We start from the raw sequence: 56799 nt of genomic DNA, 5'->3' as shown, positions 1-56799 counted from the left end.
GCGAGGACGAACTCAACCCCGCGCCGCACTTCTTCGCGTAGGCGGGGAAGCGCCGGAGCCCCCACCGCCGGCGCCAATCCCGGCCCGGACTGGAAGGATCACGGAAACGATGCTGGCACAACCGGACGGCTCGCCGGTCTCCGACCCTCGCGCGTACGCGCCGCTGGCGGCGGAGCTGCACGAGAACTCGAAGTTCAGCCGCGACCGGCAGGCCAACTTCGCCGAGCCCGTACAGCGCTTCGAAACCGATCTGGACCGGCTGCGGGGAGGCGGTGACCGCTTCGGGAAGGCGTCCGCCGTCGTACTCGACGACGAACCGCTCCCCCTCGCCCCGCTCGGCGAACTGGCCGCACGGCGCCGCAGCCACCACGGTACGTGGGGCGACACACCGCTGACGCGGCGGTCGTTGGCGACGATCCTGCGTGTGGGCGTCGGTACGACCGGGATGCACCGGCCCGCCCCCTCGGCCGGCGGCCGGTACCCCGTCGAGTGCTTCGTCGCCGTGACGGACGTCGACGGCCTCGACCCCGGCATCTACTACTACGCGCCGCACGCCCTTGAACTCCGCCGCATCGACCCCGACGACCCGGCGGCGGCGCTGCGGAAGTCGTGCATGCAGCCCGAGGACCTCGAGGGCGCCGGCGCGGTGGTCGTCCTCACCGGCGTCTTCTCCCGCTCCACGTCGAAGTACGCCGAACGCGGCTACCGCTTCACGCTCCTGGAAGCAGGCCACATCGGGCAGGGGATCTGCCTGTCCGCCGAGGGCGTGTCGGCGGGGTCCCTGTGCCTGTCGGGCTTCTACGACCACGAACTGGACGGGCTGCTGCGGCTCGACGAACGGGTGGAGAGCGTCGTGCACTCCATCGTCCTGGGCGCGGCCGGGGAGCGCCCGGCCGGCAGCTGAGAGCGCGGCGGTCCGCCCCTCGTCCCGGTCGGGCCCGCCGTGCACGGAAGGAGTTCGCCGGCGCATCGGGCGCGCCGCGTTCGCCGACCGGATGGTCCGGGTACGGGCCCGTGCCAGAGGCCGTACGTATGCCCGACAATGGTCTCTCGTGACCTCCAGCGCCGCCCGCCCTGACTGCGACCGCACCCCGGCCGACCGTACGGCCCCCGCACCCAGCCCCGCGCCCGGACCCGCGCCCGCGCCCGCCGCCGAGCGCGCTCGCGTACGCGCCCGCGCCCGCGTCGTTCTGCTCACCGGGCCGTCCGGCTCCGGCAAGACGCGGCTCGCCGCCCGTGCCGGGCTGCCGGTGCTGCGGCTCGACGACTTCTACAAGGAGGGTGGCGACCCGACCCTCCCGCAGCTCCCGGGCGGCGCCACCGACTGGGACGCGCCGGGCTCGTGGGACGCGGACGCGGCGGTGGCGGCCGTTCGGGAGCTGTGCGAGCACGGGCGGACAACGGTCCCGCTCTACGACATCGCGGCCAGCGCGCGTACGGGCGAGGAGGCGCTCACCCTGGGCGGCGCGCCCCTGTTCGTCGCGGAGGGGATCTTCGCCGCGGACATCGCCGCGCGCTGCGCCGAACTGAGCCTGCTGGCCGACGCGATATGCCTGCGCGGGCGGCCGCTCACCACGTTCCGCCGGCGGCTGCTGCGTGACGTGCGCGAGGGGCGCAAGTCCGTGCCGTTCCTCGTACGCCGCGGCTGGGGGCTGATGCGGTCGGAGGGCGCGATCGTGGCGCGGCACACGACGCTGGGCGCGTATCCGTGCGCGCGGGACGAGGCGTTGGGGCGGATCGCGGGCCTGCACGAACGGGAGCGCGCGGAGGCCGGCGTACGCGGCGGCCACTGACGTACGGGAGGCTGCCGCACGCGGCGGACAGCGCCGTACGGGACGGGCGCTGCCTTACGGACAGGTCGACGTACGGGACGGTTCCGGCCGCCGTACGGAACGTGCGCGCGCACGAGAAAGCGGGCCCTGCCGAACCCCCCGGCCGGCCGGACCCGCTCCTGTCGTCACGCGGCGACTCTACGTGAACGCGGCCTGCCGCCAACCGCGGCCCCGACTCCTTCAGCGACGCCGAGGAACTCGACGTCACACGCTCCGCGCGCCAGCACGTGGGGTTCGGCTTCGGCATCCGCCAGTGCCTCGGCCAGCACCTCGCGCGCGCCACCCTCCGCATCGGCCTGTCGAAGCTCTTCGACCGCGTCCCGACCCTGCGACTCGCGGTCGACCCGTCCGAAGTCCCCCTGCGGGAACGGGCGGCGCACTACGGTTGTTTTTGTAGATTGCACGGACACCGACGAGATCTACTCCTACGCCTTCGTCGGAAGCATCAGATGGGGATAAGAGACAGCCCCCAGCCCGTCCGGCGTCTGAGGACCGCCCTCGGCCACGCCGTGGCGGCACCCGGCACGGCACGGTGCCGATCCCGCCCGTCGGCCCGGCGTGCGACGGGCGGCCCGCGGCGGCCCGTGAACCGCCGCCGCGAGGGCCCCGCCGCGGGCCCGCCAGCGGCCGCGCGGCCGGAGACCCCGCGGCCGGTACCCTGAAAGGCTGATCCCGCGATACAGGAGTGAGATGGCTGTCAATCTCGTCAATCTGGAAGCCGTCGGCAAGGTGTACGGAACCCGTGCGCTGCTCGACGGTCTCTCCCTCGGCGTCAGCGAGGGCGACCGGATCGGTGTCGTCGGGCGGAACGGTGACGGGAAGACCACCCTGATCCGCATCCTCGCCAAGCGGGAGACCGCCGACGAGGGCCGCGTCACCCACGCGGGCGGGCTGCGGCTCGGGGTGCTGACGCAGCACGACTCGCTCGACCCGGAGGCGACCGTACGGCACGAGGTCGTCGGCGACATGGCGGACCACGAGTGGGCAGGCAGCGCCAAGGTGCGGGACGTGCTGACGGGGCTGTTCGGCGGGCTGGACCTGCCCGGTTTCCCGGAGGGCATGGACACGGTGATCGGGCCGCTGTCCGGCGGCGAGCGGCGCCGTATCGCGCTTGCGAAGCTGCTGATCGCCGAGCAGGACCTGATCGTCCTGGACGAGCCGACGAACCACCTCGACGTGGAGGGCATCGCCTGGCTGGCGGGGCATCTGCGGGCGCGGCGTTCGGCGCTGGTCTGCGTGACCCACGACCGCTGGTTCCTGGACCAGGTGTGCACCCGGATGTGGGACGTGCAGGGCGGCACGGTGCACGAGTACGACGGCGGGTACAGCGACTACGTCTTCGCGCGGGCCGAGCGCGAGCGGATCGCGGCGACCGAGGAGGCCAGGCGGCAGAACCTGATGCGCAAGGAGCTCGCGTGGCTGCGCAGGGGCGCCCCGGCCCGTACGAGCAAGCCCCGGTTCCGTATCGAGGCGGCGAACGAGCTGATCGCGGACGTGCCGCCGCCCCGTGACAGCGCGGAGCTGATGCGCTTCGCGGGCTCACGGCTCGGCAAGACCGTGTTCGACCTGGAGGACGTGACGGTCCAGGCGGGCCGCAAGGTGCTGCTGCGGCAGCTGACGTGGCAGCTCGGGCCCGGCGACCGGATCGGCCTGGTCGGCGTGAACGGCGCGGGCAAGACGTCGCTGCTGCGGGCGCTGGAGGAGGCGGCGCGCAGCGAGGGCGAACGGCAGCCGGCGGGCGGCCGTATCAAGGTCGGGCGCACGGTGCGGCTGGCGTACCTCTCGCAGGAGGTCGCCGAACTCGACCCGTCCTGGCGGGTGCTGGAGGCCGTCGAGCAGGTACGTTCCCGGGTCGACCTGGGCAAGGGCCGCGAGATGACCGCCTCGCAGCTGTGCGAGCGCTTCGGTTTCGGCAAGCAGCGGCAGTGGACGCCCGTGGGGGACCTGTCCGGCGGTGAGCGGCGGCGGCTGCAGATCCTGCGGCTGCTGATGGACGAGCCGAACGTGCTGTTCCTGGACGAGCCGACGAACGACCTGGACATCGAGACGCTGACGCAGCTCGAGGACGTGCTGGACGGCTGGCCGGGTTCGCTGGTGGTGATCTCCCACGACCGGTTCTTCCTGGAGCGGACCACGGACCGCGTGCACGCGCTGATGGGCGACGGCACGCTGCGGATGCTGCCGCGGGGCGTGGAGGAGTACCTGGAGCGGCGGGCCAGGATGCGCGCCGCCGACCAGCCTGCCGCGCCCGTGGCGGCACCCGCGGCGGCGGCGCCGCAGGCGGGCGGGTCGGGCGGCGCCACGGGCACGTCCGGGACGTCCGGTACGGCGGGTGGCGGCGAGCGGCCCAAGGGCGCGGGCCTGTCCCGTGCGGCGCAGAAGGAACTCCAGCGCATCGAGCGGCAGCTGGACCGCATCGGCGACAAGGAGAAGCAGCTGCACGCGGACATCGCGGACAACGCGACGGACTTCGCCCGCGTCGCCGAACTGGACGCGCGCCTGCGGGAGCTGACCACGGAGCGCGACAACCTCGAGACGCGCTGGCTGGAACTGGCCGAGGACGGCTGAGCGTTCCGGCGGGGCGCCGGCGAGGACTCGGGCGAGGGCGCAGGCGAGGCGAGGGCTGGGGGTGGGGCACAGGCGGAACACAGGCGCCGTTCCGCCCCGTTTCCCGCTCCGCGGCGCGGAGGGTTCACGTCGCGGGCTGCATTCTGGTAACGACGTCGGCTCCCCTCCGGGAACCGAAGTCCGGTCTGTCGGTGTCCGGTGATACAAAGAACTTCCGCTCACCAGTCAGCAATGGCGGGCCAAATGTCCGATTCGCTCGGCCCTACGGGGGTTTGAGGCGCCGGGCGTCCGGTCTGCCTCATGAACGAGGGAATGTCATGTCGCAGCCGCCTCCGCCGCCCAGTCAGCCGCCGTCGGGCGGCTTCGGCGCGCCGCAGGACCCGCCCCCCGGTCCCCAGGGCGGGCAGAACGGCGGGTACGGATACCCGCAGGACCCCGGTCAGACGCCCGGTTACGGCTACCCGCAGCAGCCACCCGGCCCGCCGCCCGGCGGCGGCTTCGGCGCGCCGACCCCGCCGCCCCCCGGCGGTTACGGGCAGCCGCAGGGCCAACCGCCCTACGGACAGCCGCAGTACGGGCAGGACCCGGGCGGCTATCCGACGACGCCCGGCGGCCCCGGATTCCCCGGCGGCCCGGGTGGCCCCGGCGGACCCGGCGGTGGCAACTCCAAGCTCGCCGTGATCATCGCGGTGGCCGTGGCCGTCGTGCTCATCGCGGGCGGCGCCGTCTTCTTCCTGACGAAGGACGACGACGGCGGCAAGGACGACGAGTCCAAGGGCGACAAGAAGGGCAGCTCCGAGGGCGCCACCGGTGGCGGCGGCGGAGGCGGCGGCGACAAGAAGCCGACGAACCTCAACGCCAAGCTGCTCGCCAAGATGGAGGCCCCCGCGGTCGACGACCAGGTCAGCGTCCCCGGCGCGTGGGTCACCGAAAAGGTCTTCGTGAAGACGTCGGTCGAGAGCGTCGTCGCGCACGACGGCAAGTCCGGCGCCAAGGCGTGGGAGATCCCGCTGTCCGGCTCGGTCTGTGCCGCCTCGCCGCACCAGACGGAGGACAACAAGACGGCGATCGTCACGCAGGAGACGAAGTCCAGCAAGGCCGATTGCAACCAGATGGTCGTGATCGACATGGAGACCGGCAAGAAGGTCTGGCAGGAGACGATGCCGGGCGCCGACACCATCAGCGTCGAGAACGTCACGATCAGCCAGGGCACGGTCGCCTCGGCGTGGATCGGCGGCTCCGTCGGCTTCAAGATCACCGGTGGCAAGCCGATCTGGCAGGCCAAGCCGAGCGGCGACTGCAAGGACGAGGGGTACGCGGGCGGCCCGAAGCTGCTGGCCGTCGTCAAGTGCGGTGACCTGGACAAGCCGGACTTCACGATCCAGGAGCTGGACCCGAAGACCGGCAAGTCCGTCTCGGAGTTCGAGGTGCCGAAGGGCACGGAGACCGTGCGGATCCCGTCCACGGCGCCGCTGGTCCTGGTGGTCGGCGCGGGCGACTCGACGCCGACGGACATCATGACCGTCGCCAACAACAAGCTGGCCGCGAAGATCTCCCTCGGCGGCGACCGCTACAACAACCCGTGCGGGCTGGACGTCGAGTCCTGCTTCGGCATGACGGTCGGCAAGGACGCGGTGTACCTGTCGACGAAGGAGCACGACGACAGCTCGTCGGACTACGGTCAGACGAACGAGGTCATGGCCTTCGACTTCACCACCGGCAAGACCAAGTGGAAGTCGGACGCGGGCGCCAAGCGCACGATCATGCCCATCCAGATGGAGGGCGAGAACGTGATCGGGTACAAGCTGCCGACGTACGACTCCGGTGGTGAGATCGTCGCCATCGAGCCGAAGGCCGGCAAGCAGACGCCGTATCTCAAGCTGCCGAACGACTCGGTGGACGAGGAGCAGGAGCTCGGCCCGAACACGTACGGCCAGGACACCGAGGTCGTGTACGGGAACGGCAAGCTGCTGCTGCCGGAGAAGTACGTGACGGACCGCGCGGGCACGTTCACCAAGGAGCGGCTGCTGGCCGTCGGCTTCGGCGGCTAGCGGACACGGCCGTAGGCGTACGGGCATGCTGTCCCCGCCTCGCCGCCGCACCGCGGTGGCGAGGCGGGGATCGCCGTATTCCGGGCGGCTTCCCGACGTTTGGGCGCAGAACGGCGGGGGAGCGTGTAGCTTCCGTGGGCGAGCGCCCGTGCCCGGGCGGGCTCCAGCCGCGGGGCGGCCCGGCGGGAGCGGGAGTTGGGGGGCTCTATGAGTGTGCGGCTCATGGTGGTGGACGACCACCGTCTGCTCGCCGAGGCGCTGGCCTCGGCACTGAAGCTGCGCGGACACCGCGTGCTCGCGGCCGCCGCGCCGAGCGCCGGGGCCGCCGAACTGGTGCTCAGCCGCGCGCCCGAGGTGTGCCTGCTGGGCACCGCGACGCCCGCGGCGCCGGGCATCTTCGACCCGGTGCTGCGGATAAAGCGGGAGAAGCCGCAGATAGCGGTCGTGGTGCTGGGCCCGGTGCCGAGCCCGCGCGGCATCGCCGCGGCCTTCGCCGCGGGCGCCTCCGGCTACGTACGGAACGACGAGCGCATCGAGGGCGTCGAGCGCGCCATGATGAAGGCACGCGCCGGTGAGGTGGCCGTCGGGCCGCAGCTGCTCCGCGACGCCTTCACCGAACTGCTGAACCCGGCCGCCGAGCCTGACGACGAGGGCCAGCGCCTCCTCCAGATGCTCACGCCGCGCGAGGTCGAGGTGCTCGTACGGGTGGCGGAGGGCGAGGACACCCGGCTGATCGCGGCGGGCATGCGGATCGCGCCGAGCACCGCCCGTACGCACGTGCAGCGGGTGCTGATGAAGCTGGACGTCGGCTCGCGGCTGGAGGCGGCGGCGCTGGCCGCCCGTACGGGCCTGCTGGACCGGGCGACGGGCCCGTACGCGCGGGGCGAGTGACGCGGCCCGGCCGCCACCCGCCCCGTGCGCACACGCCGTACGCGCCGTACACCCCCGGTCCGTACGGCCGCCTGCCCGGCGCTACTTCAGCAGCGGGTCACCGCCCGCGGTGTCCGCCTCCTCCGGTGGCGGCGGCGGGACGGCCGGGCTCAGCCGCAGCCAGACCAGAAAGAAGATGCCGAGCGCGAGCATCCCGAGTCCCGTCCACAGGTTGATGTTGATGTCCTGGGCCTTCTTCAGGTCCTCCTCCGAGGCGAAGATCCCGGCGATGGTCACGATCACGCCGTAGACCACGAAGAGGCCGCCGATGATGCGGCGCACGTCGAAGAGGCGGGCGGCGGTGCTGGACTCGCGTTCCAGCTCCTCCACTTCGTGCATGTACGCCGTCGGGTCGTCCGGGTTGTCCGGGCCGCGGGTGCCGCCCGTACCGCCTGGGCCGCCCGTGCCGTCCGTGCCGCCGGGGTTGTTCTGGTCGTCTCGCTTGTCGTTCATGGTCGTTCAGCCCTTCGCGGATCAGAAGGAGAAGGGGACATAGCAGGCGGCGGCGAGGATGATCGCGCCCCAGCCCAGCAGTGCGGGCTTGCGGTACCAGGCGTCGTCGCCCTCGGCCGGCGGTTCCTCCATGCCGGGGGAGACGGTGCCGTAGACCAGTCCCGCCAGCTGTTCCACCGGTTTCGGCTTGGTCACCAGGGTGACGACGACCATCACCACGGAGCCCACGACGAAGGCGACGATGGAGGACACGAAGTTGGCGCCCTGGTCGCTGGGGATGTCGATGACGCCTTCCTTGTAGAACCAGAAGTAGTTGATCATCGCGGCCACGGTGCCCGACAGCAGCCCCCAGAAACCGGCTGCCGGAGTCGTCCGCTTCCAGAACATCCCGATGATGAAGACCACGAACAGCGGCACGTTGAAGAAGGAGAACAGGGTCTGGAGGTAGTTCATGATGTTGCTGAACGTGGACGCGATGAACGCGGTCCCCATCCCGATCAGCACGCCGATCACGGTGACCACGCGGGCCGTCAGCACGTAGTGCGCGTCGGGCTGGTCCTTCTTCACGTACGGCGCCCAGATGTCGTTCGTGAACACGGTGTTGAACGACGAGATGTTCGCCGCCATGCCCGCCATGAACGCCGCCAGCAGACCGGTGACGGCGACGCCCAGCACACCGTTCGGCAGCAGGTCCCGCATCAGCACCGGGATGGCGTCGTTGTACTGGAGTCCGTCCTCCTTGGTGCCGATCGTCGGCTCCATCACGAGCGCGATCAGCCCGGGGACGACGACCACCATCGGAATCATGATCTTCGGGAACGCGGCGATCAGCGGTGTCCGCTTGCCCGCCGACAGGTTCTTCGCGGACAGCGCGCGCTGCACCTCCGCGAAGTTGGTCGTCCAGTAGCCGAAGCTCATCACGAAGCCGAGACCGAGCACGATGGTCAGCCAGTTGGCGCCCAGCGGGTTGGCCGAGCCGATGCCCGTGCCGTCCCAGGCGGTCATGAACGCCTCGCTCTTGGAGTCCGTGAGCGAGTCGCTGAGGCCGCCCCAGCCGCCGACGCGCTTGAGCCCGACGACGGTCAGCGGGATCAGCGCGGCGAGGATGACGAAGAACTGGAGCACCTCGTTGTAGATCGCCGAGGAGAGGCCGCCGAGCGTGATGTACGCGAGCACGAAGAAGCCCGCGACGACGATCGCGACCCACTGCGGCCAGCCCAGCAGGGCCTCCAGGACGATCGCCATGGCGTACAGGTTCACGCCGGCGATCAGGACCGCGGAGACCGCGAAGATCACGGAGCTCAGCAGGTGCGACGACGGCCCGAAGCGGTGCAGCAGGAACTCCGGTACGGAGCGGACCTTCGAGCCGTAGTAGAACGGCATCATCACCAGGCCGAGGAAGACCATGGCCGGGATCGCGCCCACCCAGTACCAGTGGACGGTGTAGACGCCGTACTGTGCGCCGTTGGCCGCCATGCCGAGGATCTCGGTGGCCCCGAGGTTGGCGGCGACGAACGCGAGGCCGGTGATCCACGCGGGGAGCGACCGGCCGGAGAGAAAGAAGTCGAGACTCGTCTTCACGCTGCGGCGCGCCGCGAAGCCGATCCCGAGGACGACGACGAAGTAGATGGCCAGAAGTGTGTAATCAAGTGCGTTGGTGTGGAGCCGAAGCCCTTCGGCGAGGTTGGTCATACGGTCACTCGCTTCATAGTTCAGAGGGAACGGACGTGAAGGTACTCGTTTGCCATCACTTTCTGAAGAGAGAAGTTGCTGGGTTTTGTTTGGTTGTGAGGGAGATCGGGCGTTACGGTGGAGCGATTGTGCGCGATGTCGCTTTTGCTGGCTAAGTCAACGCGCGCTTGACCTCCCTGTTGAGTTGTGCTTCATTATGTTGACTTCTGTTTGGTGGTTGGGTGAGGAGCGTCCGTGAAGAAGACCTCGAACCGGCTCGCCGACGGCCGCGAGATCGTCTACTACGACGCGAGTGACGACGCCGTACGCGAGGCCGCCGACCAGCGCCCGCTCGAGCCCACGGCGACGGCCTCGGAGATCCGCTACGACCCGCTGCTCGCCGAGTGGACCGCCGTCACCGCGCACCGCCAGGCCCGCACGTACCACCCGCCCGCCGACGAGTGCCCCCTGTGCCCCTCTCGGGACGGGCGCCTCAGCGAGATCCCCGAACCCGACTACGACGTCGCCGTGTTCGAGAACCGCTTCCCCTCCTTCACCGGCGGCCCCGGCCCCGAGACCGCCGGCGGGCCCCACGGACTGTTCGCCTCCGCGCCCGGCGCGGGCCGCTGCGAGGTCGTCTGCTTCACCTCCGACCACACCGCCTCGTTCGCGGACCTCACCGAGCCGCAGGCCCGCCTCGTCCTCGACGTGTGGACCGACCGCACGGCCGAGCTGTCCCAACTGGCCGGTGTGGAGCAGGTGTTCTGCTTCGAGAACAGAGGCCGCGAGATCGGCGTCACCCTCGGGCACCCGCACGGCCAGATCTACGCCTATCCGTTCACCACCCCGCGCACCGAGCGCATGCTGCGTACGGCCGCCGCGCACCGGGACCGTACGGGCGGCCGCAACCTCTTCGACGACGTCCTCGACGCCGAACTGGCAGACGGGCAGCGCGTCGTGCTCGAGGGCGAGCACTGGGTGGCGTTCGTGCCGCACGCCGCGCACTGGCCGTACGAGGTGCACCTCTACCCGCGCCGCCGCGTGCCGGACCTGCTCGGGCTGGAGGAGGAGCAGCGGGCGGAGTTCCCCCGCATCTACCTCGAGGTGCTGCGCCGCTTCGACCGGATCTTCGGACCGGGTGAGCCCCCGACGCCGTACATCGCCGCCTGGCACCAGGTCACGGGCGCCGTGCCGGAGCGCCGCGAGTTCGCGCTCCACCTTGAGCTTTTCACCATTCGCCGCACTTCCGGCAAGCTGAAGTTCCTCGCGGGTTCCGAGTCCGGCATGAACGTGTTCATCAACGACGTGCCGCCGGAAGCCGCGGCCGAGCGACTGCGAGAGGTAGCGAGCGAGTGAGTACAACCGGGAACGGGACCAGCACGGGACCGGCCGCCGTACGGCCGCGCAAGTATCTGGTGACGGGCGGCGCGGGATACGTCGGCAGCGTCGTCGCGGCGCATCTGCTGGAGGCCGGGCACGCGGTCACCGTGCTCGACGACCTCTCCACCGGCTTCCGCGCCGGGGTCCCGGAGGGCGCCGAGTTCATCGAGGGCCGCATCCAGGAGGCGGGCCGCCGGCTGGACTCCTCGTACGACGGGGTGCTCCACTTCGCGGCCTGCTCGCAGGTCGGCGAGTCGGTCGCGGACCCCGACAAGTACTGGCGCAACAACGTCGGCGGCACCATCGAACTCCTCGGCGCCATGCGCGACGCCGGCGTCCGCAGGCTTGTGTTCTCCTCCACTGCCGCGACGTACGGCGAGCCCGTCAGCGAACTCGTCACCGAGACCGACCCGACCGCGCCGACCAGCCCGTACGGCGCGACGAAGCTCGCCGTCGACCACATGATCACGGGCGAGTGCCGGGCGCACGGCCTGGCCGCCGCCTCGCTGCGCTACTTCAACGTCGCGGGCGCGCACTTCACCGGTACGGAGCCCGGCTCCGGCGCGGCGTACGGCGAGCGGCACGACCCCGAGTCGCACCTCATCCCGCTGGTCCTCCAGGTCGCCCTCGGCACCCGCGAGGCGATCTCCGTCTACGGCGACGACTACCCCACGCCGGACGGCACCTGCGTACGCGACTACATCCACGTCGCCGACCTCGCCGACGCGCATCTGCTGGCGCTGGACGCGGCGGTCGAGAGCGAACATCTCATCTGCAACCTCGGCAACGGCAACGGCTTCTCCGTACGCGAGGTCATCGAGACCGTGCGCAAGGTCACCGGCCACCCGGTGCCCGAGATCACGGCGCCGCGGCGCGGCGGTGACCCGGCCGTACTGGTCGCCTCCGCCGACCGGGCCAGGCGCCTTCTGGGCTGGACGCCCCGGCGGGCGGACCTGGCGGAGATCGTCGAGGACGCGTGGGCGTTCGCACGGCGCGAGCACGGGGCAGCAGGCGCAGACGGGAAACAGGGAGGAACAGGCGAATGACCTTTCGCGAGGTGTACGGGAGCGAACCGGACGGCGTATGGGCCGCGCCAGGACGCGTCAACCTGATCGTTCGTGCTGCCGCTCGCGCTGCCGCACACCACACGCGTCCACGCCGCCCGCCGTGACGACGGCGTGCTCCGGCTGCACTCCGCCGACAGCGCGCCGCACACGGGCGACGGCGTCGTACAGCTCCGCGTCGACGAACTCGCCCCCGCGGGCAGCACCGGCTGGGCCGCCTACCCGGCCGGCGTCGTCTGGTCCCTGCGCGAGGCCGGTCTGCCCGTCGGCGGCGCCGACCTGCACTTCGAGAGCACCGTGCCGACCGGCGCGGGGCTCTCCTCGTCGGCGGCGCTGGAAGTCTCCACCGCCCTCGCCCTGAACGACCTGCATGGCCTCGGCCAGTCCCCGGCGCGGCTGGCCCGGCTGTGCCAGCGGGCCGAGAACGACTTCGTCGGCGTCCCCTGCGGGATCATGGACCAGATGGCCTCCGCCTGCTGCACCGAGGGCCACGCCCTGTTCCTGGACGCCCGCGACCTCACCCAGCGGCAGGTGCCGCTCGACCTGGCGGCGGAGGGCCTGAAACTGCTCGTCGTCGACACGCGTGTGAAGCACGAACTCGGCGAGGGCGAGTACGCGAAGCGCCGCGCGGGCTGCGAGGAGGGCGCACGCCGGCTCGGCGTCAGCGCGCTGCGGGACGTCCCGTACGAGGAGCTGGACGGCGCGCTGGAACGGCTCGCCGACGACACCGTACGGGGGCTGGTGCGGCACATCGTCACGGAGAACCGCCGCGTCGAGGACGTCATCCGGCTGCTGGACGCGGGGGACACCCGCGGCATCGGCCCGGTGCTCACGGAGGGACACGCGTCCGTACGGGACGACTTCCGCATCTCGTGCGACGAGCTCGACCTCGTGGTGGAGACGGCGAACGCGGCGGGCGCGCTGGGCGCGCGCATGACCGGCGGCGGGTTCGGCGGGTCGGCGATCGTCCTGCTGGAGGACGGGCTGACGGACAAGGTGACGGAGGCGGTCGAGGCGGCGTTCGCCGCCGAGGGCTACCGCCCGCCCCGCGTCTTCCCGGCCCTCCCGGGCCGCGGAGCCCACCCGGAACCCGTCTCTTATACACATCTTTGTGAGTGTCCGGCGTCTGCCGAGATCGTCACCTAGGCCTTCTTCGGCGGCGTCAGAGTTGTATAGGGGACAGGTTCCGGGCAGGGCACGGACACCCTCGGCAGCGGCGCCCAGCCGGCCGCGCTGCCGCCCGGCGCCTCCTCCGGTTCGGGCTCCGCTTCGGGCGCCGGTTCGGGTTCGGTTTCGGGACGGCAGCAGCGCGGGGGCTCCGACCGGGGCGCGGTGCGCCTGTGGGGCAAACGGAACTGGGACGACCGGGGTTCGGTGACCCTGCCGGGGCTCCCGGCACAGTCGGGCGGACGGCGCGGCGGACGCACCCGTACGGGCACGGGCGGGCGTACGGACGCGGGCTCACCTACGGACGCGGGCTCACGTACGGACGCGGGCTCACGTACGGACGCGGGCTCACGTACGGACGCCGGTGTCCGCCGCCGCCTCTACGCCGCCTGCGCCCTGCCCGCGGCCCGGCTGCGGGCACGCGCCTGGCGGCTCGTCCGCGGCCGACGTCGTGACGAACAGGGCGAACAGGGCGAACGGGGCGCGCTCACCGTTGAGTTCGCCGGGATGGCACCGATCATCCTCGTCGTGCTGGCGCTGCTGTGGCAGTGCGTCCTGATCGGCTACACCTTCACCCTCGCGGGCAACGCCGCCGACGAGGGCGCCCGCGCCGCCGCCTCGGCAGCGGCGTACGGCGACCCGGCGTCGGCCTGCGAGTCGGCCGCCCGGGAACACCTCCCGAGCGCCTGGAACTCCAACGCGTCCGTCAGCTGCTACCAGTCGGGGAACGTCTGGAAGGCCGACGTGGACCTGGCCACCCCGGTCCTGTTCCCCGGCGCGGCCAACCTCCCGTTCACCGTCCACGGCAGCGCGGGCGCGGCACTCGAAGCGGAAGCGGAGTGACCCATGCCGATGCCGAAGCGCAGGACGAAGGGGCGCGAGCCGCCCGCGGCGGCCCGTACGCGCCCGCCGCGGCCCGGGTCGTGGCTGCGGCTGCGGACGCGCGCCCTCCGGCGGTCGCGCGAACGGGGCGCGTCCAGCATCGAGTTCACCGGGATGCTCCCGCTCCTGCTGCTCGTCGGCCTCGCCGCGATCCAGCTCGGGCTGGCGGGCTACGCCGTCCAGCAGGCCGGTACGGGCGCGCGCGCCGGGGCCCGTACGGCGAGCCACGAGGACCGTTCCGGCGAGTGCGCCGGCGCGGGCAAGTCCGCGATGAGCGGCTGGACCGCCGACCGCTCGTCGTTCGACTGCGCCCGCGACGACGAGGAGGCGACCGTCACCACCAAGGTCACCATCCCGTCGATCATCCCCGGAATCGACAGCTTCGGTGCCGCCAGCCGCACCGTGACCATGCCCAGCGACTGAGCCGTGACCGCCGACCAACAGATGCCCGCCACGTGAGACCTGAGCGGACAGGAGGCACACCGTGAGCCTGCGTTCCCGCCTGACCGGCCCCGACGGTGACCCCCGGGGCACCGGCTCGGGCATCGGCACCCGCACCGGCATCGGCCGCACGTCCGGCGGCCAGGGCCCGGACCCGGATTCCGGCACGGGTTCCGGTTCCGGCCCCGGCGGTGGCCGTACGGGCTCCGGCGCCACCGCCGTCCCCGACAGCACCAGCCATCTCGTGTCGGCGTACCGCGCGAAGCTGCTCGAGGAGATCGACCTCGCCGAGATGTCGGCGCTGTCGCCCGCCGAGCGCCGCGCCCGGCTCGAACGCGTCCTCGGGCACATCATCAGCCGCGAGGGCCCCGTGCTGGCCACGGACGACCGCGCGCTGCTGATCCGCCGCGTCGTGGACGAGGCGCTCGGGCTCGGCGTGCTCGAACCGCTCCTCGAGGACACCACCATCACCGAGATCATGGTCAACGGCCCCGACCAGGTCTTCGTCGAACGCGCCGGACGCGTCGAGCGCGTCCCCGTCAGCTTCGCCTCGCACGAGCAGCTCATGCAGACCATCGAACGGATCGTCTCCACCGTGAACCGCCGCGTGGACGAGTCGAACCCGATGGTCGACGCGCGGCTGCCCACCGGCGAGCGCGTCAACGTCATCATCCCGCCGCTCTCGCTGACCGGCGCCACGCTGACGATCCGCCGCTTCCCGCGCGCGTACAAGCTGGACGAGCTGATCGAACTCGGCACGCTGGACGAGCAGATGCTGCTGCTCCTGTCCTCGTTCATCCGCGCCCGGTTCAACGTGATCGTCTCCGGCGGCACAGGCTCCGGCAAGACCACGCTGCTCAACGCGCTCTCCGCGCTGATCCCCGAGGCGGAACGCATCATCACCGTCGAGGACGCCGCCGAGCTCCAGCTCCAGCAGCAGCACGTCATCCGGCTGGAGACGCGCCCGCCGAACGTCGAGGGCCGGGGCCGCATCACCGTACGGGACCTCGTACGCAACTCGCTGCGCATGCGGCCCGACCGCATCATCGTCGGCGAGGTGCGCGGCGGCGAGACGCTCGACATGCTCCAGGCCATGTCCACCGGCCACGACGGCTCCCTCGCGACCGTGCACGCAAACAGCGCCGAGGACGCCCTGATGCGGCTCCAGACGCTGGCGTCGATGTCCGAGGTGGAGGTGCCGTTCGCGGCGCTCCAGGACCAGATCAACTCCGCGGTGGACGTGATCGTGCAGCTCGCCCGGCTGGCGGACGGCTCCCGGAAGATCGTCGAGATCTGCCTGCTGGCCTCGCACGGCCGGGAGACGTTCCAGATCGTGCCCGTCTGCCGCTTCGACGCGCGCCCGATGTCGCCCGACGGGCGGGTGCACGGCGCGTTCGCGCACATGCCGCTGCCGCGCCGTACGGCCGCCCGGCTCGCCATGTCGGGCGAGTCCGTGCCGCCGGCGTTCGGGGTGGCCGCGCTCGACTCGCAGCTGACGACGCGGCAGGCCGTATAGCCGGACCCGCCCGCCTCGCGACGACGCCACCTGCCGTCACCGCCGTCACGCCGCCAAGGCCCGTCCCGCCGTCACGCCGCCCAGGCCCGTCACCGCCGTCCCGCCGTCACCGCCCCGCGCCACCGCCCCGACCAAGGACCCGACCCATGGACAGAATCGCCCTGATCACCCTCGGCGGCACGCTCCTCGCGGGCGCGCTCGCCGTCGCGGGCGTGCAGGCGTTCGCCTCCGGACGCGCACAGCGCGAAGCCCTCATCGACCGGCTCTCGACCACCGGCGAGGGCTTCGAGCTGCCCGCCGGCCGCCGCCGCCACTTCACCGCGGTGGACCGCAGGCTGCGCCGTACGCGGCTGGGCCGCCGCATCCAGCTCAAGCTCGCGGCGACCGGACTGGACCTCAGCCCCGGCGAGTTCTTCGTGTACGTGCTGGCGGCGGCGGCCGGGCTGTGGTTCGTCGCGGCCTCGCTCCTCGCGCCGTTCTTCGGGCCGATCGCCGGGTTCCTCGGCCTGTTCGCGGCCAACGCGTTCCTCAACTGGCAGCGCCAGAAGCGGATCGAGGCGTTCATCGGCCAGCTGCCCGAGCTGTCCCGCATCCTCGCCAACGCCACGTCGGCCGGTCTCGCGCTGCGCACCGCCCTCAGCATGGCCGCGGAGGAGCTGGAGGCACCGGCCGGCGACGAACTGACCGTCGTCACCAACCAGCTGGCCGTCGGCCGCTCCATCGACGACGCCCTCGGTGAGCTGGCCGAACGCCTCCCCTCGCGCGAACTCGTCGTCCTCGTCACCACCCTGGTCCTCTCCAACCGGGCCGGCGGCACCATCGTCAGCTCGCTGCGCAACCTCACCACCACCCTGGAGGAGCGCAAGGAGACCCGGCGCGAGGTCCGTACGATGCTCGCCGAGGTCAACGCCACCGCGTACACCATCCCCATCCTCGGCGTCGGCGCCATGCTGATGATGAACTCCATGTCACCGGGCGCCCTGGACAAGGTGACCGGCTCGCCGGTCGGGCAGATCGCGATGCTCGTCGCCGTCGGGCTGTTCGCAATCGGGTTCGCCGTCATCCGCCGGCTGGGCAAGATCGAGGTCTGAGGAGGTACGCCCGCATGGTTCCGCTCCTGCTCGGCCTGCTCGCCGCCGCTGCCGCGCTCGGTGTCCTCACCGGCGTACGGATGTACCGCGCCGAGACCCGGCTCCCCGCCGACCTCAGCCTCGCCCTCGAGATGGGCGCCAGCCGCGCCCGTACGCACGAACAGGCCATCGACCGGCTCGGCATGCGCTTCGCGCCCGCCGTGCTCCGGCTGATGGGCCCGAAGCTGATGGAGAAGAAGCGCCGCAAGATCGACCAGGCGGGCAACCCCGGCGGCCTCACCCTCGACCGGTACGCCGCCCGGCGCGCCGTCTACGGGCTGTTCGGCGCCGTCATGGGCCTGGTCGGGCTGGCCGCGGGCAGCCTCCTGTTCACCGCGCTGACCCTCGCGTTCGGCTGGATCGCCGCCGACCTCGCGCTCAACCAGGCCATCCGCGACCGCAAGCGCGTCATCGAACGCACCCTGCCCGACTTCCTGGACGTCCTCGCCGTCGTCGTCTCCGCCGGACTCGGCTTCCGGCAGGCGCTGGAGCGTGTCGCGGAACGCTACGAGGGCCCCTGGGCCGACGAACTCCGCATCACGCTGCGACAGATGGACATGGGTGTCAGCCGTCGCGAGGCGTTCACCCAGCTGCGCAAGCGGAACGCGTCCGAACAGGTCGACCAGTTCGTCACCGCGCTCCAGCAGGGCGAGGAGCTGGGCGCGCCCATCGCCGACACCCTTGTGCAGATCGCCACCGACATGCGCCGTACGGACGCGCAGAACGCCCGCCGCAAGGCCGCCAAGACCGTGCCCAAGGCGACCATCACCACCATCGCGTTCCTGCTGCCCGGCACGCTGATCCTGATCGTGGCGACGTTCATCCTGGGCTCGGACACCGACTTCGGCTCGATCCTGGACGGGTAGGTGAGGGGGCGGATGCGGATCGCGCGGAGGCGCGGTGCGGGGTCGTACGGTGCGGCGGGCGCGGGGGAGTTACCCGGCGGGCCCGGCGCGGGTGAGCCCGAGCCCGGCGGGTACGGGCCTGGCGGGTCCGGGCATGCCCGTACGGTGCCCGGCGGGCCGCTCGTCGGCGGCGCGCCGACCGCCCCGGCACCGGACAGCGGCGGCGTGCTCAGCCAGGACGCGCCCGTGCCGGGCATCCGCATCCAGCTCAACGCCCTCCAGGCGCTGTGCCGCCAGGTCTTCGGCTTCCGCCTCGCGATGATCGCGCTCGGCGCCCCGTTCGCGCTCAGCCGAGCGGCGGACGGCGTCGCGGGCTGGCTCGTCGGCGGCGCCATCGTGGTCACCGTCCTGGTGTCGTACGCGCTGCTGCGGGACTGGGAACGGTTCGGGCCCGCCGTCCTCCGGCACCCCGTACTGCTCGGCGGCGACGTCCTCTTCCTCGCACTGCTCCTGCTCACCGCCACCCCCAACTCTCCGGTCGGCTACGCCACCGTCAGCACCCCGCTGCTCGCCGGGCTCCTCTACGGCTGGCGCGGCGCGGGCATCTTCACCGGGCTGCAACTGCTCGTACTGGCCGCCGCGTACAGCGCCTGGGCCGACCGCCTCGACTCACCCGCCAGCACGCTGCTGCTCGCGGGCTTCTGCGTGGCGGCGGGCGTGGTCGGCGTGACCCTTCGGAACCTGATGTTCCATTTCGGTACGGCCAGCCAGGCGCTCACCGAGGCCAGGGCGCGGATAGCGGTCGGCGAGGCGGTCGAGTCCGAACGCGCCCGGCTGGCCCGCGAGATGCACGACTCGGTGGCCAAGACCCTGCACGGGCTGGCGCTCGCCGCCGACGGACTCGCGTCCTCCGCGGACCGTACGGACCCCGCCACCCTCGCCACGCTCAAGCAGCAGGCCGAACAGGTCGCCCGCTCGGCGCGGCAGGCGGCAGCCGAGTCCCGCGACATCCTCGCCGACCTGCGGCAGGGCGCGGGCTTCGCCGGGGAGGTGGATCTGACGGCCGAACTCGGCGCGCGAGTGGAGGACTTCGCGGCGCGTACGGGGCTGCCGGCCACGTTCCGGGTGTTGGGCGCGCCGGGTGCGTGGGGTGCTGCGCCTTCCGGTGCTGACGCACCCGCCGTGTCCGTGCCGCCGGCCGTCGCGCGGCAGGCGCTGGCCATCGCCGCCGAGGCCATGGAGAACGCGCACCGCCACGCCGCCGCCACCCGGCTCACCGTCGCAGCGGGCCCCAGCGGCAGCGTCTACCGCCTCAGCGTCTACGACGACGGCCGCGGCCTGCCGCCGCACACAGAACTCGCCGCGCTGCGCCGCGCCGGACACTTCGGCCTGATGGGGATGGTCGAACGGGCCGCGCAGATCGGCGCGCGCATCCGGATCGGGCGCGGGCGCGCGGCAGCGGGCACCGAGGTACGCCTGGAACTCCCGCTCGCGGCGATTACCCGCCCGCCACCGGGGGATGCCCCGTACAGCACCAGCACCAGCACCAGCACCACCCGCCCGCCGCCACCGACCGACTAGCCGGCGCCCCCAACGCGGCGCGCTCCCGCCCCCGTTCCGCACCCCGGGTCCGTACAGCCGTCCCGAGTCCGAGTCCGAGCCCGTACCCGCTCCCCGCTCCCGTCCCCGAGCCGTACCGAGAGGAGGCACCGTCCGATGCCGGACCACGTCTCCCGAGCCTCCGCCCCGACCCGTGGCGACGACGCACACGTGTCCCAGCACACCTCCGCGCACTCCGACGACCTCCGCTCCACGGCCCACGTCGCCGCCCCCGGACGCGTACCGCCCCCGGTACGGGTGCTCGTCGCCGACGACAACCCCGTCGTACGCGCCGGACTCGACGCCCTCCTGCGCGGCCGCCCGGACATCCACGTGGTCGCCGGGGCGGCGGACGGCGACGAGGCGTACGAGGCGGCCCGGCGCACGCGGCCCGACGCGATCCTCCTCGACGTACGCATGCCGGGCGTGGACGGCATCGCCGCCCTCCCGCACCTCGCGCGGCTCGCCCCGGTGATGATGCTGACGTACAGCCGGGAGAGCGAGATCGTCCACGAGTCCTTACGGCTGGGGGCGCGCGGCTATCTGGTGCACGGAGAGTTCACGGCGGACCAGCTCGTCACCGCCGTACGGGACCTGACGGAGGGCCGCACCCCGTTCACCGCCACCGCCTCCACCGCCCTGCTCGACCAGGCACGGGCGCGTACGGCCGCCTATCCGCTGCCGGAGGACCTCGGCGGGGGCCGCCCCGCTTCCTCACCGCGGGTATCGAATCCGTCGCAGGAAGCTCAAAACCCTGGGCTGCCTTCAACGGGCATGAAACAGTCGGCAGTTGAGCAACGACGGTGGGCGACCGCCACCGCGTACAGGCTGAGCGAACGGGAGGCGGAGGTGATGGAGTTGATCGCGACGGGCATGACCAACCCACAGATCGCCGCCACCTGCTTCATCAGCGAGAAGACCGTCAAGAACCACATCAACCGCATCTTCACCAAGCTCCGGGCCACCACCCGCAGCGAGGCCATCGCGCTCTGGCTGGGCACCGCCCGCCGGGGCGGGGGAGCCTCCGGCGGAGGAACCCCCGGCGGGGGAGGGGGACGGTGAGCCATGGCTGACGCCGAACGGCAGCGCCACCACACGGGCCGCTGGGCCCGCCTTTGGGCCCACGGGCCCATGCGGCGGCGGGCCGCCGCCCCGTACGTTCCGGAATGTGCCGCCCCGAGCGGACCGGCTGACACCAGAGGAGACGGAGAACGAGATGAAGCCCATCCGCAAGTGGACCACCACGGCCATCAACCGCATGCGAGGCCGCGGAGCGGACCGGGGCGCGGGAGCGATCGAGTACGCGGGCATCGTCATCCTGGTCGCCGGGATCATCCTCGCGATCCAGGGACTCGGGCTCTCCGGGCGTATCTCCGGCGCCATCAACACCTGGGTCTCCGCCATCATCGGCTAGCCGCCCGCAGGCCCGGCGGCGACCGGGGCGGGACCGTCATCATGTACGGCGTCGTGATGTCGGGTCTGCTGTTCCTCGCGCTCGCCTTCTTCGCCGTCGCGCAGGCCAGCACCGTACGGAACGGCGGGCAGTCCGCCGCCGACGCCGCGGCGCTCGCCGCGGCGCGGGACGACCGCGACCAGTTCTTCGACGGTTTCCTCGACTCGCTCGGCGACGAGGACTCCTGGCAGGACTGGCTCGACCTGGTGGCGCCGATCACGGGCGACGGCTGCGGCGCGGCGGGCGACTTCGCCGGCAAGAACGACTCCGACGTCCTCGACTGCGAGCCCGTCACCCGGGAGCAGGACCCCGGCTACACCGTGCGCATCGAGACCCGCTTCACCACGGGCAAGACGATCGTTCCCGGCACGGAGGACAAGACCGCCAAGGCGTCGGCCACCGCCGTCATCAGGCCCCTCTGCGATTTCGGCGACGAGGCGGGCAAGACGATCGAGATCACCTGTGACGGTGAGGACATCGAAATCGATCCGGAAGACGACGACCTCGATCTGGAGCCTTCCGACCTGTTCTCGGTGGTTCTGGTCGACTGATGAGCGAACGACGAGTAAAGGACAAGCTATCCATGAACGTTCGGCGCACCATGAAGGCCCGTAGGGCATTGACCGCTGTGGCGATCACGACTGGGCTGGTCCTCACGGTCGCCGGGTGCAGCGGGGGAGGGGACGACGACAAGCCGGACTCCGACGCGTCCGCGGAACAGTCCGACCAGGACAACGGCGGGGGCGGCGGCCCGGACGCCCCCGACGACAACGAGGTGCTGGCCGAGGTGAAGGGCGGCGACGACCTCACGCTGACCTTCAACTCCGCCAAGCGCGAAGAGGGGGGCTTCGTGACCGTCACCGGAAAGCTGACCAACAACGGAAGCGGACTCTGGCTGTCACCGGGCTGGTCGGGCGACGAGGAAGAACTTGCCGCCAAGAACAAGACCTCGATGGCGGGCGCCAAACTCACCGACAAGAGCGGCAAGAAGCGCTACTACATTCTGCGTGACACCGAAGGCCGCTGCCTGTGCACCTCGTTCTCGAAGGGAATCCAGGGCGGCGATACGGAGACGTGGTACGCGCAGTTCCCCGCCCCGCCCAAGGGCAACAACACCGTCGACTTCCAGATCGCCGACATGCCGCCGGCCACTATCAAGATCTCCGACGAATGAGGGCCGTCATGAACCCTTCCCATGCTCGCGCCCTGCGTCTCGCGGCGTGTACGACCAGCTCGGCCGTCCTGCTGACAGGCCTCGCCTCGGCGACAGTTCACGCGGAGCCCTCGCCGCCGGCCGGCGTCGAGGCGCCGAAGCCGACCCTTCCCGGTGACGACAACCCGACCACCATCCCCACCGGCGGTCCCTCCCTCCCCGGTGAGACCGGTGGGCCCGCGCCCGAGTACAGCGAGCCGCCCGACAACATCGGGGACGCCCAGCCCGTGTCGAAGATCGACGCGCAGGCGTCCGGGCTGAAGCTCGCCGACGGTGCGCAGCTGGCGCCCAGCAAGGTGCTGGACATCAAGTTCGTGACCGAGGACATCGGCGGGGAGGAACGGCGGGAGGACAGCAACAACAAGACCAAGTTCACGCTGCAGGCCGAGGTCCTCTTCCCGAAGGACAGCGACAAGCTCAACGGCGAGGCCCAGTCGCGTATCGAGCAGATCGCCGCCGAGGTGAAGAACCAGAACGCGACCGAGGTGAACGTGTTCGGCTTCACCGACGACCTCGGCTCGTACGAGCACGGCAAGACGCTGTCCAAGAAGCGCGCCACGGCCGTCCAGAAGCAGCTCTCCAAGGAGCTGGACCCGAACGTGACCTTCCGCGTACGCGGCTACAGCGAGGACTACCCCATCGCCGACAACGGCACGGAGGAAGGCCGTACGAAGAACCGCCGCGTCGAGGTCTCCTTCCCCCGCGGGGAGTGAACCCCGCAGCTCCCACAGCCCTCCGCGGCACCCGTACGGGCCCCGAAACTCCCGTGCGGCGCGCCCGCACCCGCCGTTAGCCTGGGCCGACGAACGACGAACGCCGAACGCCGAACGCCGAACGCCGAACGGCGAAAGGTGCGAGAAGCGGGGAGCGGGGAGCGGCAGCGTGAATGATTGGGAGCTGAACGAGCGGTTCCGGAGCGAGGCCGGGGAGGTGCGCTGGACGCGCCTTCCCGGAACGGGGGGCGGGCGGCGACGGCCCGTCGTGCTGTGCCACGGCACACCCTTCTCGTCGTACGTGTGGCGGGCCGTCGCCCGCGGCCTGGCGCGGGACCGCACGGTGTACGTGTGGGACATGCCCGGCTACGGCCGGTCCGAGATGGCCGCGGGACAGGACATCTCGCTGGCCGCGCAGGGCCGCGTGTTCACCGAGCTGCTGGCGCACTGGGAGCTGACGGGACCCGACGAACCGCTCGTCGTCGCCCACGACTTCGGCGGCGCCACCGCCCTCCGCGCACACCTGCTGCACGGCGCGCGCTACCGCGCGCTCGCGCTCGTGGACCCGGTGGCGCTGGAGCCGTGGGGATCGCCGTTCTTCCGGCTGGTCGGCGAGAACGCGGCGGTATTCGAGCAGTTGCCGCCGGCGCTGCACCGTGCGCTCGTACGCGAGTACCTCACCTCCGCCAGCGGCCCCGGACTGCATCCGGCCACCCTCGACCGGCTGGCCGAGCCGTGGCTGGGCGAGCCCGGACAGGCCGCGTTCTACCGGCAGATCGCGCAGGCCGACCAGCGCTACACCGACGAGGTGCAGGGAAGGTACGGCGAGATCACGATGCCCGCGCTCGTCTGCTGGGGCACGGAGGACAGCTGGATTCCCGCGGCCAAGGGCCGTGAGCTCGCGTCCCTCATCCCCGGCGCCCGGCTCGAACTCATCGAAGGCGCCGGCCATCTGGTCCAGGAGGACGCACCGGCCGAACTCACCGCCGTGCTCGTCACCTTCCTCCGCGAACAGGACGCGGCGGACCGGGGCTGAGACGCGGGACATGGAAGACCCGCCCTAGGCCGGGTCCTGGCGCCCGTACAGCGCGTGGAGGTCCGCGACGGCGCGCACGATCTCCGTACGGGCCTCGGGCGGGTCCACGACCCGGACGTCCGTGCCGAACTGGAGCAGCTGCCGTACGGCCCGCAGCACCGGGTACGCCATCTCGACGTCCACCCAGTCCCCGTCCCTGGCCCCTAGACCCATCTGAGCCCATGCCTGCGGCGTGGAACGGCGCCGCACCCACCCCTCCAGTGCCGCCCGCTCCTCCTCCGACAGAATCAACTCGGCCTTCGGCCGCCCAATACGCGCCACCAGGCAACCCTACACATCTGAACGGAATTCCCGACTCAGAAGACTAGGAGCCACCGATGAAACCCGGCATCCATCCCCCGTACGACTACGTCGTCTTCCGCGACACCGCGGCGGGCTTCGCCTTCCTGACCCGCTCCACCGGCACCAGCGACAAGACCGTCGTCTGGGAGGACGGCAGGACCTACCCGCTGATCGAGGTGGAGATCTCCTCGGCCAGCCACCCCTTCTACTCGGGGAAGTCCCGCGTCGTGGACACCCAGGGCCGCGTCCAGCGCTTCGAGCGCCGCTACGGAAAGGGCGGCGCTGGCAGTTGAGGGAGCGGCCCCCGCGGCCCGCGCCGTACGGCCGTCAGGGCTTGACCGCGTGCAGGACGCGCAGGCCGCGGGGGCCGGTCTCGTCGTGGCGGATGGCGAGGCCGGCCGCCCGGCACCGGCCGGCCAGCCACTCGGGCGCCAGCCGGAGTTTGGGGTAACTTCCGGTCCTCAGCTGCCAGGCGCCATCCTGGCGTGTGTGCAGCAGGTCGTGGACCTGGACCGTGTCCTCGTCCACATACTCGAGGTAGCACGTGAGGATACGGTCGGCGCTGCTGCGGACGGGCACGAAGCGGTCCGGCCCGTGCAGCGCGCGCGTCAGGTCGCGGTAGGTGGCGACGAAGCTCCCGCCGGGCCGCAGCGCCTCGGCGGCGTCCTCGATCAGCTCCCCCACGTCCGTACGGGCGGGCAGGTGCGGCAGCGTGTCGCCCATGCACACGACGGCCGCGACCGAGCCCGCGGCGGCGAGGCGCGGTAGCGCGCCGCGGATGTCGTCGTGTACGGGGCGGACGGTCCGGGTGACGCCGGACCGCCGGGCGTGTTCCGCGAGTTCACCGAGGAGTACGGCGCTGGAGTCGACCGCCGTCACCGGCGTGAAGCCGAGCCGGGCCAGGGCGAGGGACTGCGGCCCTGGGCCGCAGCCGAGGTCGACGGCCGCGGCACCGTCCCCGGCGCCGGACAGTCCCAGTCCGCCGAGGAGTTCGGTCTGCGCCGCGGTGGCCGCCTCGATGTCGCCGCCGAGCATCCAGGTGTAGTGCTCGGCGAGCAGACGGTCGTAGTGTTCGTCGGCTGCGGTCACGGGTGGTCCTTTCGCGAGGGCGGTGGGCCCGGCCGGTGCGCGCCCGGTTGCCGGGTCCCGGTGTGCGGCCCGTGGGAGGGGGCGCCGTCCGCGGCGGATTCGCCCGTACGCACCCAGGCGGCGAGGTCGGCGAGGTACTCGTTCGTGAGGGCGCCCTCCAGGGCGTCCCCGAGTGCGGCCCGGTAGGTGGGCGTCGCCGCCTCGTAGCGCTGCCGGCCGGAGGGCGTGATGCCCGCGGACACGGCGCGCCCGTCGCCGGCGGCGGCGGTGCGCTCGGCCAGTTCCCGGGACTCCAGGCGGGCGACGAGGCGTGTGACCGTGCTGTCCTTGAGCCCGATGCGTTCGGCCAGCTCCCCCATCCGCAGCGCCGGGCCGCTGTCGTCCCGTGCCAGCGCGCACAGCGCGCGGTATTCGGAGAGGGGCAGCCCGTGCCGGCGCTGAAGCGTCTCGTCCAGCTGCTTCTCCACGCGCCCCAGGAGCCGTACGGCCATGCACCAGCGGTCGTCCTGCGCGTCGTCGGCGGGGCGGGGTGCCCCGGGTGTCTCTTCGGGTGTCGCGGTCGCACTCACACCGCGCACACTATCTGCTTGTACAAGCAAGATGCCGCGCGGGGTGGCTCGACTCCGGCTGCGGCGGACGGCGGGCGCTGCTTTGACGACAGGCGCTAGCATCCGAGCGGATCATCCACTGGAGGCACCATGGTGAACGACGCTGACCTGCGGCACCTGCGCCGCTGCGTGGAGCTGGCGGGCGAGGCGCTGGAGGCGGGCGACGAGCCGTTCGGCTCCGTGCTCGTCGACGCGGGCGGGACCGTTCTGGCCGAGGACCACAACCGCGTGGCCGCGGGCGACCGGACCCGGCATCCCGAGTTCGAGCTGGCGCGCTGGTCGGCGGCGAACATGACGCCCGCGGAGCGGGCCGCGGCGACCGTCTTCACCTCCGGTGAGCACTGCCCGATGTGCGCCGCCGCGCACGGCTGGGTCGGGCTGGGCCGCATCGTGTACGTGGCGTCATCAGAGCAGCTGGCGGCCTGGCTCGCCGAGTTGGGGGTGCCGGCGCTGCCCGTACGGGCCCTGCCGATCCGCGAGGTCGTGCCCGGCGCCGAGGTGGAGGGGCCGGTTCCCGCCCTGGCGGAGCAGGTACGCGAGCTGCACCGCCGCTTCCACGGCGGCGGCGCGTCCTGAGCGCGCGGCAGGACACGGCGCCCGGTGCGGGGCGCACGCGCCCCGGCGCCCGTACGATCGGCGCGGCGGGCGCGACGCCGCGGACCTCGGCTCCGCCGCCGGCCGGCAGACGGTAGAGAGGGAGGCGGGTCCATGCCTGAAGTGGTGCTTCTCGGGACGCTGGACACGAAGGGTCCGGAATACGCCTTCGCGCGCGACCGGTTGCGCGCCGCGGGTGTCGAACCGGTCGTCGTGGACGTCGGGGTGCAGGAGGACGCCGGCATCCCGGCGGACGTCACGCGCGCGGAGGTCGCCGCCGCCGCAGGCGCCGACATCGCGGAGCTGGCCGCGCGGGGCGACCGCGGCGCCGCCGTGACCACCATGGCCGAGGGCGCCGGGGCGGTGGTCGCCCGGCTGCACGCCGAGGGCCGGTGCGCGGGCGCGCTGGCGCTCGGCGGCACCGGCGGTACGTCGATCGCGGCCCGCGCCTTCCGCGTACTGCCGCTCGGCGTGCCCAAGGTGATCGTGTCGACAGCGGCGTCGGGTGACACGCAGGCGTACGTCGGTGAGTCCGATCTCGTACTGATGCCGAGCGTGGTGGACGTCGCCGGCGTGAACCGGCTCTCCGCGCAGATCATCGCCAACGCCGCCGCGGCCGTGGCGGGCATGGTGACCCGGCCCGAGGTGGCGCTGGGGGCGGTGAAGCCGCTGCTCGCGGCGAGCATGTTCGGGGTGACGACGCCGGGCGTCCAGGCGGCGCGGCAGGTGCTGGAGCAGCGGGCCTACGAGGTGCTGGTGTTCCACATGACCGGCTCCGGCGGCCGCACGCTGGAGTCCCTGGTCGCGCAGGGCCAGTTGGCGGGGGTGCTGGACATGACGACGACCGAGCTGGCGGACGAGCTGGTCGGCGGCGTCTTCTCGGCCGGGCCGGGGCGGCTCACGGGCGCGGCGGGCGCGGGCGTGCCGCAGGTGGTGTCGGTCGGCGCGCTGGACATGGTCAACTTCGGCCCGAGGGACACCGTTCCGGAGCGGTTCGCGCACCGGAACCTGTACGTGCACAACCCGAGCGTGACCCTGATGCGTACGACCCCGGAGGAGTGCGCCGAGCTGGGCGCCAGGGTCGCGGCACGGGTCTCGGCGGGCACCGGGCCCTGCACGGTGTTCCTGCCGCTGCGCGGCGTGTCCATGCTGTCGGTCGAGGGCGCGCCGTTCTACGACCCGGCCGCGGACGCCGCCCTCTTCGACGCGGTCCGCGCGGGCGTGGACCCCGGCCGGGTACGGCTCGTCGAACGCGAAACCCACATCAACGACCCCGGCTTCGCGGCCGAGATGGCGAACCGCCTCGCGGAGACGGTGAAGGAGGAACCGTAAAACGATGCCCCGATTCCCACGCGCCGACATCCTCGAGCGCCTCCAGGCGAAGAAGGCACGCCGCGAGCCGATCGTCGGCGGCGGCGCGGGCACCGGCCTGTCCGCCAAGTGCGAGGAGGCCGGCGGCATCGACCTCATCGTCATCTACAACTCCGGCCGCTACCGCATGGCCGGCCGCGGCTCCCTCGCCGGCCTGCTGGCGTACGGCAACGCCAACGACATCGTCGTCGACATGGCCCGCGAGGTACTCCCGGTGGTCCGCGACACCCCGGTGCTGGCGGGCGTGAACGGCACCGACCCGTTCTACGATCCCGACACCTTCCTGCCCGAGCTGGCGCGGCTCGGCTTCTCCGGCGTGCAGAACTTCCCCACCGTCGGCCTCATCGACGGCACCTTCCGCGCCAACCTCGAGGAGACGGGCATGGGTTACGCCCTGGAGGTCGATCTCGTACGGGCCGCACGCCGCCACGGCCTGCTCACCACCCCGTACGTCTTCTCGCCCGACGACGCGGCCGCGATGGCCGAGGCGGGCGCGGACGTGGTCGTCGCGCACATGGGCCTGACCACGGGCGGTTCGATCGGCGCGGGCACGGCGAAGACCCTGGACGAGTGCGTCGAGCTGACGCAGCGGTGCGCGCAGGCGGCGCGTGACGTACGGGAGGACGTCATCGTGCTCGTGCACGGCGGCCCCGTCGCCCAGCCGGAGGACGCGGAGTACGTGCTGCGCAACACCGACGGCGTGCACGGCTTCTACGGCGCGTCCTCCATGGAGCGGCTGCCCGTGGAGGAGGCCCTGACGGCGGCGACGCGGCGCTTCACCGGGATGTCGTACTAGTCGTGCACCAGAGGCTGCCGCGTCAGGACGTGCGGGCCTCGTTGAGGGCGTCGACCGCGGCCCGTGCGCTGCCCAGGTTGGCGAAGTCGACCGCGACGAAGTTGACGGGCCGGCCGCGTTCGGCCTCGCAGCGGCGGGCGCGGTCGCGTACGAAGTCCCGTGCGTTGATCTCTCCGGCGTCGATACGGCTGCCACCGCCGTGCGTGATGAAGTGGTTCATCAGGAACAGCCGCTTGTCGTTGTCGCCGCGGTTGGGCACGCAGGTCATCTCGCCGGGGTTCTTGAAGGCGTACGGCGTCTCCATGCCGTAGCGGTAGAAGTTGCGGTACCACGGGGCCGGTCCCGCCTGGTGTTCGGCGAAGACGACCAGGCGCTTGTTGTCCTCGACCATCTTCTCCAGCGTGGGCCACTCCGCGCCCGGGTCGGAGTCCGGTGTGTACAGCAGGCGTTCGAGGCCGGCCCGCTTGAACGCGGAGGCGGTCTGCTCGCCGCTGATCCCGTCCTGGATGATCATGGTGACCACCTCGCCCGGGTGGTCGTCGAGCCACTTGCCGACCTCTTGCAGGGTGTCGACGAGGGGGACGGCGCCGGCCCGGCAGATCGCGTGGCACAGCCAGAGTCCGGGCCGGGCCGGGCTCGCCTTGTCGATGAGGCCGGTGACCCGCTTGCGCATGTCGGGGGCGAACTCGGAGAGCTTCAGACGGTCGGCGATCTCGTCGCGCTTCTCCCAGGTGTGGGTGTCGACAAGCAGCGCCCGTGCGCCGTTGTCGAGCTGGGTGGTGATGTCGGCGTCCTGGAGGGGGCTGATGAACTGGTCGGCCGTCGAGGACATCGAGTTGTGGGTGGCGAGATACGCGGCCTGGTCGTAGCGCAGGTCGCACAGCTGGGCCGAGCCGTTGCAGTAGACGCGTTCCGAGCCCGTCGCCGCGGTCGGCAGGAGGGCGGGGCCCAGGACGATGGTGGAGGTGAGCGCCGCGCCGACGCCGCTCAGCGCGTACCGCCGCGTACGGGGGGACAGCCTGCGGCCGGCGGCGCGGCGCTCCATCACGGCGGAGAGGGCGATCACCAGCAGGCCCGCGCCCAGCGGCACGAGGGAGGCGAGCAGTCCGGCCTCGGTGAAGGAGCGGGCGCCGGTCCGTTCCAGATCGGACACGAGGGCGGCCAGGGACGGCGGCCACGAGGCCGGCGGCGTCCACACCCAGGAGTCGGCCCGCCATCGCGCCAGCAGGAAGAGGACGCCGGTGAGGGCGCCGCCCACGGCGAGCAGCCGACCGAGGTGGCGCAGCCGGTGGACCCTGCGCCGCGGCCCGAACAGCCACAGGACGACGACGGCGGAGATGCCGATGGCGGTCGCGAGCGTCTGCACCAGCCCCAGGGTCAGGTCGGTGATGCCGCGGGCGGACTTGAGCGCCTCGGTGTTCGCCCCGGAGTTCTGCAGGTCCTCGGCCACGTCCCACTGGCCGCCGTCGGCGATCCTGATCAGGTCCTGCTGCGCCTTCTTGCCGCCGCCTCCGGCCGTGGTGCCGGGCAGGTGCGGCCCGACGGCGGCCAGGGCGGTCGCCACGTCGCCGACGGCGAGCGCACCTTCGACCTGCGGGCGCAGCGCCTCCCGTTCGTCCTCCGGTACGCCGGAGAGCAGCAGCCGGGTGCCGTCCTTGACGGCCTTGTCGTCAAGCTCCACCCTCGGCAGGTCGGGCTTGCGGCCCGCGGAGAGGTCTTCCAGTGCGGTGTCCATGTCCTTGAGCGCCGCGTCCAGGTCGGCTTCGCTGCGCTCCTCGGAGCTGGAGACCAGGCTGCCGAGATACACCTCTCCCAGGTTGTTCAGGTTGGCCAGCACCGGTGTGAGGTCCACCGACAGATGCAGGGCGTCGGTGTCGCCGCGCAGGTAGCCGAGGACGGCGGCGATCTGCCGGTCGGTCAGCTTCCGTACGGTCGCGGGCGGCAGCACGGTCTTGAGGTTGGCCGTCACCACCGCCTCCGGCACGGGCAGCCGCGCCAGCAGGCTCCGGGTCACGGGCTGCGCCTTCGGATCGACGAGCACCTCGTCGTACAGCCGGTCGTACGCGCGCTCGTCGTCGAGGACGCTCTGGTAGAAGCCGCGGCTGAGCACGGTGGCGCGCAGGGTGCCCGCGCAGGCGAGGACCACGACGCACAGCACGGCCAGCACGCTCGCCAGCACCCGCAGCCGCCGCATCGACCGTGCGTGACGCCATCCGCCGCCCGTGGCGGCGTCCGTCCCGGGGTCGCTCGCGGAGTCCTCGGGTGCGCTGCGTTCGGCCTTCGACGCGGCGGCGTCCCCCACCTTGCCATCCCCCCTGCGGGTCCGGGTCCCTTCTGCTCCCCGACAGAGTAAGCCGTCAGCGGCTGATCGTCTGACGCGCCGGGACCCGCGTACACCCGCAGGCGTACGGGGTCACCGCACGGCTGTCCGACCGCCCGTGCGAGCATGACCGGTCATGACGGGGAACGCGGACACGGACGGTGGCGGGTGGCCGGACGTGGACGGCGACACGGCCCTGACGGTCAAGGTCCCCGAGGCCGATCCGCTGGTGCGGGCGGGCGCTCCCGCACACATCACCGTGCTGTACCCCTTTCTGCACGTGAGCCGTGTGGACGCGCGCGTGCACGGCGAACTGGGTGAACTGTTCGGCGCGCACGACCCGTTCGAGGTGTCCCTCGGCGAGTTCGGCCGCTATCCGGGAGTGCTGTTCCTGCACCCCCTGCCGGGCGATCCGGTCCGGGCGCTCACCAGGGAGGTCACGGGCCGCTGGCCCGAAGCCGAGCCGTACCGCGGGGTGTTCGGCGGCGGGCTCGAGCCGCATCTGACCGTCGCCATCACGGAGCTGCCCGACGGCGGCGGCCCCGTGCCCGGCGGCCCGGAACCCCTGGACGTACTGGCGGCCGAGCTCGCACCGGCCCTGCCGGTCACGGCCCGGATCACCACCGTCCACCTGATCGTCCGGGAGGGCACGGGCTGGCGCGACCACACCGCCTACTCCCTGGGCCGTCCCCCGTCGCGTACGACCTCGCGTACGCCGTCCAGCCGGCGCGGCAGCCCGTACGGGTTGTCGTCGGCGAGCGCGGCGGGCAGCAGGTCGGCGGGGACCGACTGGTAGCAGACCGGGCGCAGGAAGCGCTGGACGGCGAGCGTGCCGACCGACGTCGTACGCCCGTCGGACGTCGCCGGGTACGGCCCGCCGTGGACCATCGCGTGCCCGACCTCCACGCCGGTGGGCCAGCCGTCGAAGAGGAGGCGGCCCGCCCGCGTCTCCAGCACGGGCAGCAGTTCCGCGGCGGTGTCGCGGTCTCCGGGGCCGTGCCGGACGGTGGCGGTGAGCTGGCCGTGTAGCGCCCGCGCGACCTGTACGAGCTGTTCGCCCCCGCCGCGACCGTCGCACACGACGACGGTCGCGGCGGCGCCGAACGCCTCCTCCTGGAGCTCCGGCCGGCGCAGGAAGACCTCCGCGTCGACGGCGAACAGCCGGGCGGTGCCCGCGTTGCCGTCCTCGCCGGGCTTGCCCGACGCCAGCTCACGTACGCCCTCGGTGCCGGCGAGCTGCCCGGTGGACCGCTCGTAGGCGTCGCGGATGCCGCGGGTCAGCATGGTCTGCCCGGCCGTCGCGGACAGCCGCGCCGCGGCGGCGGCCAGGAACGCGTCGAGGTCCGGGCCGCCGACGGCCACCAGCAGCCCGGGGTTGGTGCAGAACTGGCCGGCGCCCAGGGTGAGCGAGCCGGTGAAGCCCTCGGCGAGCCGGTCCGGCCCGTCCCGCAGCGCGCCCGGCAGCAGGAACACCGGATTGACGCTGCTCATCTCGGCGTAGACGGGGATGGGCCGGGGCCGTGCGGCGGCCGTGCGCATCAGTGCGGTGCCGCCGGCCCGCGAGCCGGTGAACCCGACGGCCTGGATGCGCGGGTCGGCGACGAGCGCCTGGCCGATCTCGTTGCCGGCGCCGAACAGCAGCGAGAACGTGCCCTCGGGCAGCCCGCTGTCGCGTACGGCGGCGGCCACGGCCGAGCCGACCAGTTCGGAGGTGCCGAGGTGGGCGTTGTGGCCCTTCACCACCACCGGGCAGCCCGCGGCGAGCGCGGCCGCGGTGTCGCCGCCGGCGACGGAGAACGCGAGCGGGAAGTTGCTCGCGCCGAACACCGCGACCGGGCCGACAGCGAGCTGCCGCTGCCGCAGGTCGGGCCGCGGCTGCGGGGAGCGGTCGGGCAGGGCGCGGTCGATCCGTACGCCGGCCCAGCCCCCGTCCCGTACCTCCGCCGCGAACAGCCGCAACTGGCCGGTCGTACGGCCCACTTCGCCGCTGATCCGCCCGGCCGGGAGGCCGGACTCGGCGACGGCCCGCTCGACGAGCGCGCTGCCGAGCTCCTCGATGCGGTCGGCGACGCGCTCCAGGAAGGCGGCGCGCCGGTCGGGCGGGGTGGCCCGCAGGGCCGGCGCTGCCCGGTCGGCGAGCAGGCAGGCGTCGGCCACGTCGGACGCGGCGGCCGAGCCGTAGGCGGGGCCGAGGGAGGCGCCGGTACGGGGGTCGAGGGGGTCGAGCGCCGGGCCCTGGCCGGTACGCCGCTCGGAGCCCAGGAACATCGCTCCTGTCAGAGACACGGTGGGTTTCCTTCGTGAGAGGGCGGACGGAACGTGCGGGGGCGGCGAGACGGGGAGCGCTCAGCCACGCCGGTCCACCGCCAGGATGTGCAGGCAGGACAGCACCGTCTCGCCGCGCTGGTTGACGCCGGTGTACTCCTTGGTGACCAGGCCGATGCCGGGCCGCCGGTGCTCCTTGAGGTCGGTGACCACGCTGGTGGCGGTGACCGTGTCACCCGCCAGGACCGGTCCCGGGAAGCGGATGCGCTCGTAGCCGTACGCGACCGCGCGAGGGTTGTACTCGACGGTGAGGCCGACGACGAGCCCGAAGGTCAGGACGCCGTGCGCGAGCCGGCCGCCGAACCGCTCCTCCGCGAACTCCCGGTTCACGTGCGCCGGGTGGAAGTCCATGGTCAGCCCGGCGAAGGCGTTGATGTCGGACTGGTCGAGGGTGCGGGAGCCGCCGCCTCCGGTCTCCCCGAGGGCGTAGTCCTCGTAGAACCGCTCGGTGAGGACGGACATCAGCGCACCGCCTTCGCCATCGCGCCGGCCTCCGCCCGCGCGGCGCTGCCCGTACGGGTCCACGCCTCGTCGGACCGGAACGCGTCGGGGTCGGCCTGGTCGGCGTCCGTACGGAACTGCCGCGAGTAGTACACGGAGACGAGCGCGACCGCGGCGTAGACGACCATGCAGAGCGCGATCGGCCACCAGTGTCCGGCCACGTGCAGCAGCCCCGTCGCGACCAGGGGCGTGGTGCCGGCCAGCAGCGCGCCGCTGGTCTCACGGGCGAAGGCGATGCCGGAGTAGCGGATGGCGGGCGGGAACATCTCGGTGAGGAAGGCGGCCTGCGCGGCATAGCAGACGGCGACCGCGCCGACGAAGCACACGACGATCCCGAGGATGATCAGGAACGTGTTGTGCGTGTCGATCAGCAGGAACATCGGCACGGGCCACACGATGCCGAAGCCGGTGCCGAACAGGAACAGCTTGCGGCGGCCGACGCGGTCGCCGAGCCGGCCGAAGTACGGCATGAACAGCGCGCCGGACAGCAGGACGACGGCGTTGATCGCGAGGGCGAGCCCGGCGGCGATGCCGATGTCCTCGGTGAGGTAGCTCAGGATCCACACCTGCGGGATGTACGAGTAGCCGCTGAGGATGACGTTCGAGCCGAGCGCCGCCAGCAGCCGGCGCTTCTCCGTCTTGAACAGCCGCACCAGGGGGACGTTCTCCTCCTGCGCGGCCTCCTTGGTCTCGGTGAACGTCTCCGTCTCCTCGACCCGGCGCCGTATGTAGAGGGAGATCGCCAGCAGCGCGATGCTCAGCAGGAACGGGACGCGCCAGCCCCAGGTCTCGAAGCTGTCGCCGGTCAGCGAGTGCATCGCCTGGAACACGGTCAGCCCGAGCGCCGAGCCGACCCAGACGCCGGCGCCCGACCAGGAGGCGTAGAAGCCGCGCCGCCGCGGCGGTGCGGACTCGGCGGAGAGCACGACGGCGCCCGCGTACTCGGCGCCCGCGCCCAGCCCCTGCAGCAGCCGCAGCACGACGAGCAGGAACGGGGCGAACCAGCCGATGGTGCCGTAGCCGGGCAGCAGGCCGATCAGCGTGGTGCTGACGCCCATCAGCGCCAGGGTGCCGACCATCACGGGTTTGCGGCCGACCTTGTCGCCGAGGTGTCCGAAGACCATGCCGCCGAAGGGGCGGGCGAAGTAGCCGACGGCGAAGGTCGCGAACGCCGCCATCAGGCCGACGAAGGCGTCGTCCGTGCCGAAGAAGTAGTCCTTGAAGATCAGCGCCGCGGCGGCGCCGTAGAGGCCGAAGTCGTACCACTCGACGAGGCTGCCGACCGCGGATGCGGAGGCGGCGCGGCGGGCTTTCGCGTTCTGTTCCCGCTCGGTGGCGGACATTGGGGACGTGTCCATGGTGGCTCCGTTGCTGTGATGGATCATCTCACGTCGTGGGGACGGGGGCGGGCGCCCCCCGGGCCCCGCACGACCCGACCCCGACGCACCGGACACTCCGGGCGTACCGGACGCGTCGCCCCGTACGATCTCGTCCCCTCCGCCCTTGGTGTCCCGCACGCCCTGCTCATCCCGCTTCTTACGCTTCGCCGCTTTCGTCTTGCCCACGCCCCCAGCGTAACGGCCGTACGGGAGACCGTAGGCGCGGTTCCGCGCGGGCGGGGCGGATAGCGTGATGGGTATGAGACTCGGTGTCCTCGACGTGGGCTCGAACACGGTCCACCTCCTCGTGGTGGACGCGCACCGCGGCGCGCGTCCCCTGCCCGCCTATTCGCACAAGGCGGAACTCAAGCTCGCGGAACTGCTGGACGAGCACGGCGCGATAGGCCCCGACGGCGTCGACCGGCTCGCCTCGACGATCCGCGAGGCGCGGGACGTCGCGGAGGACAAGGGCGTCGAGGAGATCCTCCCGTTCGCCACCTCCGCCGTACGGGAGGCCGCGAACGCCGAGAGCGTGCTGTCCAGAATCGCCCAGGAAACGGACGTGAAGCTCGAGGTCCTCAGCGGTGAGGACGAGGCGCGGCTGACGTTCCTCGCCGTACGCCGCTGGTTCGGCTGGTCGGCGGGGCGGCTGCTCGTCATCGACATCGGCGGCGGCTCGCTGGAGATCGCCTACGGCCTGGACGAGGAGCCCGACGCCGCCGTGTCGCTGCCGCTCGGGGCGGGCCGGCTGACCTCCGGCTGGCTGCCCGGGGACCCGCCGGACCCGGAGCACGTACGGGCGCTGCGGCGGCACGTACGGGCGGAGATCGCGCGGATCGTCGGTGTGATCAGCCGGTTCAGCCCGCCGGACCACGTGGTGGCGACGTCGAAGACGTTCAAGCAGCTCGCGCGCCTCGCGGGTGCGCCGGGCTCCGGCGAAGGGCTGTACGTGCAGCGGGAGCTGAGCAGCGACTCCCTGGAGCAGTGGGTGCCGCGGCTGGCCGGGATGTCCGCGGCGGAACGCGCGGAGCTGCCGGGCGTGTCCGAGGGGCGCGCCGCTCAACTGCTCGCGGGGGCGCTGGTCGCGGAGGGGGCGATGGACCTGTTCGGGATCGACGTCCTCGAGGTGTGTCCGTGGGCGCTGCGCGAGGGCGTGATCCTGCGGCGGCTCGACCACCTCCGCTCGGCGTGAGGGGCGCGCCGGCCGTACGCCCGCCGGCGGGACGGCCCGTACGCCCGCACGCCGTACGCCCGGCCGCGCGGCGGTCCGCGGGACGCCCGGGGTGCGGCTCCCGGCGCGCGCGCCGCTCACCGTAGGCTGTCTCCGTGGTTCACCCAGCAGTGCGCGCACCGGCGGCGAAGGTCGCGCTGTCCACGGCGTCCGTGTATCCGGAGTCGACGGCGGCGGCCTTCGAGATCGCCGGGCGGCTCGGCTACGACGGTGTCGAGGTCATGGTGTGGACCGACCCCGTCAGCCAGGACGTGGACGCGCTGCGCCGCCTCTCCGACGTCCACGGCGTGCCGGTGCTGGCCGTGCATGCGCCGTGTCTGTTGATCACGCAGCGGGTCTGGTCGACCGATCCGTGGGTGAAGCTGCAGCGTGCGCGTTCCGCCGCGGAGCGGCTCGGGGCGTCCACGGTGGTGGTGCACCCGCCGTTCCGCTGGCAGCGCTCGTACGCGCGGGACTTCGTACGCGGAATCTGGCGGATGGCGGACGAGACGGATGTGCGCTTCGCGGTCGAGAACATGTTCCCGTGGCGGTACCGGGACCGCGAGATGATGGCGTACGCCCCCGACTGGGACCCCACCCAGGAGGACTACCGGCACTTCACGATCGACCTGTCGCACACGGCCACCGCGCGTACCGACACCCTCGCCATGCTGGACCGGATGGGCGACCGGCTCGGCCATGTGCACATCGCCGACGGCAACGGCTCCAGCAAGGACGAGCACCTCGTGCCCGGACGCGGCGTCCAGCCGTGCGCCGAGCTGCTCCAGCGGCTCACCGCGAGCGGCTTCGACGGCCACGTCGTGGTCGAGGTCAACACGCGCCGCGCGATGTCCGCCGCCGAACGCGAGGCCGATCTCGCCGAGGCGCTGGACTACACCCGCCGCCATCTCGAGCCCTCGCCCTCCACCGCCCCGGACGCCGCCAAGGCCTCCGGCACCGGCACCTCCAAGACCTCCGGCCCTTCCCGCGCGTCCGGCACGTCCAACGCCTCCGACACCGCCGGGACCAGGCGCTCGTGACCGCGCGTACGAGGTGCTCGTGACCGCCCGCCCCGCCGGGCGCCGCGGCCGTGGCCGGCCGGCGTCCGCCGCACGCGTCGAGGGCCAGCCCGGCACGCGCGACCTCATCCTCAGCTCTGCCCGTGCGGAGTTCGCGGCGCGCGGCTACGACAGGGCGTCCATCCGCGCCATCGCGCGCGGCGCGCAGGTGGACCCGGCGCTGGTGCACCACTACTTCGGCAGCAAGGAGCAGGTCTTCGAGGCCGCCATGGAGACGGCGTTCGCGCCGGTGCTCTCGGCGCCCGAACAGCTCGTGGCGGACGGCATCGACACGGCGGGCGAGCAGCTGACGCGCTTCGTCTTCGGCCTCTGGGAGAACCCGGCGACGCGCGAGCCGGTGCTCGCCATCGTGCGTTCGGCGGTGAACAACGAGACCGCCGCGCGGATCTTCCGGCAGATGATCACCCGCCACGTGCTGGCCCGGGTCGCGCGCGAGCTACGGCTGCCGGACCCCGACGTACGGGTGCAGCTGGCGGTCGCGCAGCTGGTGGGTACGGCGATGCTGCGCTACGTGATCAAGGTCGAGCCGATCGCCTCGGCCGACCCGGAGACGCTGATCGGCCACCTCGCCCCCGTCGTACAGCATCATCTGACCGGGACACTGGACACGGGGCACGGCTGAGCGCCGAGCGGTCCTCCACCGGCGGGTCGCACGATTTCACGAGCGGTCTCACGATTCGATCAACCTGTCCGGATCTTGGGCGGCAGGCGTACCCTCGTAGGTCTCGATTGCCTTACGACGCGCGTCGCACACCGTGTACGCGCACACGACAGGGAGTGGACAGCCATGCCCGAGCTGAGGTCCCGCACCGTCACCCACGGCCGCAACATGGCGGGCGCACGCGCCCTCCTCCGCGCGGCGGGCGTAGAGCGTGAGGACTTCGGCAAGCCGATTGTGGCCGTGGCCAACAGCTTCACGGAGTTCGTCCCCGGGCACACGCACCTGCAGCCGGTCGGCCGGATCGTCTCGGACGCGGTCAAGGCGGCGGGCGGCATTCCGCGGGAGTTCAACACGATCGCGGTGGACGACGGCATCGCGATGGGCCACGCCGGGATGCTGTACTCACTGCCGTCCCGCGACCTGATCGCGGACTCGGTGGAGTACATGACGGAGGCGCACTGCGCCGACGCCCTGATCTGCATCTCCAACTGCGACAAGATCACCCCCGGCATGCTCATGGCGGCGCTGCGCCTGAACATCCCCGTCGTCTTCGTCTCCGGCGGCCCCATGGAGGCCGGCAAGACGACGCTGGTTGACGGCACCGTCCGGTCGAATCTGGACCTGGTGCACGCCATGTCCGAGGCCGTGTCCGACAACGTCTCCGACGAGGACCTGTCCCGTATCGAGGAGGCCGCCTGTCCGACCTGCGGCTCCTGCTCCGGGATGTTCACCGCGAACTCCATGAACTGCCTGGTCGAGGCCCTCGGCCTGGCCCTCCCCGGCAACGGCTCGGTGCTGGCGACGCACACGGCGCGCAAGGAGCTGTACGAGGCGGCGGGCCGTACGGTCGTCGACATCACCCGGCGGTACTACGAGGAGGACGACGCCACCGTCCTGCCGCGCGCCATCGCCTCCCGCGCCGCGTTCGAGAACGCCATGGCGCTCGACGTCGCCATGGGCGGCTCCACCAACACCGTGCTGCACCTGATGGCCGCGGCCCAGGAGGCCGAGCTGTCGTTCACGATGGCGGACATCGACGGCGTCTCGCGCCGCGTGCCCTGCGTCTGCAAGGTCGCGCCCAACGGCGCGTACCACATGGAGGACGTGCACCGCGCGGGCGGCATCGCCGCGATCCTGGGTGAGCTGCAGCGCGCCGGACACCTGCACGAGGACGTGCACGCGGTGCACGCGCCGACGCTCGCGGACTGGCTCAAGCAGTGGGACATCCGCGGGGGTTCGCCGTCCGCGGAGGCGCTGGAGATGTTCTACGCGGCGCCCGGCTGCGTCCGTTCCGCCACCGCCTTCTCGCAGTCGGAGCGCTGGGACACGCTGGACACGGACGCGGAGAACGGCTGTGTCCGCGACGTCGCGCACGCGTACTCGGAGGACGGCGGCCTCGCCGTCCTGTACGGCAACCTCGCCGAGAACGGCTGCGTCGTGAAGACGGCGGGCGTGGACGAGTCGATCCACACCTTCGAGGGCAAGGCCGTCGTCGTCGAGTCGCAGGAGGAGGCCGTCGACGCGATCCTCACGAAGCGGGTCGCGGAGGGCGACGTCGTGGTCGTCCGCTACGAAGGCCCCAAGGGCGGCCCCGGCATGCAGGAGATGCTGTACCCGACCGCGTTCCTGAAGGGCCGTGGCCTGGGCGCCAAGTGCGCGCTGGTCACCGACGGCCGCTTCTCCGGCGGCACTTCGGGCCTGTCGATCGGCCACGTCTCGCCGGAGGCGGCGGCGGGCGGCACGATCGCGCTGGTCGAGGACGGCGACCCGGTCCGTATCGACATCCCCGCCCGCACCATCGAGCTGCGGGTCCCGGACGACGTGCTGGCGGCGCGCCGGGAGGCGCTCGGCGGTCGGTACGAGCCCCGCGACCGCGACCGCAAGGTGTCGACGGCGCTGCGGGCGTACGCGGCGATGGCCACCAGCGCCGACCGCGGCGCGGTCCGCGACCTGTCGCAGCTCGGCTGAGCGGTCCCCGGGCGGCGTACGTGGTGCGCCGCCCGGCGATAATCGTCCGCATGAGCGACACGCAGCGACCGGACGAACCCGAGCGGACGGCCGGGAAGGCAGCACGGCAGCCGGAGCCCGAGTACGACCCCGACGCCCCCGTGCCCGAGCCGATCCGCTTCTTCGGCACCACGTGGGTCGACCGCACCGGCGGCTACGCCGTGCGCCGCGCATGCCTCGTCGTGGGCGCGCTGACCGCCACGGTCGTGGGCGCGTACGCGCTGCGGCTCGCGTACGAGGGCGTGGCCATCTCGGAACTCGGCGCGTGGGCCCGGTTCATGCTGATCCTTGTCTTCGCCGTCGCCAGCTCGGTCGGCTTCTCCCGTACGCTCACCCGCTTCAGCCGCCGCCCCGGCGACACCCCGGAGGACGAGGCACGGGAGCGCTCGATGCGCAGCATCATGCTGGTCGGCTTCCTCGGGATCCTGCTGGCGTACGGGCTGCGCGGCCTCGTGGAGGCGCCGGGCGAGAAGATGCGCCGGACCGAGTACGAGGAGGCCCTTCGGCGCCACCGCCGCCGCCGCTCCTCCCGCACGGGCAACCCGGCGAAGCGCAAGCGCAAGCGCTGACCGGCCCGCGACGACGGGGACATGCCGCCCCCGCCGCCCGTGCCGCCCCGTCCTCCCCTGTGCGGCTTCTCAGGGAGAACCCTGAGCCGACCCGGAGATGTGTCAGGTTTCTTTGACAGGTCACGATGACACGTGTCAGCTTTTTCTTACATACAGGGAGAGGCGTCGCGATGACCGCGGTCGGGCCCCCGACGGGAGACGAACTGCTGAAGGTGCTGTCCGCGCTCGGCAATCCGCATCGGATGCGGATCGTCCAGGCGCTGCGCGGCGGCCGTAACTACGTCAGCAGACTCGCCCGCGAGATCGGGATGAGCCGCCCGCTGCTGCACATGCATCTGCAGCGGCTGGAGGCGGCCGGCCTCATCGTCGGGTCGCTCGAGGTGTCGGAGGGGGGCAAGACGATGCGGTACTACGAGGTCGCGCCGTTCGCGTACGAGCTGACGCCGGACGCCGTCGCCACCGCCGCCCGGACGCTCACCGACGAGGCCGCTCCCGCAGACAGCGAGCAGGCCGGGCGCGGTGCGGCGGCGCGGGAGAAGGAGAGCACGTCATGAACGAGCAGCAGCTGGCGACCCTGACGGCGAGCGACCCGGCAGGCGTATGGGCGGCGGGACTGGGCACCGGAGGGCTCTTCGCGCTGCTGATCGTCATCGTCTGGCAGATCGCCGCGACGTGGCGGGCGCGCATGCTGGCGGCGCGCGAGGAGCAGTACAAGCAGCTGGCCCAGAAGTACGCCCAACTCCTCGACGACAACGTGGAGTTGCACCGCCGCAGCATCGAGGAGCTGACGGAGGCGCGGAAGTCGATCACCTCGATGGAGCGGATGATGCGCGAGATCGAATAGCCGCTCCGTGTCGCCCGGACCGCTCCGACGCCGCCCCGGGTCTGCGGCAGCGTCTCGCGAAGTACCTCCGGTTGCCGCGCTCGCGCGCTTGACGGCCCCGCGGGCACCGGAGGAGTATTCAACGCATGGCGAATAATGATGAACGGGTGAGCGACGGCCCCCAGCCGGCCATCCGCGCAGACGGACTACGCGTCGTGCGCGGCGGCCGTACGGTCCTCGACGGCCTCACCTTCGACGTCGCGCCCGGCACCGTCACCGGCCTCCTCGGCCCCTCCGGATGCGGCAAGTCGACGCTGATGCGCGCCATCGTGGGCACGCAGGCGCACGTCACGGGCCGGCTCGACGTGCTCGGCTCGCCGGCCGGTTCGCCCTCGCTGCGCGCCCGCGTCGGCTATGTCACCCAGGCCCCGTCCGTGTACCTCGACCTCACCGCCCGGCAGAACCTCGACTACTTCGCGGCCGTCCTCGGCATCCACCGCCGCGACCGCGCCGACCAGGTCGCCCAGGCGCTCTCCGACGTCGACCTCACCTCGCACGCCGACGCCCTCGCCGGGAACCTCTCCGGCGGCCAGCTCGGCCGCGTGTCCCTCGCCGTCGCCCTCCTCGGCGCGCCCGACCTGCTCGTACTCGACGAGCCCACCGTCGGCCTCGACCCCGTACTCCGCCGCGACCTGTGGGACCTGTTCCACCTCATCGCCGCGGAACGGGGCGCCACCCTGCTCATCTCGTCGCACGTCATGGACGAGGCCGACCGCTGCCAGCGGCTGCTGCTCATGCGCTCCGGGCAGCTGCTCGCCGACGACACCCCGGACGACCTCCGCGCGCTCACCGACAGCGGCGCCGTCGAGGACGCCTTCCTCCACCTCGTCGACCTCGCCCGCGCACAGGAGGAGACCCCCGCATGAACGCCTCCCGCACCTTCGCGACCGCCCGCCGCGTACTGCGCCAGCTCAGCCACGACCCCCGTACGATCGCCCTCCTGCTGCTCGTCCCGGTGCTGCTCCTCGTCCTGCTCTACTACGTCTTCGACGCGGACCGGCGCACCTTCGACAGCATCGGCGCCTCGCTCCTCGGGATCTTCCCGCTGGTGACGATGTTCCTGGTCACCTCCATCGCCACCCTGCGCGAACGCACCTCCGGCACCCTCGAACGGCTGCTGGCCATGCCGCTCGGCAAGGCCGACCTGATCCTCGGGTACGCCCTGGCCTTCGGCGTACTCGCCGTCTTCCAGGCGTCACTCGCCACCGGCGTCGCCGTCTGGCTGCTGGACATCAGCATCGTCGGCTCCCCGTGGCTGCTGCTGGGGATCGCCCTGCTCGACGCGCTGCTCGGGACGGCGCTGGGGCTGTTCGTGTCGGCGTTCGCGGCCACCGAGTTCCAGGTCGTGCAGTTCATGCCGGCGATGATCTTCCCGCAGATCCTGCTCTGCGGCCTGTTCGCGCCCCGCGACACGATGCAGCCGGTGCTGGAGGCCGTATCGAACGTGCTGCCCATGTCGTACGCCGTCGACGGCATGGCCGAGGTGCTCCGGCACCCCGGCGCCACGGGCGACTTCGTCCGCGACGTGATCATCGTGGCGGGCAGCGCCCTGCTGGTCCTGGCCCTGGGCGCGGCCACGCTGCGGCGGCGCACGGCGTAGGGGCGGGTTCGCCGTACGGGAGGAGTACGGGGTGCGCGCGGGCGCCCGTACGGGCATGCGTACGGGCGCGTTCCGCTTGGCGGACGCCCGCGCAGGCGCCACGCAAAGGTGCGACGATGGATCACGCAGCGTACGTACGCGGACGAAGGTGACCCGTAGCCATGACCCAGAAAGTCGCCGTTCTCGGCGCCGGCAAGATCGGCGAGGCCCTGCTCTCGGGCATGATCCGGGGCGGCTGGTCCCCGTCCCGCCTGCTCGTCACCGCGCGCCGCCCCGACCGGGCCGAGGAACTCCACGTCCGCTACGGCGTCGAGTGCGTCCCCAACCCGGAGGCGGCCAAGGCCGCCGACACCCTCATCCTCACCGTCAAACCCCAGGACATGGCGGGCCTCCTCGGCGAACTCGCCCCGCACGTGCCCGCCGACCGGCTGGTCATCAGCGGCGCCGCGGGCATCCCGACGACGTTCTTCGAGGAGCGCCTCACCACCGGTACGCCCGTCGTGCGCGTCATGACGAACACCCCGGCACTGGTCGACGAGGGCATGTCCGTCATCTCGGCAGGCACGCACGCGGGCGAGGCCCATCTCGCACGCGCCGAGGAGATCTTCGGCGGCGTCGGCAAGACCCTCCGCGTCCCCGAGTCCCAGCAGGACGCGGCGACCGCGCTCTCCGGCTCCGGCCCCGCGTACTTCTTCTACCTGGTCGAGGCCATGACGGACGCCGGCATCCTCCTGGGCCTGCCCCGCGACAAGGCGCACGACCTGATCGTCCAGGCGGCCATCGGCGCCTCCACGATGCTCCGCGACAGCGGCGAGCACCCCGTCACGCTCCGGGAGAACGTGACGTCCCCCGGCGGCACCACCATCAACGCGATCCGCGAGCTGGAGAACCACGGCGTACGCGCCGCGCTGCTCGCCGCCATCGAGGCCGCGCGCGACCGCAGCCGGGAGCTGGCCTCGGGCAAGGGCTGACGGGGCGTACGCCGTACGTCTGCCCTTGCCCCTGCCGTACGCCTGCCCCCTGCCGTACGCGTCCCGCCCCCCTGCCGTACGCGTCCCGCCCGGCTAGCCGCCGAGCGCCGCGAGCACCTCGGCGGTGGACACCACGCGGGCGAAGCCGCCGCCGTGCAGGTTCACTGCCGTCGCCAGGGACAGTTCGTCCGCCGTGAGGTGCTCCCCGCCGGGGCCGGTGTCCCCGAAGGTGTACGTCGCGTCGATCGGCACCACCACGTCGTACCCGAGGTTCCCGCCCATCCGGGCGGTGGTCTCCACGCAGCGGTTCGTCTGGATGCCCGCCGTCACCAGCTGCCGTATGCCCTGCGCCTCGAGCCAGTCGGCCAGGTCCGGCGTGCCGATGAACGCGGAGTTCACGGTCTTCTCGATGAGCACCTCGGGACCGCGCCGCCCCTCCGCCGTACGGCGCTTCTCGACGAAGTCCTGGAGCTCGTTGCCCGGAGTGTCCGGGTGGAGCGGCGAACCGGGCTCGAGCGAGCTGTGCCGTACGAACACCACCGGCCGCCCGGCGTCCTGCCAGGCGTCGAGGAGCGCGCGGATGTTCTCCTCGGCCGCCGGGTTGCTGCGGCCGAGGGCCAGAAGCGACGGGTTCCCGAAGCCCTTCTGGACGTCGATGACGAGCAGCGCCGCGTTCGGGGCGAGCTCGGTGAGCTGCGTGGTCTGTTCCGGCTGTGTACCTGTGCTTTCCATGCTCTGCACTGTCGCCCGCGCGCCCCCGCGGCAACAGTGGCAGCCATGACGACCATCGATGGTTTCCTGCCACGCCCGTACGGTGGCACACTCCAGTCATGCGCACCGTGGCCATGCTGGCCTTCCCCGGAGTCCGCGCCTTCGACATCGCCGTGATCACGGAGGTGTGGGGCGTCGACCGTACGGACCGCGCCGGCGCCGTCCCCGGCTCCGTACCCGCCTTCGAGCTGCGCCGCTGCGGCGAACGCCGCGAGCCCGTCCCCGTGCACGGCGGGCTGACCCTCACCCCGGACCGCTCCCTCACCTGGCTGACCAAGGCCGACCTCGTGGTGGTCCCCGGCCTGGACGACCACGGTCCGCCCGCCGAACCCGTACTCGCCGCCCTCCGCCGCGCCCACCACGCGGGCATCCCCATCGCCGCACTGTGCGGCGGCGCCTTCACCCTTGCCCAGGCCGGTCTGCTGGACGGGCGGCGCGCGGTCACGCACTGGGGGCTCACCGCCCAGCTCGCCGCCGAACACCCGGCCGTGCACGTCGACTCGAACGCCCTCTTCATCGAGGACGGCAACATCTGGACGTCGGCAGGCACGGCGGCGGGCATCGACCTGTGCCTGCACCTCGTCCGTACGAGCCATGGCGCGGAGGCGGCGGCAACGATCGCGAGGGCGATGGTGACGGCACCGTTCCGCACCGGTACGCAGGCCCAGTTCATCGAGCAGCCGACACCGGCCGTGGACCGCGACGCCGACGCCCTGGCGTCCGTACGCGAACGGGCTCAGCGGCACCTCGCCGAACCGATCACCGTCGCCGACCTCGCGGCCTGGGCGGGCATGTCCCCCCGTACGTTCGCCCGCCACTTCACCGCCACCACGGGGACCACACCCAGCCGCTGGCTGCTGGCCCAACGCCTGGCCACGGCCCAGCGGTTGCTCGAACGCACGGACCTGGCGATGCCGGAGGTGGCACGGCGCGCGGGCTTCGGCAGCGAGGTGACGATGCGTCAACACTTCGCGAGCCAGCTGTCGACCAGCCCGAGGGCGTACCGCGCTGCGTTCTCGACAGCGGGGTGAGAACGGCGGGTTGAGAACGGTGCGGGGTACAGGTTTGAAGCCCGTCGGAGGGTGGTGTACTGTTCTTCGGGTTGCCGCCGGACCGTGCTGGTCCGGAGCAGCGAATCCCGCTGTCATGTGACTCCAGCCTTTTGTCGGGCTGTTTTCGTCTGATGGCATCCACTACGCAGTACGGTCTCCCTCCGCAGGGGCGTTTCCGGCATGCCGAAATCGTCTCGGGAAAACCCCGATTTGGAATCCGGGGAAGGAACCCGCTAACGTAGAGGAACACGAAGGGAAGCGCCCGGAGGGTCCCGGTGAAACGGGTCCGATGGAAGCGTCCGTTCTTTGAGAACTCAACAGCGTGCTAAAAGTCAACGCCAGATATGTTGATACCCCGCCCCCTGTTTTTGTGGCGCTCGAGGCGAACCACCCCGCCGCCGTCCCGGTCGTCCCGGTCGTCCCGCGCCGGTCCGTCACGCCCTCCGCGAGCGCAGCCAGCGCCGGGCCCGCGTCGGCGTGCAGGGCGACGGCGGCGGGGTGGTTCGCCTCGAGCTTGCCCAGGTCGGCCTCGATCTGCACGAGACTGCCGCGCGGGCTGAACGTGCCGTAATGCGACGACAGTTCACCCAGCCCCGACCCGGCGACCAGCAGCACGTCCGCGTCTTCCAGGAATTCGGTGGTGTGCTGGTCCTCCAGCCACGATTGGAGCGACAGCGGATGCTCCCAGGGGAACGCACCCTTGCCGCCGAACGTGGTCGCCACCGGCGCGTCCAGCCGCTCCGCCAGCGCCAGCAGCGCCCGCTGCGCCCCCGCGCGTACCACCCCGCCCCCGGCAAGAATCGCCGGGCGCCGGGCACCGTCGAGCAACGCGGCAGCCTCGGCCGTGAGTTCGGGGCGTGGCTCCAGCGTCCGTACGGCCGCGGCGAGCCGTACGACCGGCGGCACCCCGACCGGGGCGAGCAGCACATCCTGCGGGATCTCCACCCACACCGGTCCGCGCGGCGCCTCCAGCGCCTCCGCCCAGGCGGCGGCGAGCGCGGACGGGATCTGGGCGGCCGAACGCACCGTACGCGCCGACTTCACCACCCCGCGGAACGAGGCAGCCTGATCGCGGAGTTCATGCAGATACCCCTTACGGCCACCACCCAGCCCCGCCACCGGCACCTGACTGCCGATCCCCAGCACCGGGACCGACGCGGCAGCCGACTCCTGAAGCGCCGCAAGCGTCAACAACGCCCCCGGCCCAGTGGACACCAGCAGAGGAGCGACGCCGCCGGTGACGCGGGCGTACGCGTCCGCGGCGAAGCCCGCGTTGTTCTCCACGCGGAGCCCGACGTGGGTCAGCGGGGAGCGGCGCAGGGCGTCGAAGAGGCCGAGGGCGTGCTGCCCGGGGAGGCCGAACACGGTGGTGGCGCCGAGGGCGGTGAGGGACTCGGTGACGAGGTCGCCGCCGTTGCGGCCCGGGGCGCTCACCCGCGCACCGGGTTCGCCGCGCTGCCGTTGTCCCCGCCCCCCGGCTGATCCGCCGTCTCGCCCGGCACGGGCGGGTCGGGCGCGGGCGGGTCTGCGCTGCCGCCGCCCGCCAGGCGGTCCCGCCAGGCCGCCAGCCGCTCCGGGTCGGTGGCCTTCCCGGCGAGGCTGACCGCCACGTACGCGGCGAGGGAGGCCAGCAGCCCGTAATAGATCGGCTCGTTCGCGAGCACACCCTTCCAGGCCATCGTGGCGAGCACCACGGCTCCCCCGACACCGGCCGCGGCGAGCGCTCCGTACGCCGTACCGCGCCGCCACAGCAGACCACCGAGCACAGGCACGAGGAGGCCGCCGACGAGCAGGTTGTAGGCGACGGTCAGGGCCTCGACGACGTCGTCGATCACTATGGAAATCACGATCACGGCTGTGCCCATCAGCAGAATGAACGCCCTGTTGTCGCGGATCTCGTCCCGTGCCGCGCCGTCCTCGGTGCCGCCGTCCTCGCCGTCCCCGGTCCCGCCGTCGCCGCTCCCTTCGGCACCGCCGCGCGCGCGGCGGCGAATTCGGGCCCAGATGTCGTTGTTGGCGACGGTCGCGCAGGCGATCAGCGCGCCGGACGAGGTGGACATGACGGCGGCGAGCGCCGCCGCCAGCACCAGTCCCTTCACGCCGACCGGCAGGGACTCGTCGACGATGACGGCGAATGCGTTGTCGGCGTTGGCCAGTCCGGGGTGCAGCACCTTCGCCGCGGTGCCGATGACGGCTCCGGCGATCGCATAGACGAGGCAGTACGTGCCCGCGACGGTGCCGCCGACGCGCGCCGTACGGTCGCTGCGCGCGGTGAACACCCGCTGCCAGATGTCCTGCCCGATGAGCATGCCGAACGAGTAGATGAGCACGTACGTGAACACCGTCTGCGCGCCGATGCTCATCGGTGAGAAGTAGCCGTCCGGCAGTTCCGCGTTCATCTCGGCGAAGCCGCCCGCCTTGTAGACGGCGATCGGGAGCAGCAGCATCAGCACGCCCACCGTCTGGATCACGAACTGCGCCATGTCCGTCAGCGTGATCGACCACATCCCGCCGAGCGCGGAGTAGCAGACCACCACGGCGCCGCCGAGGATGATCGCGGGCACCCGGTCCAGGTCGAAGATGACGTCGAAGATGGTGGCGTACGCGATGGTCGACGTCACCGACAGCATCAGGGTGTACGCCCACATCACCACGCCGGAGACCATCGCGGACGAGCCGCCGTAGCGCAGGTCGAGCATCTGGCTGACGGTGTAGACGCGCAGCCGCGAGATGCGCGCGGAGAAGAAGATGCTGAGCGCCAGCAGCCCGAAGCCGATGGTGAAAACCAGCCACGCGCCGGAGAGCCCGTACTGGTAGCCGAGGCCGACGCCGCCGATGGTGGAGGCGCCGCCGAGCACGATCGCGGCGATGGTACCCGCGTACATCGTGGGCCCGAGCCGGCGGCCGGCCACCAGGAAGTCGCTCTTGGAGCGGGCCCGGCGCATGCCCCACCAGCCGGTGGCGAGCATGCCCACCAGGTACGTCACGATCACTGCGTAGTCGACGGCCATGAGCGCTCCTCGGTCAGCTGAGGGGTCAGGCGCCACAACGTAGGTGTCCTCGCGGTGGCCGAGAAGTGTACGTTTCCTCCACCAGCGACCGGCCGGGTGTGCGAACCGTCCACGCCCGCCGCCCCCGGCGCCTTGGGGAGGGAGTCAGCCGTGCACGAACTGGTGCCGCCCACCGCCCCCGTACCGCTGTCCGCGCTCCTCGCGGACGGCGGTCTCGCGCTCCGCCAGGTTGCCGGTCCGGACAGTCCGGACGTGCCGGTGCACGCGGTGCACACGAGCGAGATGGCGGATCCGGTGCCGTATCTGCTGGGCGGCGAACTGCTGCTCAGCGCCGGTGTCCACTGCCCCGCCGGCGCCCGTACGGAGGCCGCTGCCCGTACGGAGACCGGCCACCGTACGGAGGACGATCCGCGGACGGAGAACGGCCACCGTACGGAGGACGACGGCGCCCGTACGGAGGCGTCGGCCGTCGCGCACTGGGAGCGGTACGTCGAGCGCACGGTGACGGCGGGTGCGGCGGCGCTCGGTTTCGGGATCGCCCCGCTGCACGACGAGGTGCCGCCCGCGCTGGCCGACGCGTGCGACCGGCACGGGCTGCCTCTGCTGCGGGTGCCGCCGGGCACGCCATTCACGGCGGTGGCCCGTACGCTCTGGCAGCTCGTCGCCGAGCGGCGGCACGCGGCGCTGCGGAGGCTGAGCGAGGCGCAGCAGGCGCTGACGAGCGCCGCCGCGCGGCCCCATCCGGTGCCCGCCGTACTGGCGCGGTTCGCCCGGCACACGGGCGCGTGGGCGGCGCTGTTCGGCCCGGACGGGGCGGAGTTGGCCGGTGCGGGGACGCCGCCGGACGCCTCCGCGCGCGCGGCGGTCGCATCGCTCACCGCGCAACTGCGCCCGGGTCCGTCGTCGGCGTCGAGTACGTCCGGAGCCTGGTTCCTGAGCGCGTACGCGCTGACCGGTGCCGCCGGGGGCGGTGGCGGGCGGCTGGCGCTCGGGGTGTGCGCGCCACAGCGGGACAGTACGGCGGACGCCGCCGCCCGTGTCGCCGTCGTCCTGCTGTCGCTGCTCACGGGGCACCGTACGGCGGGCGCTGCGGCGGGCCGTACGGCCGCGCTCGTACGGCTGCTGCTGGGCGCGGCACCGGAGGAGGCGGCGGCGCTGATCGACGGCGGCACCGACCGCTGGACAGTGGTGCACGGGCGGCGCGACCCGTACGAGGCGCAGGGCGGACGGGAGCCGCACAGGGCGGACGATGAGCACCGTACGGATCGTGATGAGGCCCCCGGGGACGGGCCGCTCGCCGCCGCGGCGCTGGCAGCCGGGCTGGGCACCAGCCTGGTCGACCGGGACGGCGAGGTGCTGCGGGCGCTCGTGCCGGGCGGGCGGCCGGTGCCGGCGCGGCCGGGCTGGACGCTCGGCGCGTCCGCGCCGGTGCCCGCGGCGGAGCTCGGGCGCGCCGACGCGGAGGCGGCGCGGGCGCTGCGCCGTGCGCTCGCCGCGCGGCGGCCGGTGGTGTGCGCCCGCCCGGCGGACGCGCGTGGTGTCACGTCGCTGCTGGACGGGGACGAGGCGCGCCCGCTGGCCCGTTCGCTGCTGGCGCCGCTGGAGGGCCGCCCGGAGCTGGCGGAGACGCTCCGCGTCTGGCTGTCCGTGCACGGCAGTTGGGACCGGAGCGCGTCGGTGCTGGGCGTGCACCGCAACACCGTACGGCAGCGCGTGGCGCGGATCGGCGGGCTGCTCGGCGCGGACCTGGGCGACCCGGATGTACGGATGGAGCTGTGGTTCGCCCTCAAGTGGCTCTGACCGCCCTATGCGTGGAACGGACCGCCGTACGCGTGGCACTGACCGTCGCAGCTGTCCTCACCGCGGCCCGTCCGCCTTCAGGGCGCGGGCGCCCGTACTCCCGCCGTGACCGCGGCCTCGTTCTCGCGGCACCACTCCGCCTCGACGCGGCGGTGGATGCGGTCACAGGTCTGGTTGATCAGCCGGGAGACGTGCATCTGGGAGATGCCCAGCTGCTCGGCGATCCGGCTCTGCGTCATCTCGCAGAAGAACCGCAGGTAGAGGATGCGCCGCTCGCGTTCCGGCAGGCAGCGCAGCTGCGGTTTCACGGCCTCGCGGTAGAGCACGAGGTCGAAGCCGGGCTCAGGGCTGGTCAGGGTGTCCTGCAGCGAGTAGCCGTCGTCGGCGCTGGGCAGCTCCGCGTCCAGGGACAGCGTGCTGTAGCTCTCCAGCGCCTCCATGCCGAGCAGTACGTCCTCCTGCGAGAGGCCGCTGTGTTCGGCGAGCTGCGCGACTGACGGGGAGCGGCCGCCGAGGGTGAGGCTGAGTTCGCGGTGGCTGGCGCGCACCTGGTTGCGCAGGTGCTGTACGCGGCGCGGGACGTGGACGTCCCACATGTGGTCGCGGAAGTGCCGTTTGATCTCGCCGATGATCGTCGGCACGGCGTAGCTCTCGAAGGCGGTGCCGCGCGCCGGGTCGTACCGTGCGACGGCCTTGACGAGGCCCAGCGCCGCGACCTGCTGGAGGTCCTCGAGCGCCTCGCCGCGGTTGCGGTACCGGCCGGCGAGCCGGTGGGCCATGGGTATCCACTCCCGTACGACCTGCTGCCGCAGTGCGTCCCGTTCCGGGCCGTCGGGCAGCGCCGCGATCCGCTGGAAGTCGGCGGCTGTGTCGGGGGCGTCGTCGTGGGGATGGCGTGCGCGCTTGGCGCGGAAACATACAGCGTTCATGGCTTCGCTCTCCCATCACACGGAGCCCTGGAGGAGCGGGCCACCGTGAGAGCAGGCACCAGCGGGCGGTCCGCCAGGGGCGGCGGGGCGTGCCTGCAGGTCCGAAGCACGGAAAGTCACGCGCAACTCGAGCAGCACGTGACCCAGCCGTTGTTCTCTTACGCTTTTACGCTACGCGAACGCACCCGCCCCCGCGATCTGGCGCGGGGCCGGGTGCGTGCCGTTCAGCTTCCGCGTGCCTCGCCGCGGGGTGCCCGCTGGCGCGGTGCGGAGGCCCTGGTGGCGGTGCCCCTGCGGGCCTCGGCGGAGCGGCTGCGCCGCCCGCGGGACGAGCGGCCGCTGCGCTTGGGCCGTTCGGAGGCGGGTGTCGCGGCGGGCGTGGGCGGGGTGACTGTGACGGGCACGCCGGACGGCGCGCGGGCTCCGGTGACCCGGGAGAGTTCCTCGTCGCCGGGGCGTACGGCGAGCGTGCGGGCGGTGATGTCCGCGGTGGCCATGAGCCGGGTCATCTCCCGCCGCTGCTCCGGGAGTACGAGGGTGACCACGCAGCCGGACTCGCCCGCGCGGGCGGTGCGCCCGCCGCGGTGGAGGTAGTCCTTGTGGTCGGTGGGCGGATCGATGTTGACGACCAGGTCGAGGCCGTCGATGTGGATGCCGCGGGCGGCGACGTTGGTGGCGATGAGCGCGGTGACGTCGCCGTTCTTGAACTGCTCCAGCGTCCGGTTGCGCTGCGGCTGCGACTTGCCGCCGTGCAGCGCGCCCGCCCGTACGCCGTTGGACAGCAGCCGGCGGGCCATGCGGTCGACGGCGTGCTTGGTGTCCATGAACATCAGGACCCGGCCGTCGCGTGCGGCGATGTGCATGACGGCGGCGTTCTTGTCGGCGTCGGTGACGTGCAGCACGTGGTGGTCCATGGTGGTCACGGCGCCCGCGGAGGGGTCGACCGAGTGGACCGAGGGGTCGGTCAGGAAGCGGCGTACGAGCTTGTCGACGTTCCGGTCCAGGGTGGCGGAGAACAGCATCCGCTGTCCGTCCGGCTGCACCTGCTCGAGCAGCGCCGTGACCTGCGGCATGAAGCCCATGTCGGCCATCTGGTCGGCCTCGTCGAGCACGCTGATGCGGACCTGGTCCAGGGAGCAGTCGCCGCGGCCGATGAGGTCCTTGAGCCGGCCGGGCGTGGCGACGACGACGTCGGCGCCGTTGCGCAGCGCGGAGGCCTGGCGGCTGATGGATATGCCGCCGACCACGGTGGCCACGCGCAGCTGTACGGCTCGTGCGTACGGTGCGAGGGCGTCGGTCACCTGCTGGGCGAGCTCGCGGGTGGGGACGAGTACGAGGGCGCGCGGGTGGCGGGGTTCGGCGCGCAGGCCGCGGGTGCGGGCGAGGAGCGCCAGGCCGAAGGCGAGGGTCTTGCCGGAGCCGGTGCGGGCGCGGCCGAGTACGTCGCGGCCGGCCAGCGAGTTCGGCAGGGTGGCGGCCTGGACGGGGAACAGCGCGGTGACGCCGTTCTGCTGGAGCGCGGTGCGCAGCTCGGCCGGGAGTTCGAGTTCGGCGACGGACTCCGCGGCGGGCAGCGGCGGCGTGGTGCTGACGGGCAGCGCGAACTCGCCGCTGGGCGCGGCGGCCGGTCTACCGCGGCGCTGGCCGCCCTGCTGGGGGCGGGGGCGGCGGGAGAAACCCGCGCCGGAGCGGTTGGAACGGTTGGTGCGGTTCATTTCGGAACCTTCCTCGGGACGGCACGTGTCGAGGAGGTCCCGGCGGCCGACTGCCGCACAAAGGAATCGCAAGAACGAACCGCGGAAAAAACGCGTGGATCGGGAATGGAGGGGCCGTTCTCCGGAACACGTAAGGAACGGAATCCGGAAACGGAGCGGGCCCGCACCGGTGGTGCGGGCCCGCGGCGCACGGCGCGTGGCCGTGCCGGTGGATCAGACGATGTTGATGCTCTCGGCCTGCGGGCCCTTCGGGCCCTGCGTGACGTCGAACTCGACCTTCTGGCCCTCGGCGAGCTCACGGAAGCCCTGAGCGTTGATCGCGGAGTAGTGCGCGAAGACATCGGCGCCGCCGTTGTCCTGCGCAATGAAACCGAAACCCTTTTCGGCGTTGAACCACTTAACGGTTCCAGTAGCCATGTGTAAATCTCCTCGGGGTGTAAAACCGCGGACCGCACTGCGCGGACCACGTGTCGCTGCGATGATCACCCGTCCGGAGAAAAACACCGGGAAACAGAAAATGCGCCTGAAGGTTCAGAACCAGCAGGCGCACACAAGAATCAATGGGAACCACAACTGCAACTAACCACAAAGGTAGCACGTCCGCGGCCCGAGCGGGCGGCACGGCGGCCGGAATCGCTCCCGGTCCGCCGTGCCGGCCCGCCGTCGACGTGCCACGATCACGCCGCGGACACGCCTTCTGTGACCTGCGACTCAGACGCGCGCCCCGCTGTCGCCCGGGGGCCGGCCCCCGGCCGTACGGCGTCCGCGCCCGCTCCGCGCGCCGCCGTACGCGCTGCCCTCCGCGCCGCCCTTCGCGCGGGGCGCGGGAGGCCCGCCGGACGAGTCGGAGGCGCCGGGCCCGCCGCCCGGTCCACCCGGTCCGCCCTGCCGCCCGCGGGGCCGCTTCGGGCGCGGCGGCGGCGCGCTGCTCCGCGCCTCCAGCGTGATCGCGAGCGGCGCGGCCGTGAACATCGACGAATACGTGCCCAGCACCACGCCGATGAGCAGTGCGAGTGCGAAGTCGGTCAGCGACTCGCCGCCGAGCAGAACCAGTGCGGCGAGGATGAACACCGCTCCCGCCCCCGTGTTCAGGGTGCGCGGCAGCGTCTGCAGGAGCGCGGTGTTCACGATGCCGCCGAACGGCGCGCGGCGATCGGCGGACCACAGCTCGCGTACGCGGTCGAAGACGACGACGGAGTCGTTGACGGAGTAGCCGATGACGGTGAGCAGCGCCGCCAGGAACACCCCGTCGACGGGCTTGCCCAGCCAGGCGAAGACGCCGACGAGGAGCAGCACGTCGTGCGCCATTCCCGCCACCGACGACGCGGCGAACGTCCAGCGGAACCGGAGGGCGAGATACGCGAGTTGGGCGGCGAGCGCCACGCCGAGCGCGATGAGGGCGTTGCGCCGCAGCTCCTCGCCGAGGCTCGGGCCGATCATCTCGTCCCGTACGCGCTCCGCGGATCCGCCCGCCTCGGCGAGCTCGGCCCGTACCTTGGCCTCATCCGCGTCGGACAGTTCCCCGGCCCGTACGGACACCCGGCGGTCGCCGTCGCCGTCGCCGGAGGTCTGGACGACCGCGCGCGGCCGGCCCGCGTCGGCGACGGCCTGCCGGGCGGCCTCGCCGCTGACGGGCCGTTCGGTGGTGTACTCGACGGACCGGCCGCCGGTGAACTCCACCCCGAACTCCAGGCCGCGGACCACCAGCCCGCCCGTGGCCAGGACCAGCGCGGCGGCGGAGCCGGCGAGCCAGCGCCGCCGGTGCCGCATCAGGTCGGGCGCGCGGCGGGTCAGCCAGCGGCGTACGGCGCCGGTGTCCGCGATGCCGGACAGCCGGGGCCGCGCCATCACCGCCCGGCGGCGTACGGCCACGTCGGCGATTACGCGCGTGATGACGAGCGCGCTGACCATGGACGCGAGGACGCCGATGGACAGCGTGACGCCGAAGCCGCGTACGGGTCCGGAGGCGAGGACGAACAGCAGCGCGGCGGCGAGCAGGGTGGTGATGTTGGAGTCGGCGACGGCACTGAGCGCCTTGCGGAACCCGGCGGTCAGCGCGCTGCGCAGGGTCCTTCTGCGCGCCGGCATGGCGGCGTACTCCTCGCGGGCGCGTTCGAAGACGAGCACGTTGGCGTCCACGGCCATGCCGATGGCGAGGACGAACCCGGCGAGGCCGGGCAGCGTGAGGGTGGCGCCGATGGCGAGCAGGGCGGCGTAGGAGAGCAGCCCGTAGCAGGCCAGGGCGAGGGTGGCGAGGCCGCCGAGGAGGCGGTAGACGCCGATGATGAACAGCGAGGTCAGGACGGTGCCGATGACGGCGGCCTGGGCGCTGGCCTCGATGGCGCGGTCGCCGAGGGTGGCGTCGACGGTGCGCTGCTCGATCAGGTCTACGGGCACGGGCAGCGCGCCGCCGTTGATGAGCAGGGCCAGCTCCTCGGCCTCGTCCTGGCTGAAGCCTCCGGTGATCTGGGTGGCGCCGCCGGTGATGCCGGTGCCGCACTCGACGGACGGGTCGACCTGGGGCGACGAGATGACCTTGTCGTCCAGGACGATCGCGGCCCGGCGTGCCGGGTCGCCGGGCTGCGCGCAGGCGGCCTTGCCGGTGAGCCCGGCCCAGGCGCTCTCGCCGGAGCCGCGCAGCTCGACGGAGACGAACCAGCCGCCGCCCCGCTCCTGGTCGAGCCGGGCCTCGGCGCTCTCCACCTGCCCGCCGGTCAGGGCGGCGGGGCCGAGCCGTACGGGCTGCCCGCTCTCGTCGCGGAGCACCCGGCCGTCGCCCTTGCCGTCCTTCCCGCCCGCGCCGTCGGGGCCGTCGGGGCCGGCCTTGCCGCCGGTGTCGCGTACGGGGTGGAAGCTGAGCTGTGCGGTGCGCCCGAGGACCTCGGCGGCCTCGCGCGGGTCCTGTACGCCGGGCAGCTCGACGACGATGCGCTGGTCGCCGGAGCGGGCGAGGGTGGGTTCGCTGACGCCCAGCGCGTCCACGCGCTGGCGGAGCACCTCCAGGGTGCGGTCGGTGGCGGTGCGGTCGGCCTGCGCGGTGGGCGAGTCCTTGGTCTCCAGTACGAGTCGGGTGCCGCCGCGCAGGTCGAGGCCGAGGCGGGGCGGCTGGGTCAGGGCGAGGTACACGGACAGGGCGAGCAGGGCGAGCGCGAGCAGCGCCCGCACCCTGGTGGCACGGGTCATGGGGTCTCCAGCAGGCATGCCGCGGCGCGGCGCCGCACGGCGCCGCCGTCCCCGCGGCGGGGAAGGGTGTGGGGGTCAGCTGCCTGCTG

General features: G+C 72.5%; 52 protein-coding genes and 4 pseudogenes (2 of these 56 running past the window's edge). 39 read left to right on the top strand and 17 right to left on the bottom strand.

All coding sequences use genetic code 11. From position 1 onward, the window contains the following. The 7 genes and pseudogenes from DVA86_RS32935 to DVA86_RS32905 form a co-directional block, all read left to right on the top strand. On the top strand, positions 1-41 hold the 3' portion of the coding sequence (locus tag DVA86_RS32935) for a YcaO-like family protein (RefSeq protein WP_208883785.1). It extends 1303 nt beyond the left edge of the window; 41 of the gene's 1344 nt are visible here — the last part of the coding sequence; its start codon lies off the left edge, out of view; its stop codon occupies positions 39-41. Positions 42-109: 68 nt separating this feature from the next. Beyond that, on the top strand, positions 110-904 hold the full coding sequence (locus DVA86_RS32930) for a SagB/ThcOx family dehydrogenase (RefSeq protein ID WP_208883783.1): 795 nt from the start codon (positions 110-112) through the stop codon (positions 902-904). 148 nt (positions 905-1052) lie between these two features. After that, complete coding sequence (locus DVA86_RS32925) at positions 1053-1793, top strand: nucleoside/nucleotide kinase family protein (RefSeq protein WP_245997453.1); 741 nt, start codon at positions 1053-1055, stop codon at positions 1791-1793. 221 nt (positions 1794-2014) lie between these two features. Further along, positions 2015-2494, top strand: a pseudogene (locus tag DVA86_RS32920) (cytochrome P450); the annotation flags it as partial. A 28-nt stretch (positions 2495-2522) separates the two neighbouring features. After that, the gene (locus DVA86_RS32915) at positions 2523-4400 is read left to right on the top strand and encodes an ABC-F family ATP-binding cassette domain-containing protein (RefSeq protein WP_208883781.1); all 1878 of its coding nucleotides are present in this window, start codon (positions 2523-2525) and stop codon (positions 4398-4400) included. Between the two features lie 317 nt (positions 4401-4717). Then, positions 4718-6451 carry an outer membrane protein assembly factor BamB family protein gene (locus tag DVA86_RS32910; RefSeq protein ID WP_208883780.1) on the top strand — a complete coding sequence of 578 codons (1734 nt, stop codon included), beginning with the start codon at positions 4718-4720 and terminating at the stop codon, positions 6449-6451. A 207-nt stretch (positions 6452-6658) separates the two neighbouring features. After that, positions 6659-7342 carry a response regulator transcription factor gene (locus tag DVA86_RS32905; protein ID WP_208883778.1) on the top strand — a complete coding sequence of 228 codons (684 nt, stop codon included), beginning with the start codon at positions 6659-6661 and terminating at the stop codon, positions 7340-7342. A gap of 81 nt (positions 7343-7423) precedes the next feature. On the opposite strand, the gene DVA86_RS32900 is transcribed toward DVA86_RS32905, so the two are convergent. Further along, the gene (locus DVA86_RS32900) at positions 7424-7720 is read right to left on the bottom strand and encodes a hypothetical protein (RefSeq protein WP_208885496.1); all 297 of its coding nucleotides are present in this window, start codon (positions 7718-7720) and stop codon (positions 7424-7426) included. A gap of 135 nt (positions 7721-7855) precedes the next feature. Continuing rightward, the gene (locus DVA86_RS32895; protein WP_208883777.1) at positions 7856-9526 is read right to left on the bottom strand and encodes a sodium:solute symporter family protein; all 1671 of its coding nucleotides are present in this window, start codon (positions 9524-9526) and stop codon (positions 7856-7858) included. A gap of 234 nt (positions 9527-9760) precedes the next feature. Here DVA86_RS32895 and galT point away from each other — a divergent pair, with 234 nt between their 5' ends. The 15 genes and pseudogenes from galT to DVA86_RS32820 all read left to right on the top strand — a co-directional run bounded on the left by galT (position 9761) and on the right by DVA86_RS32820 (position 23944). Continuing rightward, positions 9761-10861, top strand: a complete 1101-nt coding sequence (galT, locus tag DVA86_RS32890; RefSeq protein ID WP_208883776.1) for a galactose-1-phosphate uridylyltransferase — start codon at positions 9761-9763, stop codon at positions 10859-10861. Then, entirely contained in the window at positions 10858-11931 is a 1074-nt protein-coding gene (gene galE, locus DVA86_RS32885; protein ID WP_208883774.1) for a UDP-glucose 4-epimerase GalE, read from the top strand. Before galT ends, galE begins: the two co-directional genes overlap by 4 nt. Further along, positions 11928-13095: pseudogene (galK, locus tag DVA86_RS32880) on the top strand (galactokinase). The gene galE and the pseudogene galK overlap by 4 nt, the downstream one beginning before the upstream one ends. Before the next feature lie 228 nt (positions 13096-13323). Continuing rightward, entirely contained in the window at positions 13324-13959 is a 636-nt protein-coding gene (locus DVA86_RS35750; RefSeq protein ID WP_245997451.1) for a TadE/TadG family type IV pilus assembly protein, read from the top strand. A gap of 3 nt (positions 13960-13962) precedes the next feature. Continuing rightward, positions 13963-14421 (top strand): TadE/TadG family type IV pilus assembly protein, encoded by a 459-nt coding sequence (locus tag DVA86_RS32870; protein ID WP_245997449.1) that lies wholly within the window; start codon positions 13963-13965, stop codon positions 14419-14421. A gap of 139 nt (positions 14422-14560) precedes the next feature. After that, on the top strand, positions 14561-15955 hold the full coding sequence (locus DVA86_RS32865; protein ID WP_425471013.1) for a TadA family conjugal transfer-associated ATPase: 1395 nt from the start codon (positions 14561-14563) through the stop codon (positions 15953-15955). 146 nt (positions 15956-16101) lie between these two features. Further along, complete coding sequence (locus DVA86_RS32860) at positions 16102-17046, top strand: type II secretion system F family protein (RefSeq protein ID WP_208883772.1); 945 nt, start codon at positions 16102-16104, stop codon at positions 17044-17046. Between the two features lie 14 nt (positions 17047-17060). Beyond that, the gene (locus DVA86_RS32855) at positions 17061-17951 is read left to right on the top strand and encodes a DUF5936 domain-containing protein (protein ID WP_208883771.1); all 891 of its coding nucleotides are present in this window, start codon (positions 17061-17063) and stop codon (positions 17949-17951) included. Positions 17952-17963: 12 nt separating this feature from the next. Next, positions 17964-19511, top strand: a complete 1548-nt coding sequence (locus tag DVA86_RS32850; RefSeq protein WP_208883769.1) for a sensor histidine kinase — start codon at positions 17964-17966, stop codon at positions 19509-19511. A gap of 135 nt (positions 19512-19646) precedes the next feature. Next, positions 19647-20591, top strand: a complete 945-nt coding sequence (locus tag DVA86_RS32845) for a response regulator transcription factor (protein WP_208883767.1) — start codon at positions 19647-19649, stop codon at positions 20589-20591. A 106-nt stretch (positions 20592-20697) separates the two neighbouring features. Further along, complete coding sequence (locus DVA86_RS32840; protein WP_425470953.1) at positions 20698-20943, top strand: hypothetical protein; 246 nt, start codon at positions 20698-20700, stop codon at positions 20941-20943. Positions 20944-20984: 41 nt separating this feature from the next. Continuing rightward, a complete protein-coding gene (locus DVA86_RS32835; RefSeq protein WP_245997445.1) occupies positions 20985-21533 on the top strand; it encodes a hypothetical protein in 549 nt (182 codons plus the stop codon). Between the two features lie 77 nt (positions 21534-21610). Then, positions 21611-22156 (top strand): hypothetical protein, encoded by a 546-nt coding sequence (locus DVA86_RS32830; RefSeq protein ID WP_342776398.1) that lies wholly within the window; start codon positions 21611-21613, stop codon positions 22154-22156. An 8-nt stretch (positions 22157-22164) separates the two neighbouring features. Further along, the gene (locus DVA86_RS32825) at positions 22165-22908 is read left to right on the top strand and encodes an OmpA family protein (protein WP_208883765.1); all 744 of its coding nucleotides are present in this window, start codon (positions 22165-22167) and stop codon (positions 22906-22908) included. Positions 22909-23077: 169 nt separating this feature from the next. Next, positions 23078-23944: an alpha/beta fold hydrolase gene (locus tag DVA86_RS32820; protein WP_208883763.1), complete on the top strand. Its 867-nt coding sequence runs from the start codon at positions 23078-23080 to the stop codon at positions 23942-23944. Positions 23945-23968: 24 nt separating this feature from the next. On the opposite strand, the gene DVA86_RS36055 is transcribed toward DVA86_RS32820, so the two are convergent. After that, positions 23969-24265: a WCX domain-containing protein gene (locus DVA86_RS36055; RefSeq protein WP_281279340.1), complete on the bottom strand. Its 297-nt coding sequence runs from the start codon at positions 24263-24265 to the stop codon at positions 23969-23971. Positions 24266-24321: 56 nt separating this feature from the next. Between DVA86_RS36055 and DVA86_RS32810 the strand changes: the two genes are divergently transcribed. Next, the gene (locus tag DVA86_RS32810; RefSeq protein WP_208883761.1) at positions 24322-24579 is read left to right on the top strand and encodes a type B 50S ribosomal protein L31; all 258 of its coding nucleotides are present in this window, start codon (positions 24322-24324) and stop codon (positions 24577-24579) included. Positions 24580-24613: 34 nt separating this feature from the next. Here the strand turns inward: DVA86_RS32810 and DVA86_RS32805 are convergent, their stop codons facing one another. Together DVA86_RS32805 and DVA86_RS32800 are read right to left on the bottom strand one after the other, a co-directional pair. Further along, positions 24614-25375 carry a class I SAM-dependent methyltransferase gene (locus DVA86_RS32805; protein ID WP_222623392.1) on the bottom strand — a complete coding sequence of 254 codons (762 nt, stop codon included), beginning with the start codon at positions 25373-25375 and terminating at the stop codon, positions 24614-24616. Further along, a complete protein-coding gene (locus DVA86_RS32800) occupies positions 25372-25944 on the bottom strand; it encodes a MarR family winged helix-turn-helix transcriptional regulator (RefSeq protein ID WP_245997444.1) in 573 nt (190 codons plus the stop codon). Before DVA86_RS32800 ends, DVA86_RS32805 begins: the two co-directional genes overlap by 4 nt. Before the next feature lie 129 nt (positions 25945-26073). Here DVA86_RS32800 and DVA86_RS32795 point away from each other — a divergent pair, with 129 nt between their 5' ends. The 3 genes from DVA86_RS32795 to DVA86_RS32785 all read left to right on the top strand — a co-directional run bounded on the left by DVA86_RS32795 (position 26074) and on the right by DVA86_RS32785 (position 28744). Then, the gene (locus tag DVA86_RS32795) at positions 26074-26559 is read left to right on the top strand and encodes a nucleoside deaminase (RefSeq protein ID WP_208883759.1); all 486 of its coding nucleotides are present in this window, start codon (positions 26074-26076) and stop codon (positions 26557-26559) included. Between the two features lie 132 nt (positions 26560-26691). Further along, on the top strand, positions 26692-27909 hold the full coding sequence (locus DVA86_RS32790; RefSeq protein ID WP_208883758.1) for a Tm-1-like ATP-binding domain-containing protein: 1218 nt from the start codon (positions 26692-26694) through the stop codon (positions 27907-27909). 4 nt (positions 27910-27913) lie between these two features. Beyond that, a complete protein-coding gene (locus DVA86_RS32785) occupies positions 27914-28744 on the top strand; it encodes a phosphoenolpyruvate hydrolase family protein (RefSeq protein WP_208883756.1) in 831 nt (276 codons plus the stop codon). A gap of 22 nt (positions 28745-28766) precedes the next feature. Here the strand turns inward: DVA86_RS32785 and DVA86_RS32780 are convergent, their stop codons facing one another. Further along, the gene (locus DVA86_RS32780) at positions 28767-31046 is read right to left on the bottom strand and encodes a PI-PLC domain-containing protein (RefSeq protein ID WP_342776395.1); all 2280 of its coding nucleotides are present in this window, start codon (positions 31044-31046) and stop codon (positions 28767-28769) included. 154 nt (positions 31047-31200) lie between these two features. Here DVA86_RS32780 and DVA86_RS35745 point away from each other — a divergent pair. Then, positions 31201-31704, top strand: a pseudogene (locus DVA86_RS35745) (2'-5' RNA ligase family protein); the annotation flags it as partial. 32 nt (positions 31705-31736) lie between these two features. On the opposite strand, the gene DVA86_RS36190 reads toward DVA86_RS35745, so the two are convergent. Genes DVA86_RS36190 through DVA86_RS32765 form a run of 3 tightly spaced genes read right to left on the bottom strand, consistent with a single transcriptional unit; the run spans position 31737 to position 35248 of the window. Next, complete coding sequence (locus DVA86_RS36190; RefSeq protein WP_342776393.1) at positions 31737-33350, bottom strand: aldehyde dehydrogenase (NADP(+)); 1614 nt, start codon at positions 33348-33350, stop codon at positions 31737-31739. 60 nt (positions 33351-33410) lie between these two features. Next, positions 33411-33851 (bottom strand): MaoC family dehydratase, encoded by a 441-nt coding sequence (locus DVA86_RS32770; RefSeq protein ID WP_208883754.1) that lies wholly within the window; start codon positions 33849-33851, stop codon positions 33411-33413. Beyond that, positions 33851-35248 (bottom strand): MFS transporter, encoded by a 1398-nt coding sequence (locus DVA86_RS32765; protein WP_208883752.1) that lies wholly within the window; start codon positions 35246-35248, stop codon positions 33851-33853. The genes DVA86_RS32770 and DVA86_RS32765 overlap by 1 nt, the downstream gene beginning before the upstream one ends. Before the next feature lie 280 nt (positions 35249-35528). Between DVA86_RS32765 and DVA86_RS32760 the strand changes: the two genes are divergently transcribed. From DVA86_RS32760 to proC, 10 genes are all read left to right on the top strand, one after another. Further along, positions 35529-36461: a Ppx/GppA family phosphatase gene (locus DVA86_RS32760; protein ID WP_208883750.1), complete on the top strand. Its 933-nt coding sequence runs from the start codon at positions 35529-35531 to the stop codon at positions 36459-36461. A gap of 134 nt (positions 36462-36595) precedes the next feature. After that, positions 36596-37519, top strand: a complete 924-nt coding sequence (locus tag DVA86_RS32755; RefSeq protein WP_208883748.1) for a sugar phosphate isomerase/epimerase family protein — start codon at positions 36596-36598, stop codon at positions 37517-37519. Between the two features lie 19 nt (positions 37520-37538). Then, positions 37539-38180 carry a TetR/AcrR family transcriptional regulator gene (locus DVA86_RS32750; protein ID WP_208883747.1) on the top strand — a complete coding sequence of 214 codons (642 nt, stop codon included), beginning with the start codon at positions 37539-37541 and terminating at the stop codon, positions 38178-38180. A 165-nt stretch (positions 38181-38345) separates the two neighbouring features. Continuing rightward, on the top strand, positions 38346-40187 hold the full coding sequence (ilvD, locus tag DVA86_RS32745) for a dihydroxy-acid dehydratase (RefSeq protein WP_208883745.1): 1842 nt from the start codon (positions 38346-38348) through the stop codon (positions 40185-40187). Between the two features lie 50 nt (positions 40188-40237). Next, positions 40238-40795: a hypothetical protein gene (locus tag DVA86_RS32740; RefSeq protein ID WP_245997440.1), complete on the top strand. Its 558-nt coding sequence runs from the start codon at positions 40238-40240 to the stop codon at positions 40793-40795. A 170-nt stretch (positions 40796-40965) separates the two neighbouring features. Continuing rightward, a complete protein-coding gene (locus tag DVA86_RS32735) occupies positions 40966-41349 on the top strand; it encodes an ArsR/SmtB family transcription factor (protein ID WP_208883743.1) in 384 nt (127 codons plus the stop codon). Continuing rightward, complete coding sequence (locus tag DVA86_RS32730; RefSeq protein WP_208883741.1) at positions 41346-41639, top strand: hypothetical protein; 294 nt, start codon at positions 41346-41348, stop codon at positions 41637-41639. The genes DVA86_RS32735 and DVA86_RS32730 overlap by 4 nt, the downstream gene beginning before the upstream one ends. 125 nt (positions 41640-41764) lie before the next feature. Next, a complete protein-coding gene (locus tag DVA86_RS32725) occupies positions 41765-42544 on the top strand; it encodes an ABC transporter ATP-binding protein (protein WP_208883739.1) in 780 nt (259 codons plus the stop codon). Next, on the top strand, positions 42541-43278 hold the full coding sequence (locus tag DVA86_RS32720) for an ABC transporter permease (RefSeq protein WP_208883738.1): 738 nt from the start codon (positions 42541-42543) through the stop codon (positions 43276-43278). The genes DVA86_RS32725 and DVA86_RS32720 overlap by 4 nt, the downstream gene beginning before the upstream one ends. 161 nt (positions 43279-43439) lie before the next feature. Next, a complete protein-coding gene (gene proC / locus DVA86_RS32715; RefSeq protein ID WP_208883736.1) occupies positions 43440-44249 on the top strand; it encodes a pyrroline-5-carboxylate reductase in 810 nt (269 codons plus the stop codon). Between the two features lie 93 nt (positions 44250-44342). Here the strand turns inward: proC and DVA86_RS32710 are convergent, their stop codons facing one another. Next, positions 44343-44981 carry a cysteine hydrolase family protein gene (locus DVA86_RS32710; RefSeq protein WP_208883734.1) on the bottom strand — a complete coding sequence of 213 codons (639 nt, stop codon included), beginning with the start codon at positions 44979-44981 and terminating at the stop codon, positions 44343-44345. Positions 44982-45079: 98 nt separating this feature from the next. Between DVA86_RS32710 and DVA86_RS32705 the strand changes: the two genes are divergently transcribed. After that, positions 45080-46051, top strand: a complete 972-nt coding sequence (locus tag DVA86_RS32705; RefSeq protein WP_208883731.1) for a GlxA family transcriptional regulator — start codon at positions 45080-45082, stop codon at positions 46049-46051. A gap of 447 nt (positions 46052-46498) precedes the next feature. On the opposite strand, the pseudogene DVA86_RS32700 reads toward DVA86_RS32705, so the two are convergent. Together DVA86_RS32700 and DVA86_RS32695 are read right to left on the bottom strand one after the other, a co-directional pair. Next, a pseudogene (locus tag DVA86_RS32700) lies at positions 46499-47506 on the bottom strand (thiamine pyrophosphate-binding protein); the annotation flags it as partial. Continuing rightward, complete coding sequence (locus DVA86_RS32695; RefSeq protein ID WP_208883730.1) at positions 47503-49083, bottom strand: sodium:solute symporter family protein; 1581 nt, start codon at positions 49081-49083, stop codon at positions 47503-47505. The pseudogene DVA86_RS32700 and the gene DVA86_RS32695, both read right to left, overlap by 4 nt. Positions 49084-49233: 150 nt before the next feature. Between DVA86_RS32695 and DVA86_RS32690 the strand changes: the two genes are divergently transcribed. Next, positions 49234-50883 carry a PucR family transcriptional regulator gene (locus DVA86_RS32690; RefSeq protein WP_245997438.1) on the top strand — a complete coding sequence of 550 codons (1650 nt, stop codon included), beginning with the start codon at positions 49234-49236 and terminating at the stop codon, positions 50881-50883. Positions 50884-50960: 77 nt separating this feature from the next. Here the strand turns inward: DVA86_RS32690 and DVA86_RS32685 are convergent, their stop codons facing one another. The 5 genes from DVA86_RS32685 to DVA86_RS32665 form a co-directional block, all read right to left on the bottom strand. Next, positions 50961-51812, bottom strand: coding sequence for a SigB/SigF/SigG family RNA polymerase sigma factor (locus tag DVA86_RS32685; RefSeq protein ID WP_208883728.1), 852 nt, complete (start codon positions 51810-51812; stop codon positions 50961-50963). A 224-nt stretch (positions 51813-52036) separates the two neighbouring features. Then, the gene (locus DVA86_RS32680) at positions 52037-53527 is read right to left on the bottom strand and encodes a DEAD/DEAH box helicase (RefSeq protein ID WP_208883726.1); all 1491 of its coding nucleotides are present in this window, start codon (positions 53525-53527) and stop codon (positions 52037-52039) included. 213 nt (positions 53528-53740) lie between these two features. Then, entirely contained in the window at positions 53741-53944 is a 204-nt protein-coding gene (locus DVA86_RS32675; RefSeq protein ID WP_208883724.1) for a cold-shock protein, read from the bottom strand. 294 nt (positions 53945-54238) lie between these two features. Then, positions 54239-56710, bottom strand: a complete 2472-nt coding sequence (secD, locus tag DVA86_RS32670) for a protein translocase subunit SecD (protein ID WP_208883722.1) — start codon at positions 56708-56710, stop codon at positions 54239-54241. A 75-nt stretch (positions 56711-56785) separates the two neighbouring features. Next, positions 56786-56799, bottom strand: partial view of a hypothetical protein gene (locus tag DVA86_RS32665; protein WP_208883720.1) — the 3' end only. It continues 511 nt past the right edge of the window; only the last 14 of its 525 coding nucleotides appear in the window; its start codon lies beyond the right edge, outside the window — the gene reads right to left on this strand; its stop codon occupies positions 56786-56788.

Origin of the sequence: Streptomyces armeniacus, from assembly GCF_003355155.1 — a bacterium.
GTDB lineage: Bacteria > Actinomycetota > Actinomycetes > Streptomycetales > Streptomycetaceae > Streptomyces > Streptomyces armeniacus.
The sequence above is the reverse complement of the archived record's forward strand: the minus strand, read 5'-3'. Positions and strand labels throughout refer to the sequence as shown.

What these genes read in the sequence shown, in the direction of transcription:
- DVA86_RS32930 (WP_208883783.1), top strand. Translation starts at nt 110, where the DNA reads ATGCTGGCACAACCGGACGGCTCGCCGGTCTCCGACCCTCGCGCGTAC.
- DVA86_RS32915 (WP_208883781.1), top strand. Translation starts at nt 2,523, where the DNA reads ATGGCTGTCAATCTCGTCAATCTGGAAGCCGTCGGCAAGGTGTACGGA.
- DVA86_RS32910 (WP_208883780.1), top strand. Translation starts at nt 4,718, where the DNA reads ATGTCGCAGCCGCCTCCGCCGCCCAGTCAGCCGCCGTCGGGCGGCTTC.
- DVA86_RS32905 (WP_208883778.1), top strand. Translation starts at nt 6,659, where the DNA reads ATGAGTGTGCGGCTCATGGTGGTGGACGACCACCGTCTGCTCGCCGAG.
- DVA86_RS32900 (WP_208885496.1), bottom strand. Translation starts at nt 7,720, where the DNA reads ATGCACGAAGTGGAGGAGCTGGAACGCGAGTCCAGCACCGCCGCCCGC.
- DVA86_RS32895 (WP_208883777.1), bottom strand. Translation starts at nt 9,526, where the DNA reads ATGACCAACCTCGCCGAAGGGCTTCGGCTCCACACCAACGCACTTGAT.
- DVA86_RS32870 (WP_245997449.1), top strand. Translation starts at nt 13,963, where the DNA reads ATGCCGATGCCGAAGCGCAGGACGAAGGGGCGCGAGCCGCCCGCGGCG.
- DVA86_RS32860 (WP_208883772.1), top strand. Translation starts at nt 16,102, where the DNA reads ATGGACAGAATCGCCCTGATCACCCTCGGCGGCACGCTCCTCGCGGGC.
- DVA86_RS32855 (WP_208883771.1), top strand. Translation starts at nt 17,061, where the DNA reads ATGGTTCCGCTCCTGCTCGGCCTGCTCGCCGCCGCTGCCGCGCTCGGT.
- DVA86_RS32850 (WP_208883769.1), top strand. Translation starts at nt 17,964, where the DNA reads ATGCGGATCGCGCGGAGGCGCGGTGCGGGGTCGTACGGTGCGGCGGGC.
- DVA86_RS32845 (WP_208883767.1), top strand. Translation starts at nt 19,647, where the DNA reads ATGCCGGACCACGTCTCCCGAGCCTCCGCCCCGACCCGTGGCGACGAC.
- DVA86_RS32835 (WP_245997445.1), top strand. Translation starts at nt 20,985, where the DNA reads ATGTACGGCGTCGTGATGTCGGGTCTGCTGTTCCTCGCGCTCGCCTTC.
- DVA86_RS32825 (WP_208883765.1), top strand. Translation starts at nt 22,165, where the DNA reads ATGAACCCTTCCCATGCTCGCGCCCTGCGTCTCGCGGCGTGTACGACC.
- DVA86_RS32810 (WP_208883761.1), top strand. Translation starts at nt 24,322, where the DNA reads ATGAAACCCGGCATCCATCCCCCGTACGACTACGTCGTCTTCCGCGAC.
- DVA86_RS32795 (WP_208883759.1), top strand. Translation starts at nt 26,074, where the DNA reads ATGGTGAACGACGCTGACCTGCGGCACCTGCGCCGCTGCGTGGAGCTG.
- DVA86_RS32790 (WP_208883758.1), top strand. Translation starts at nt 26,692, where the DNA reads ATGCCTGAAGTGGTGCTTCTCGGGACGCTGGACACGAAGGGTCCGGAA.
- DVA86_RS32785 (WP_208883756.1), top strand. Translation starts at nt 27,914, where the DNA reads ATGCCCCGATTCCCACGCGCCGACATCCTCGAGCGCCTCCAGGCGAAG.
- DVA86_RS32770 (WP_208883754.1), bottom strand. Translation starts at nt 33,851, where the DNA reads ATGTCCGTCCTCACCGAGCGGTTCTACGAGGACTACGCCCTCGGGGAG.
- DVA86_RS32765 (WP_208883752.1), bottom strand. Translation starts at nt 35,248, where the DNA reads ATGGACACGTCCCCAATGTCCGCCACCGAGCGGGAACAGAACGCGAAA.
- DVA86_RS32760 (WP_208883750.1), top strand. Translation starts at nt 35,529, where the DNA reads ATGAGACTCGGTGTCCTCGACGTGGGCTCGAACACGGTCCACCTCCTC.
- ilvD (WP_208883745.1), top strand. Translation starts at nt 38,346, where the DNA reads ATGCCCGAGCTGAGGTCCCGCACCGTCACCCACGGCCGCAACATGGCG.
- DVA86_RS32740 (WP_245997440.1), top strand. Translation starts at nt 40,238, where the DNA reads ATGAGCGACACGCAGCGACCGGACGAACCCGAGCGGACGGCCGGGAAG.
- DVA86_RS32735 (WP_208883743.1), top strand. Translation starts at nt 40,966, where the DNA reads ATGACCGCGGTCGGGCCCCCGACGGGAGACGAACTGCTGAAGGTGCTG.
- DVA86_RS32730 (WP_208883741.1), top strand. Translation starts at nt 41,346, where the DNA reads ATGAACGAGCAGCAGCTGGCGACCCTGACGGCGAGCGACCCGGCAGGC.
- DVA86_RS32725 (WP_208883739.1), top strand. Translation starts at nt 41,765, where the DNA reads ATGGCGAATAATGATGAACGGGTGAGCGACGGCCCCCAGCCGGCCATC.
- DVA86_RS32720 (WP_208883738.1), top strand. Translation starts at nt 42,541, where the DNA reads ATGAACGCCTCCCGCACCTTCGCGACCGCCCGCCGCGTACTGCGCCAG.
- proC (WP_208883736.1), top strand. Translation starts at nt 43,440, where the DNA reads ATGACCCAGAAAGTCGCCGTTCTCGGCGCCGGCAAGATCGGCGAGGCC.
- DVA86_RS32710 (WP_208883734.1), bottom strand. Translation starts at nt 44,981, where the DNA reads ATGGAAAGCACAGGTACACAGCCGGAACAGACCACGCAGCTCACCGAG.
- DVA86_RS32705 (WP_208883731.1), top strand. Translation starts at nt 45,080, where the DNA reads ATGCGCACCGTGGCCATGCTGGCCTTCCCCGGAGTCCGCGCCTTCGAC.
- DVA86_RS32695 (WP_208883730.1), bottom strand. Translation starts at nt 49,083, where the DNA reads ATGGCCGTCGACTACGCAGTGATCGTGACGTACCTGGTGGGCATGCTC.
- DVA86_RS32685 (WP_208883728.1), bottom strand. Translation starts at nt 51,812, where the DNA reads ATGAACGCTGTATGTTTCCGCGCCAAGCGCGCACGCCATCCCCACGAC.
- DVA86_RS32680 (WP_208883726.1), bottom strand. Translation starts at nt 53,527, where the DNA reads ATGAACCGCACCAACCGTTCCAACCGCTCCGGCGCGGGTTTCTCCCGC.
- DVA86_RS32675 (WP_208883724.1), bottom strand. Translation starts at nt 53,944, where the DNA reads ATGGCTACTGGAACCGTTAAGTGGTTCAACGCCGAAAAGGGTTTCGGT.
- secD (WP_208883722.1), bottom strand. Translation starts at nt 56,710, where the DNA reads ATGACCCGTGCCACCAGGGTGCGGGCGCTGCTCGCGCTCGCCCTGCTC.